The following is a 53,118-nucleotide window of genomic DNA, read 5'->3' as shown; positions in this document are numbered from 1 at the left end:
CCGGAGTCGGTGAGTAGGGCGTCGACCTCGCTGGCCGACCGGGTCGCCACCCAGGTGTGTTCGTCCAGCATTCCGTAGCCGAGGTAGCTGAGGTTGGCGCAGAGCCGCTGCCGTTCCCGGCGCGCGGCGGGGGCGTCGAGCACCAGCAGGTCGAACTTGCCGTCCCAGGAGACCCGGCCGGTGCGGTAGATTCGGGCGGCGGCCTCGTCCAATCTGCGGGCGGCCTTGGCTGTCAGAAGATAGCCGGGGCCGGCGGCCAGCCGGGACGGGTGCAACCAGCCCTGCCGCACCATCCGGGACACCGCGGTGCGTACCGCCGGCGGCGCGATTCCGAGCGGTGCCAGCAGCTTGACCAGGGCAGCTACGGGCGCACGACCACCACGGGACCGTAGGTGGTCGCCGAACAGGTCGAAGAGCGCCGACCGTGCCTGCATGACCGCACATTGTGACAGCCCACTTCAAGATAAGCTAGACGCTGTCACAGCTTTGTGGGCTCGGTTTGGGTCCGGCGGTGTTCATCAGGGAAAATCGTTGGTCGGCACCGTGGCAGTGGCGTGCGGTGAGACTGACGAGGTGGCTGGGGTACCCCCAGCGGCCCTGGGGCAAGTCTGAGGGGAGACAACATGGCGGCGATGAAGCCGCGGACGGGCGACGGTCCGCTGGAGGTCACCAAGGAGGGCCGGGGCATCGTCATGCGGGTTCCGCTGGAGGGCGGTGGCCGACTCGTCGTCGAGATGACGCCGGACGAGGCCAACGCGCTCGGTGACGCGCTGAAAGTGGCCGCAGGCTGATCGAGCCGGGCCCGGGGGCGAGGCAGGCCCACGGGTCGACATAGCGACGGTTGACGAGTCCGCCGGTCCGGTCCCCACCGGATCGGCGGACTCGGTACGCCGTGGGCAGGACCCATTTCGTCTCAGGAGGTAACCCCGGCGTGTTCGCCATCCGTCTGTCGGTGGAGCCGGTCGCCGCCGAAACTGTCGTGCTGCCTGTCGAGCCGGCGGCCGGTTCAGCCGGTGTCCGGATCGGCGCGGTGCCGGATCAGTTGCCGGTCGACGGCGACCGCCACGAGTTGGCAGCCGAGGCGGCGGCGTTGGCCGACCGGGCCGGCCATGCCGGCGGCGCGGGTGAGATCCACGTTCTGCACCGGCCGAGAAGTACCCCGTACCGGGTGATCCTGGTCGGTGTCGGCGCCGCCGACGAGGCCGGCTGGCGGGCGGCGGGTGCCGCGGTCGGCGCGATGGCCCGGGGCGAGGCGCCCGTGGCCGAGCCCTACCTGGTCGCCGTCGCGGCGACCGGCGGCCCGGCCGCCGTACGCGGGTTCGCCGAGGGATGCTGGTTGGCCGGCTACCGGTTCACCCTGGATGCTCCCGGCGTCGTGGGCGGCACCGCCGAGTCGGATCCGTCGATCCTGCTCACCCACCCGCCGACCGCCGAGGCGCGGCAGGCGCTGCGGCTCGCCCGGGTGACCGCCGAGGCGACCTGCCTGGCCCGCGATCTGACGAACATGCCGTCGTCGGTCAAGAACCCGGCCTGGTTCGCCGATCGGGTGGCCGGCCTGGCGGCCGAGCGCCCCGGGTTGACCGTGACCGTCCGAGGCCCCCGCGAGCTCGCCGACGAGGGGTTCGACGCGCTGCTCGCGGTCGGTGCCGGCTCGGCGTCGGGTCCTCGCCTGGTCGAGATCGACTGGGCACCGGCGGACGCGCGTCGACACGTGGTGCTCGTCGGCAAGGGCATCACCTTCGACACCGGCGGCGTCTCGATCAAGTCGGTGGACGGGATGAAGCTGATGCGCAAGGACATGGGCGGGGCCGCCGCGGTGGTAGCCACCGTGCTAGCCGCCGCCGACCTGGCGCTGCCGGTACGGCTGACGGTGCTGGCACCGCTCGCCGAGAACATGGTCAGTGGCGCCGCGTTCCGCCCGGGTGACGTCATCCGCCACTTCGGCGGACGCACCAGCGAGACCACCAACTCCGACGCCGAGGGCCGGCTGGTGCTGGCCGACGCGATCAGTTACGCGGTCAGCCGGTACTCGCCGGACCTCCTTGTCGATCTGGCCACCCTGACCGGGGCGAACGCGATCGCCCTGGGTCGACGCACGGCGGCGCTCTACGGCGACGACGACGGTCTCGTCGGTGAGCTGCTCGCTGCGTCGGCGGCCGCGGGTGAACGCAGCTGGCGGATGCCGCTGCACCCCGACTACGTCGAGTATCTCGGCAGCGAGATCGCGGATCTGTTCAGCGCGCCGGACCTCGGGGCCAGTTCGGTGGTGGCCGCGCTCTATCTGCGCGAGTTCACCGGCGCCTTGCGCGGGCGCTGGGCGCACTTCGACATGTCCGTCCCGTCCTGGTCCGACGCCGACCACGAGGAGTTGACCAGGGGTGCGACCGGCTGGGGAGTCCGGACGCTGGTGCGTTGGCTGGCGTGATCGGCCGATGCTCAGCGGCGAACGGCTGCCAGCAGACCGTCGCCGGCCGGCAGCAGCGCGGGAACCCACTCGTCGGCTTCCCGGATCGCCTTGACCACCTCACGGATGGTCACGGTTTCGGCGTCCCGGGCGGCCGGATCGCCGATCCGGCCGCCGGCCAGCGCACCGTTGACCGCCAGAATGCCACCGGGACGCAGCAGCCGCAGCGCGGCATCGACGATGGCGCCGATCTCGGCGCTGTCGCCGTCGACGAACACCATGTCGTACACCGAATCCGCCAGCCGGGGCAGTACGTCGAGCGCCCGACCGGTGATGATCCGAGTACGCGAGGCGGCGAATCCCGCCTCGGCGAAGATCCGCCGGGCCATCCGCTGGTGTTCGTTCTCCACGTCGATGGTGGTCAGTACGCCGTCGGGACGCATCCCACGCAGCAGCCAGATGCCACTGACCCCGGTGCCGGTGCCGATCTCGACCACCGCGCGGGCGCTGCCGGCCGCCGCGAGCAGCCGCAACGCGGCTCCGGCGTCGGCGGTCACCGCGCGCAGACCGATCTCCTCAGCCAAGCTGTGGGCGGTACGCAGAACCAGGTCCTCGGCGGCGTAGCCGGCGACGAACTGGAGGGCCTGGGGTGCCGTGGTCCAGGCAGGGGGTCGGGCGACCGGGGTGATGGCGTACCTCCAGCGGGGGGTCGGGCGGTGGTTGCCGGTACGAGCCTAGATCGCCGCCGTCCGACGGGCCGACCGGGCACCGTCGCACACCGCCCTTCGGCGACCACTGAAGGTTCTTCGATTATCCGTGCAATCCTGGACACGGAGCGATGTCGTCGATCGGACGGGCGTTGTCGCGCTGGGACGGACTGGGGAGGCAACCGTGACCGACGGCGGTAACTGGCGTCGAGCCGACGGGACGACGCCGCCGGGGCACCAGCCGCCGGTCGGCGGTTGGACCGGCTCGTCCGCTGCCGGACAGCCCTCGATGTACGGCCCGACACCGGGTTCGCCGTGGTGGTCCGACGCGTTACGGGACCCGTGGCGGGACCCGTACGCGCCGTCGGCGGTGGTGGTCGAGGCGCCGTCGGCGGTGGCCCGTGGCGCGGCCGCCGGGCCCGAGCCGGTCGCCGGGGCGGACACCGCCGCCCGTCGGGGATTCGCCCCGATCGTGCTGGTGTCGGTGATCACCGCGCTGCTGGCCGGGAGTCTCGGCGGAGCGCTGGGCTTCGCGTTCGCGGTACGGGGCGGTGTCGCCGGTGGTGGAGCGACGTTGGGGTCCGCGCCGCTGGACCCTCCGGGGCTCGCGCAGCGGCCGGCCGACTCGTTCGCCGGCGTGGCGCAGCGGGTGCTGCCGAGCGTGGTCACCGTGCAGGTGGGCGGTGCGGGTGGGCAGAGCGTCGGATCGGGTTTCGTCGCCACCGCCGACGGCTACGTGATCACCAACGACCATGTCGTGGGGGTCGGGGCCAGGGAAGCGCTGGTGCTGTTCAGCAACGGGACCACGGCGCGCGCAACGATCGTCGGGCAGGATCCCGAGTCCGACATCGCGGTGATCAAGGTCGACCGGACCGGGCTGACCCCGGTCGAGTTCGGCGACTCCGACGCGATCGCGGTCGGCGATCCGGTGCTGGCCTTCGGCTCTCCGCTGGCGTTGACCAACACGGTCACCTCGGGGATCGTCAGCGCGCTGGACCGGACGATCCGGGCGGGGGAGCCGGGCGGCCAGCTGCGCTACTACGCGGCGATCCAGACCGATGCCGCCGTCAACCAGGGCAACTCGGGTGGGCCGTTGGTGGACGGGGCGGGGCGGGTGATCGGGGTCAACTCGGTCATCAAGTCGCTGGCGGCCGACGAGGAGACCGCCGGCAACATCGGCCTGGCGTTCGCTATTCCGATCAACCACGCGAAGCGGATCACCCAGGACATCATCGACACCGGAACGGCCCGGCGGACGGTCTTCGGCGCGAACGTGACCGATGCGGCCGGCACCCCGGGTGCCGGCGTACGGCTGGGTGAGGTGGTCGCCGACGGCCCGGCCGCCGACGCGGGCCTGCGTGCCGGTGACGTGGTGCTGCGGATCGACGGCCGGCCGTTGGACCAGGCGGTGGACCTGATCGCGCTGGTACGCAAGTACGCGCCAGGTTCGGTGGTGGCGGTCGACTACCGCCGTGGCACCGAGAACCTGTCGGCCTCGGTGACGTTGGCGGCCGACGCCAAGTAACACCCGGTCGGGCCTCCCCGGTAGGCCCCCGACGTGCGTACTCTTGCCTTCGACGGCGGCGAGGGAGGCCCGGAGCATGTTCGACAACCTCAACTGGTGGGAGATCGGTCTGATCCTGCTGGTCGCCCTGCTGATCTTCGGCGACCGGCTGCCGCAGATGATCTCCGACGGCCTGCGGATGGTGCGCAACCTGCGCAACATGGCCCGCAACGCCACCTCAGACCTGAGCCGCGAGCTCGGCACCGACATCCAGCTCGAGGACCTGCACCCGAAGGCGTTCATCCGCAAGCACCTGCTCAGCGAGGAGGACGAGGTCGCGCTGCGCAAGCCGCTGCAGGGGATGTACGACGACCTGCGTACCGACGTCGGTGGCGTCCGGGACGAGCTGCGGGACGTCGCCGCCTCGGCGAATCCGCGCAGCTCCGCGGCGAAGCCATCGGTGCCTGCGGCTCGGCCCGCCAGCGCCCCGGCCGCGCCTGCCGCCCCGGCTGTCCGCTCGGTCGACGTCGACGCGACCTGAGCCTGCGGCTCAGCGGCCGGCGGGGCGCAGGCCCAGCGGCTTGCCCAGCAGTGACTCACGGCGGACCGCCAGCCGGTCGGCGACCGCGTTGAGCGCCTTGGCCGCCGGCGCGGCCGGCTCGGCCAGCACGATCGGGGTGCCCCGGTCGCCGGTCTCCCGCACCCGGGTGTCCAGTGGGATCTGCCCGAGCAACGGCACCTGGGCGCCGATGGTACGGGTCAGCGACTCGGCGACCGCCGTGCCGCCGCCGCTGCCGAAGATCTCCATCCGTTCACCGGTGGGCAGCTCGAGCCAGGACATGTTCTCCACCACGCCGACCAGCCGCTGATGGGTCTGCAGCGCGATCGCGCCGGCGCGTTCGGCGACCTCGGCGGCGGCCGCCTGCGGGGTGGTCACCACCAGGATCTCGGCGTTGGGCAGCAGCTGCGCCAGTGAGATGGCCACGTCGCCGGTGCCCGGTGGCAGGTCCAGCAGCAGCACGTCCAACTCGCCCCAGTAGACGTCGGCGAGGAACTGCTGCAACGCCCGGTGCAGCATCGGACCGCGCCATACCACGGCGGCGTTGCCGGCGGTGAACATGCCGATCGAGATGACCTTCACGCCGTGCGCCTGGGGCGGCATGATCATCTCTTCGACCCGGGTCGGCCGGTCGTCCGTGCCGAGCATCCGTGGCACTGAATGTCCGTATATGTCCGCGTCGATCACCCCGACCGAGAGGCCCCGCGCGGCCAACGCAGCGGCCAGGTTCACCGTCACGCTGGACTTGCCGACGCCGCCCTTGCCGCTGGCCACCGCGTACACCCGGGTCCGGGACCCGGGCTGGGCGAACGGGATCACCGGCTCGGCGCCCGCACTGCCCCCGCGCAACTGCTCCTGCAACGACTTGCGCTGCTCCTGGCTCATCACCCCGAAGTCGATCTCGACACCGCTGACCCCGGGCACCCGACTCACCGCCTCGGTGATGTCGGTACGCAACTTGTCCTTCAACGGGCAGCCGGCGACGGTCAACAGCAGCTCCACCCGTACCCGGCCATCGGCATCGACCACGGCGGACCGCACCATGCCGAGCTCGGTGATGGGACGGCGGATCTCCGGGTCGTCGACCGTGGCCAGGGCGGCGTTGACGGCTTCGCTGATGGTGCTGGTCGGTGCGGACATGCCCGCCATGCTACGTCGCCGCAGCAGGTCACTGCCGATCGACGTCGGCCGGCTGCGGTCCCTCGGCTGGAGCCTGGAGTCCCTCGGCCGACCGGCGTTCCAGCCGATGTCGGCGGTGTGCCTGTTCGTCGAGTTCCTCCGCCAACCGGCCCAACTCCGATCGGAGGAAATCCCGGGTGGCCACCTCGCCGACCGCCACCCGCAGCGAGGCGATCTCCCGGGCCAGGTACTCGGTGTCGGCCTTCTGCATCGCCGCTCGCCGCCGGTCCTCCTCCAGCGACACCCGGTCCCGGTCTGCCTGCCGGTTCTGCGCCAGCAGGATCAGCGGTGCCGCGTACGACGCCTGCACCGAGAGCAGCAAGGTCAAGAACGTGAAGGTGTACGGGTCGAAGCGCAGGTCTGCCGGAGCGAGGGTGTTCCACCCGATCCAACTGACCACGAAGACGGTCATGTAGACCAGGAACCGGGCGGTGCCCATGAACCGGGCGATCGCCTCGGCCCACTGCCCGAACGCCTCCGGGCTGATCCGGGGCAGGGTGAGCCGGCCCGGCTCGCGGGGCTGATCGAGTCGCGCGGTCCGGCGTGGCTCAGCCATCTGCGCTCCCGTCGCTCAGCGGGGTGTCCCGGTCCCGCCAGTCCGGCGGCAGCGAGTGGTCCAGCACGTCGTCGACCGTCACCGCGCCGACCAGCCGGTTCGTCGCGTCCACCACCGGCATGGCCACCAGGTCGTAGGTGGCCATCCGGCGGGTGATCTCCAACAGCGGGGTCTCCGGCTGCAACGGGTCGATCCCGTTGTCGACCACGCCGCCGAGCAGGTCGGCCGGCGGCTCCCGCAACAGCCGTTGGAAGTGCGCGACGCCCAGGTACTTGCCGGTCGGCGTGGCCATCGGTGCCCGCGCGACGAAGACCTGCGCGGCGATCGCCGGCGGCAACTGCGACTCCCGGATCCGGGCCAGCGCCTCGGCGACCGTGGCGTCCGGGGTGAGAATGACCGGCTCCGAGGTCATCATCGAGCCGGCGGTCCCCGCCTGGTACTTCAGCAGTTGGCGGACCGAATCCGCCTCGTCCGGCTCCATCAGGTCCAGCAGTACGTCCTGCTCCGGCGGCGGTAGCTCGGCCAGCAGATCGGCGGCGTCGTCCGGATCCATCTCCTCCAGTACGTCGGCGGCGCGTTCCCGGTCCAGCGCGGTGAGGATCGCGACCTGGTCGTGCTCGGGCAACTCCTCCAGCACGTCGGCGAGCCGCTCGTCGGCGAGCGCGGCCGCGATCTCGTGCCGGCGGCTGTCCGGCAGGTCCTGCAGGGCGTTGGCCAGGTCGGCGGCGCGCATCTGATCGAGCACGGCCAGCAACCCGGCGGTGCCCTGGGTGTCCGGCAGCCCGATCAGCCCGCGTACCCGGTGCCAGTCCAGCTGATGCAGATGCCCACGGCGGGTCAGCCGCCCGGTGACCTCGCGGACCGCGACCCGGGTCAACGACCATTCACCGGTCCGGTTGGCCTCCATCGCGACGTCGACGACGGTGCCGGGCCGGTCGCCCGGGTCGAAACTGACCCGGCGGTCCAGGAGGTCCTCCAGCACCAGCAGCTCGTTCGGCCGCTTCTCGAACCGCCGCAGGTTGAGGGTGCCGGTGCCGAGCAGCACCGACTCCGGATCGATCACGGTGACCCGGCCCATCGGCAGGAAGATCCGCCGACGCATCGGCATCTCGGCCACCAGCCCGACCACCTGAGGCGGCCGGTTGGTGGTCCGCAGCCGTACCACCGCGTCGCGGATCCGGCCGACCTGGTCGCCGTTGGGGTCGAAGACGGCTAGCCCGGCAAGCCGGGCGAGGTACACCCTGGTCGCCGTAGTCACCGGCCCAGCCTACGGGTCGTAGGGTGAGTCTCATGTCCAGCCTCGGTTACGAGATCGTCGACGTCTTCACGGATCGGCCGTTCGCCGGTAATCAGCTCGCCGTGGTCTTCGACGCGGAGCAACTCGCCACCGAGCAGTTGCAGGCGATCGCCCGGGAGTTCAACCTCTCCGAGACGGTGTTCGTGCTGTCGACCCGGACCGCCGGCGCGAGTTACCGGGTGAGGATCTTCACACCGGAGCGGGAGTTGCCGTTCGCCGGACATCCCAGCGTCGGCGCGGCGGCCACCGCCGGGCGTCGGGGCCTGGTGTCGCCGGGCACCGTCGTGCAGGAGTGCGGTGCTGGACTGCTGCCGATCGAGCTCACCGAGCATGGGTACGCGACGTTGGCCGGCGGTGAGCCGACCGTCGGGCCCACGGTGGAGACGGCGGTGCTGCTGGCCGCGGTCGGGCTCACCGCCGACGACCGCGCCGGGCCGGCACCGCGCCGGGCCGGCTGCGGACTCGAGTTCGACTACCTGTGTGTACGCCCGGAGGCAGTCGCCCGGGCGAGCCTCGACCCGGTCGCGGCGCTGGGCGCGGGTGTCGGGATGCTCAGCGTCTTCTCCTGGGACCCGACCGGAGCCGGGGATCACCCGACGGCACACACCCGGGTGTTCTGCCCCGGCGCCGGCGTAGCCGAGGACCCGGCCACCGGCTCGGCCGCGCTCGGTCTCGGCGTGTGGGCGGTGGCCAGCGGGCTGCTGCCGCCGAACGGGCAGTCGCGCTACGCCGTGCGGCAGGGCGCCGAGATCCATCGACCATCCACCCTGGACTGCACGGTGACCGCTCTCGGCGGCCGGGCGCGCTCCGCCACCGTCGCCGGCCAGGTGGTGCCGATCGCCACCGGTCGGATCACCGTTCCGCCGTTCGTGGGCTGACGCCCGGGTCTGCCGGTCAGCGGCGGCGGACCCGGTGCAGTCGAAACGGCCGCCGAGTGGGCCGGGTGGCCGTGGTGGGGCGCGGCGGCGCGGCGAGCGACCCGTCCGGCAGTGCCGCGCCGGCGGTGACCGGGGCGTCGGCCGGCGCCAGCCGGAACAGCCGGCATTCGGTGCTCCACCGCTGTACCAGGTCGGCGGGGCTGCCCGGCGCGTTGAGCCGTTTCGCGGCGACCTGCGGGGCGATCGACTCCCACTGCTCGCCGGCCGGCTCGACCAGCGTCACCGTCGCCGGCCAGGTGACGATCCGCCCGCCGTGATCGCCGCGCAACGTCACCGCGGCCGGTACGCCGGCCGCCAGCCCGGCGGCGGACTGCTCACCGGGACCGTCGATCAGGTAGAGGACACCGTCGACCGGCAGGCACCACAGGGCGCGGGCCGGTGCCCCGTCCACCGAGACCCAGGCCACGGACGCCTTCTTGACGGCCTCCTCGACCAGCGGCACGGACTTCTCGACCAGCGGCGGGACGGCTGACTGTTCGGGCACCCTGCCATCGTGCCGCAATCCCGGCCGATTGTCCGCCGCGGCGATCTGTGAGGATCGTGTCCCGTGTCCTCCGATGCTCACCTGCCAGGTCCGGGTGGCCGGGGTGAGCTGCTCGCCACCGGTGCCGTCGCCGTCGCCGTACTCGCCGTCTCCACCTCCGCTCCGCTGATCGCCTTCGCCGCCGCGCCCGCGCTCGCCATCGCCTTCTGGCGAAACGTACTGGCCACCGGCGCGGTGGTCCCCTTCGTCCTGGCCCGCCGTCGGTCCGAGCTGCGGATGCTGGCCGGTGCGGGAGGCCGCCGGCAGGTCGGTTGGTGCGTGCTGGCCGGCGTCGCGCTGGCCGCGCACTTCGGCACCTGGATGCCGAGCGCCCAGCTGACGTCGGTGGCGACGGCCACCGCGCTCGTCGCCACCCAACCGGTCTGGCAGGGCCTGATCGCGATGGGCCAGGGCCGCCGACTGCCGACGGTCACCTGGTGGGGCATCGGCATCGCGGTCCTCGGCGCCGCGCTCGCCACCGGCGTCGACGTGGGGTTCGACGCCCGGGCCGTCGCCGGCGATCTGCTGGCCCTGGCCGGAGCGGTCTTCGCCGCGGTCTACACAGCGTTCGGCGAGCACGCGCGGCGTACGGTCAGCACCACGACGTACACCACGATCTGCTACGGCGTCTGCGCGGTGGTGCTGCTCGTCGTCTGCCTGGTCGGTGGGATCCAGCTGACCGGATTCTCCGGATCGACCTGGCTGGTGATCATCGGCCTGGTCGTCGGAGCGCAGCTGCTCGGCCACTCGATGTTCAGTTACGCACTGCACAAGATCCCGGCGACCACGGTGAGTGTCCTGATCCTGCTGGAGGTGCCCGGTGCCGCGCTGATCGCCTGGCTGTGGCTCGACCAGGTGCCCCGGCTGGCCGCCCTGCCCGGGCTCGGCCTGCTGTTGGTCGGCGTGGCCGTGGTGGTGCTGGGCGGTACCCGTAGCCGGACGCCGCCACCGCTGCCGCCGGAGGCCGGGCCGCCGGAAAGTCCGTCGCCGTCCTGACCGGTGCCGGGCCGGCTGAGCCGGGCCGGCTGAGCCGGGGCGTCGGTTGCCTAGGCCGAGGGTCGCCCCGGTGACACCGTGGCTCAGCCGGAGCCGGGCAGCCCGACAGCGCGTTCGCTGGCGGTCCAGAGCGCGGTGGCCAACTTCGGATCGGCCGCCCACGACCAGGGCCGGCGTAGTTTCCCGTCGATGTAGTAGCCGCCGTCGACCAACCTGGACCGACGCTCCCCGGCCAGCCACACCAGGGTCCGCGCGCCCTGGGCCGGGGTGCGTAGCAACGGGGCGACCCGCATTCCCCAGGCCAGCACGGGGTGTTCGTTGACGAACCGGGTGCGGACCACGCCCGGATGGAACGACACCGAGACGATGTCCGGTCTGCGGCGGGCCAGTTCGGCGGCGAAGAGGATGTTCGCCTGCTTGCTGGTGCCGTACGCGCGCATGGCCCGGTAGCGACGTCCGGCACCCAGCGCGGCGTTGAGGTCGGTCGGGTCGAGGGCACCGCTGCGGTGCGCACCGGAAGCCGTGGTGACCACCCGCTCGATCCGGTCCAGCAGCAGCCTGGTCAGTAGGAACGGGGCCAGGTGGTTGGCCTGCATGGTCGACTCGAACCCGTCGACCGTGGTCACCGGGCGCAGTACGACCGCGCCGGCGTTGTTCGCCAGGACCCCGATCCGGTCGTAGCCGGCGAGCAGCCGCTCGGCCAGGGCGCGTACCTCGTCGAGGACAGCGAAGTCGGTGCGGAACGTGGCCGGCGTCGTACCGCTGGCCTCGCGGACCTCGGCGGCGGCGTCGGCCAGCCGGGCGGCGTGCCGGCCGACCAGCACGACCTCGACGCCGCGCCGGGCCAGCGCCACGGCGGCGGCCAAGCCGATGCCGGAGCTGGCCCCGGTGATCACCGCCGGACCTGGGCGAGGGAGATCCTGACCGGGGCCGCTTTCAGGGGGCATCCCGTGAGGCTATCGTGACGGCGACGGCCGGTCCTGCCCGTTGTCGAAGTTGCTCGATGGGCAGAACCGCCGTACCGACCGCCCGAGACCGGCGACGGGGTGTCCCGGGCGGGGTGCCGGTCGATCAGTACGTGCTGCTGGTGCTGTTCACCATCAGGAAGAAGAAGCCGAAGTACGCGGCCATCGCCAGTACGTACACCACGGTCAGGCCGACGCCGACCCAGCCGATGATCACGCCGGCCTGGGCCAGCCCGTCACCCTGCTCGCCGGTGCGCCGGATCTCGTCGCGTGCCCGCCGGCCGAGAAACACCGATACCAGGCCGATCAGCGGGCAGCTGAACAGGCACACCAGCGACACGATGAACGACGCGAGCGCCAGGTTGTTCGTCGGCCGCGGCGCGGGGTAGACGGGGTACCCGCCGGCGGGCGGAGGGTACGCGCCGGCGATCTGGCCAGGTGGTGGGTACTGTCCGGGTTGCGCCGGGTACCCGCCGGCTGCGGCGGGATCGGCAGCGGGGGTGCCGCCGACCGCCGAGGCCGTGGCCCACGACGAGGGCGGCTGGTTCTCCTGCCCGGGGGCTGACTCTTTCATCGCCTTGCCTTCCTACGAGGTCCGACCGGGGTCCGCCCCGGTGCCGACTGGCCGCTGTGCCGCTACTGGCCCTGGGCGATGCTGACGATGATCCCGATGGTGATCCCGATGCTGGCGAGCAGTGCGATGCTGAAGGAGATCCAACCGGTGATGATGCCGGCGGTGGCCATTCCCTCACCCTGCTGCGGCTGGCCCTGGGCGGCGCTTTCGCGGATCTGCCGGCGGGCGGAATGTCCGAGCAGCGCGCCGACGATGCCGAGCAGGCCGGGAACGAGGTACCCGCACAGCCCCAGGATCCCGAGGATGCCGACGACCAACGCCGCGATGGCCCGGCCGTTCGTCGGCATCGCGGCGGCGACCGGGTACGGGTAGCCGCCCGGCGCGCCGTACCCGGGTGCCGGGTAGCCCGGTGGTGGGTAGCCGGCCGGTGGGTAGCCGGCCTGCTGGAAACTGGGGTCGGTGAACGCCGGGTAGCCGCCCTGGGAGACCGGCTGCCCACTGACCTGGCCTGCCGGATCGGGATAGCCGTAGGGCTGCTGACTGGGCCAGGACGGATCGCCCCAATTGCCGGGCTGCTGGGGTTGGCTCATCACCGAGGGTCTCTCTGTAGGGTCGCTGGTTGCGCGCTCAGGGTAGACCGTGACCGCCAACTCGCGACGACCGCGCGTCGTTGCCCAGCGCGACGCCAACAGGCAGGATCAGCGCATGGGCTTTGACGCACGTACCGTGGTCCGTTCCCGCGCCGGTACGCGAGACGCCGACACACACCGTTCCACCGTTCCTGCACCGGCCGTCGACCAGGACGGATCAGTTACGGCCGATGCCGATCCGGGCGGGCCGACGGCCGCCACCGGACCAGCTCCGGAGCCCGGACCGTTGCGGTTGGACGGCCGGATCGCGTTGGTCACCGGCGCCGGCAGCTCGGACGGCATCGGATATGCCACCGCGCGTCGGCTCGGCCAGCTCGGTGCCCGGGTGGCCATCGTCTCGACCACCCGGCGTATCCACGAGCGCGCATCGGAGCTCGGCGCGATCGGCTTCGTGGCGGACCTGACCGATGAGGCCGAGGTCGCCGCGTTGGCCGACGCGGTCACCGAGCAGTTGGGTGACGTCGAGGTGCTGGTCAACAACGCCGGGCTGGCCAGCCGGGCGAGTCCGGAGGTGCTGCGCCCGGTCGCCCAGCTCAGCTTCGACGAATGGCGCGCGGAGATCGACCGCAACCTCACCACCGCGTTTCTGTGCAGCCGGGCCTTCATCGGCGGGATGTCCGAACGCGGTTGGGGCCGGATCGTCAACCTTGCCGCCACCGCCGGTCCGGTCAACGCCCTGCCGACCGAGGCGGGCTACGCGGCGGCGAAGGCCGGGGTGGTCGGGTTGACCCGCGCCCTGGCGATGGAGATGGTCGCCGACGGGGTCACGGTCAACGCCGTCGCGCCCGGCACGATCTACACCGCGGCGTCAACGGTGACCGAACTCAAGCAGGGCATGGGTACGCCGATCGGCCGTCCCGGTACGCCGGACGAGGTGGCGGCGGCGATCGCGTTCTTCTGTTCACCGGCGGCGTCGTACATCACCGGGCAGATGCTGGTGGTCGACGGCGGCAACAGCGTCCGGGAGGCGCAGTACCGCTGAACCTCGCCGCCAGATCCGGCGGCGGGCCGAGCGGTCAGTAGGTGGTGGTCCCGCCGGCGCTCCAGATGGCGGCGGCGAAGGCGCCGCAGCAGGCGAGCAGGCCGAGGATGGTGAACACGTAGCTGAGGATGAGTCCCCATCTGGCCAGCGGTTCACCTTCCTCACCCGTCTGCCGGATCTGGCGTTTGGCGAGGTGCCCGAGCACGATTCCGGCCGGGGCGAAGACGAAGGCGAACACCAGCGAGAGGATCGCCAGCACGTTCGTGCCCCGGCCGGGCGGTGGCGTCGCGGGGTAGGGCGGGTTCGGTTGACTCACCCGACCAGTATTCCCGACGGTCCTGCGGTTATCGAGAAATTCTGTCGGATCTGTCCATCGACCTCCGCAAGATCGTGAGAGTTCGCGGAGGAGGACGGGTCAGGCTCGGCGGGTGAGGCCGGCGAGCGCCCGTTCGACGGCGAGGCAGCGGTCCTCGACGTAGTCGATGCCGGCGGCGGCGGCGATCTCGCGGGCCTCGGCCGACGTGATGCCGCTCTGCAACCAGACGGCGGGGGCGCCGATCCGCACCGCCTCGCGTACCACGTCGATCGCCTCCGGCACCGGTCGGAACACGTCGACCAGGTCGATCGGCACCGCGATCTCGGCCAGGCTGGCAACGGTGGGTACGCCGAAGATCTCCCGGGCGCGCGGGTTGACCGGAATCACCTGCCAGCCGTGCCGGATGAGCTGCGCCGGGACGCTGTGTGCCGGCTTCGCCGGATCGCGGGAGGCACCGACCACCGCGATCGTCCGCGCCTCGGCCAGAATTTGCTGTGGACTTCTCACCCACCGAGCGTAGTGCGTGCCGGTAGGGCCGCTCCCCGTCCGACGGTTCCTGGCCGGCAGCCGGTCAAGCAGGAGTCACAGCAGGGCGAGTTGCACCGGCGCGCTCGGGTGGACCGGTGCCCGGCCGGTCATCTCACCATCTGTGCTGGCCACGCCGTCGACCCGGCGCGTGGCGCCCGGATCGGCCGGCGGCAGGCCGTGCCGGCGGGCAGCCATCCGAACCCGGGCGACGACTTCGCGCTGGTAGGACTGCGGCAGGTAGGACCCGGCCCGAAACAGCGCCTGGTAGTGCGTGCGGAGCTCGGGAAAGGTCCTGCCGAGCCAGGCGGCGTACCACTCGCGGGCGCCGGGCCGCAGATGCAATGGCAGTGGGACGACACTGGCGGCACCGGCCCGGGCGATCGCGGCCACGGTGGCGTCGATGGACTCCTCGTCGTCGGTCAGACCGGGCAGGATCGGCGCCATCAGGACGTTGACGCTGAAGCCGGCGTCGACCAGGGCGCGGACCGTGGCCAGCCGTCGGGCCGGGCTCGGCGCACCGGACTCGACCGCCCGCCACAGTGCCTCGTCGACAAAGCCGATCGACATCGCGAGGCTGACCGGGGCCGCCCGCGCGGCCTCGCGCAGCAGGGGCAGGTCGCGCAGGATCAGGGTGCCCTTGGTGAGGATCGAGAACGGGTTGCCCGCGTCACGCAACGCGCTGATGATCTCGGGCATCAGTCGGTAGCGTCCTTCGGCCCGCTGGTAGCAGTCGACGTTGGTGCCCATCGCGATGGGCCCGCCGGCCCAGCTGGATGCGGCCAACTCGCGGCGCAGGAGCTCCGCCGCGTTGACCTTCACGATGACCTTGGTGTCGAAGTCGAGACCGGCGTCGAGGTCAAGGTAGGTGTGCGTGTTTCGGGCGAAGCAGTACGAGCAGGCGTGGCTGCAGCCGCGGTACGGATTGATCGTCCACTCGAAGGGCACCCGGGACGAGCCCCGCACCTGATTGATGATCGACTTGGCGTTGATCTCGAAGAAGGTCATCCCGGCGAAGCCGGGCGTGTCGAAGGTGCGGGACACGGCCTCGGGTAGCCCCAGCGGCAGGGGTGGAGCCGCCGGGGCTACCCGAGGAAGGACCTCCCGACCGTGGGGAGCCGACAGGGTGTCCCAACGCATGACAGCAATTCGAACACATGTTCTACCTGGTGGCAAGTGCGCGGCCCGGGTCGGGCGGGTCGGGCGGGTCAGACCGGTCGGGCGGGTCCGGCGCTTTCGCGCCTTACGAGTTCCGCGCCGATCTCCTCGATGATCGGCGCCCGAGCCGCGGCACCCGGCTGCAACGCCATCGTCATCGCCCGGGCGCCCATCTCGGCCAGCGGCAGCCGCACCGTGGTCAACGCCGGCGTGATGTCGCGAGCCACCGGCATGTCGTCGAAGCCGACCACGCTGACCTGCTCCGGGACGATGATTCCGCGGGACCGCAACAGCGCCATGGTGCCGATCGCCATCGAGTCGTTGAGCGCGGCGATCGCGGTCAGTCCGGGTTCGGCGTCCAGCAGGCTCGCGGCGGCGGCCGCTCCGCTGGCCCGGTCGAAGTCCGCATACGCCACCCGCCGGGCCGGTAGCTTCTGGCCGTGCTCGCGGGCTGCCCGACGGAGCCCGGTGAGCCGGTCGGTCGTCGTGGTCAGCACCTTGGGTCCGGCCACCACGCCGAACCTGGTGTGGCCGAGCGAGTAGAGCTCGGCACCGAGCAGGTAGCCGCCCATCTCGTTGTCGGGAACCACCGCGTCGCCCGCGTGTTCGTGCCGACCGATGACCGCGACCCGCCCGCCGGTCCGCTCGTAGACCCTCAGCTTGCTCTCCAGCCGTTCGGTGAACGTCTCGTCGTGGTAGCCGGATCCGGCGAGGATGATCGCCGCCACCTGGTGGGCACGGAGCAGCTCGACGTACTGCAGCTCCTTCTCCGGGTCGCGGTAGCTGTTGCAGATGATCACCAACCGGCCGTGCTCGGTGGCCACCCGCTGCAGGCCGCGGGTTATCTCGGCGAAGTACGGGTCGGAGACGTCGTGCACCACGACGCCGACCGCGCTGCGGTGGGACCGGGCCAGCGACTGCGCGTGGGCGTTGGGGACGTACTGCAGCTCCTCGACCGCCGCGAGGACCCGGTCGCGCAACGCCTCGGTGACCGGCTTGCTGCTGCCGTTGATGATGCGGGATGCGGTGGCCGGTGACACGCCGGCGCGTTTCGCGACATCAGCCAGGGTGGCCACGATCGGCTCCTTTCCGGGTCGCCCGGGTGGTGCCGGGGCCGGCTTCAGGGCCGGATGCGCGCGGCGTCGCGTGCGGTCCGGGATTGCTTGCCGTGAGGATAGCGTGACCGCCTCGCATGCCGTCGGAAAGCCCTTGCCGGAGCGCGCGCCGACGCAGTACCGTTATGAGGAAAGCGCTTACCTAGCGGCGCCACCAGACAAGGAGGCGAGGCATGGCCCGTACCACCATCGGGATCGTCCTCAACGGTGTCACCGGCCGGATGGGTTACCGGCAGCACCTCGTCCGGTCCCTGCTCGCGATCCGTGACCAAGGTGGACTGCCGTTGGCCGACGGTACTCGACTCTGGCCCGAGCTTGTGCTGGTCGGTCGCAACGAGGACAAGCTGCGGGAGCTCGCCGATCGGCATGGGCTCACCGACTGGACGACCGACCTGGCGGCGGCGTTGGCCCGCGCGGACATGCAGGTCTACTTCGACGCCCAGGTAACCGCCCAGCGGGAGAAGGCGTTGCGGCTGGCGATCGACGCCGGCAAGCACATCTACACCGAGAAGCCGACGGCCGAGGACCTGGCCGGCGCGGTGGACCTGGCCAGGTTGGCGGACGCCGCCGGGATCAAACACGGCGTCGTCCAGGACAAGCTCTTCCTGCCAGGGCTGCGCAAGCTGGACCGTCTGGTGAAGGGCGGGTTCTTCGGCCGGATCCTTTCGGTACGCGGCGAGTTCGGCTACTGGGTGTTCGAGGGGGACTGGCAGCCGGCGCAGCGGCCGTCCTGGAACTACCGGGCGGCGGACGGCGGCGGGATCACCGTCGACATGTTCCCGCACTGGCACTACGTCCTGGAGCAGATCTTCGGTCGGGTGGCGTCGGTGACAGCCCAGGTCGCGACACACATCGAGCGCCGCTGGGACGAAGCCGGCGAGCCCTACGACGCCACCGCCGACGACGCCGCGTACGGCATCTTCGAGATCGACCGACCCGGGCCGGAGGGCGGCCGGATCGTCGCCCAGATCAACTCCTCCTGGGCGGTCCGGGTCTACCGCGACGAACTGGTCGAGTTCCAGGTCGACGGGACCGAGGGCAGTGCGGTCGCCGGGCTGCGCAACTGCCGCGTCCAGCACCGGGCCGGCACGCCCAAGCCGGTGTGGAACCCGGACCTGCCGGTGACCGAGGACTTCCGTACCCAGTGGCAGACCGTGCCGGACAACGACGAGTTCGACAACGGCTTCAAGGCGCAGTGGGAGCTGTTCCTGCGCCATGTGGTCGAGGACGCGCCCTACAGCTGGGATCTCTGGGCCGGTGCGCGCGGGGTGCAACTCGCCGAGTCCGGGCTGCGGTCGGCGCGGGAGGGTCGTCGGATCGAGATCCCGGAACTCACCGGTGAGTGACCCGTTCGGTGTGGTGACGGTGCCGGCGGACGGCCCCGGCACCGCCCCACCGCGATTCGCCCTGAACGCCGCGACCACCAAGTACTGGCCGATGGCGGAGATGATCGCCGGGTGCGTGACGGCCGGGGTGCGCGGGATCGGGCTGTGGCGGGAGGAGACGGCGGCCTACGGGGTGCGCAGGACCGCCGAGTTGGTCCGGGGTGCCGGCTTGTCGGTGACCTCGCTGTGCCGCGGTGGGTTCTTCTCGACACCCGACTGGTACGACGACAATCGTCGAGCCATCGACGAGGCCGCCGAACTCGGTGCCCCGGTCCTGGTGCTGGTCTCCGGCGGGCTGCCCGGTGGAGGTGGCGACTCGTCCGGCGGATTGGTCGGTGCGACACACGGCGGACCCGGCCGGGACCTGGACGCCGCCAGGTCATGGGTCGGCGACGCGATCGGCCGACTCGTGCCCCACGCGGTCGAAGCCGGGGTCACGCTGGCGATCGAACCGCTGCACCCGATGTTCTGCGCCGACCGCTGTGTGGTGGCGACCCTCGGCCAGGCGCTGGATCTCGCCGAACCGTATCCGGCGTCCGCCGTCGGTGTGGTCGTCGACACCTACCACGTGTGGTGGGACGACCAGGTGTGGAGCCAGATCGAACGGGCGGGCCGGGCCGGGCGGATCGCCTGCTTCCAACTCGCGGACTGGATCACTCCGCTACCGGAGGGTGTGCTGCTCGGACGGGGCCTGCCCGGGTCGGGCTGCGTCGAGCTCGGCAGGTTCGCGGCGGCGGTGGACGCGGCCGGATTCACCGGACCTGTGGAGGTCGAGGTGTTCCACGAGGCGGTCTGGCGGCGCCCCGGCGCCGAGATCCTGGCTCGGACGATCGCCGGTTACCGGGCGGCGGTCGGCAGCCGCTGACCCGGCCGGGGCCGGTGCGTCTGGCACCGCCCCCGGCCGGTGGGTCGAGGCGGGCTCCGGTCAGTGGTTGTGCGCGGCGAGTTGCTTGCGCACGTCGTCCATGTCCAGCGCCCGTACCTGTTCGATCAGCGACTCCAGCGCGGACTCCGGCAGCGCACCGGGCTGGGCGAAGACCACCACCCCGTCGCGGATCGCCATGATCGTCGGGATGGAGCGGATGTCGAACTTCATGGCGAGGTCCTGCTGTGCCTCGGTGTCCACCTTGCCGAAGACGATGTCGTCGTGCTTCTGGGCGGCGCGCTCGTAGACCGGAGCGAACTTGACGCACGGACCGCACCAGCTTGCCCAGAAGTCGACCAGGACGATGCCGTCGCCGGACGTCTTTGCGTCAAAGTTCTGCGCGGTTAGCTCAACGGTTGCCATCGATGTCTCCGATCGCCAGATGTCGGGTGGTGATTCCCCGGTCTACCGTGGGAAACCGCTGCGGGCGTGTCGGCATTCCCGATTGATCTTTGTTGAAACGCGACTTATGGCCGGTCACTGAGTGTGATGGGAGCGTTTCCAGCTGTTTTCCCAGGTCCGGCCGAGTGGCGGGATCGATTTGTGGCGTGACTAGCGCAAACGATTGCCCCCGATGGGCGAGTTCGTCGGTCGACGCGATTACCAACAGTAAGGTTGCAAAAGCATAACTGTGACTTCCGTCTCGGTTGGCACCCTTCCCGCGCCGCCCCGGGTCCGGCAGAATCTTCACCTATCAGAGCGTGGACGGCGGGTGCCGGGGAGGGCCCCGCCGTTCATTGCGTCCGGGTTCGGGAATCAGCCTGAGTCGCTCCGGACATTGGTGCCTCTCCCGGACATCGCAGTCCTCTTCTTCCTTCTGCCGCCGTCTCGCCCGGACGGTGCCGTCAGTACGCTCTGCAGAGCGTGGAGCAGTGGCAAAGCGAGTCACCGGTACCCCCGACCCCGGCTGGAGCGCCGGCCGACGAGATGTTCGTCGCCGAGGTGGGCGTCGGTCCGTGGTCGGGTGACCCGCCGACAGACCCGAAGTACGACCCGGAGTTGCTGGCCGGCGGAGACCGGCGCAACGTGGTCGACCGTTACCGGTACTGGCGACGAGAGGCGATCGTCGCCGACCTCGACCGGCGTCGGCACGACTTCCACGTGGCGATCGAGAACTGGCAGCACGACCTCAACATCGGCACCGTCGTGCGCAACGCCAACGCGTTCCTCGCCGCTGAGGTGCACATCGTCGGGCGTCGTCGGTGGAACCGCCGCGGGGCCATGGTGACCGACCGCTACCAGCACGTCCGGCACCACCCCGACATCGGTGACCTGCTGACGTGGGCGGAGCGGGGTCGGCTTCCGATCATCGGGATCGACAACCTCGCCGGGTCCCGGGCGCTCGAGACCGTCGAACTGCCGCGCCGTTGCGTGCTGCTGTTCGGTCAGGAGGGCCCGGGATTGTCCGACGCCGCCCGCTCGGGTTGCCACCTGCTCTACTCCATCGCGCAGTACGGGTCGACCCGATCCATCAACGCCGGCGTGGCCAGCGGGATCGCGATGCACGCCTGGATCCGGTCGCACGCCGGGCCGTCGCCGGACCCGGCGCGGGGATGAGCGCGGGGGATGAGCGCGGGGGATGAGCGCGTCACGTGCCGGGATCCCTCGCCCCGGCGGGTCCGTGGCCCGCCGTCGAGGGAAAGAATGACCGAAAAAGCCGGTTCGCTTGACGGTGAGCATTCCGACGCGCAACGTAGGTGCCGTGGGCATGATGGTGAGTTGTCCCCGCTGCGGCGGGCAGATGCGGCCGCCCGACCTGATGCACAGCGGTTCTCGCTGCGACAGTTGCGGCCCGGTGCCGCCGCTGCACGTAGCCGAGCACATCGGACCCGAGATCGTGGCGAGCGCGGTGCTCCGGCTGAGCGGTGGGTCGCCGGGCCCGCCCGGACCGTCGGCGCCGATGTGGGCCCTCTGGCCGCTGCTGCCGGGCTGGACGCTGACCGGCGTCGGCTGGGTGGGCGAGGAACACGACGCCGTTCGGGCGACGGTCACCGCGTTCAGTGGTCCGGCGCCGGTCTGCGGCGGACCGGCCGACCTGGTGATCGTCGCGGAGGAGCCGGGCGTGGGGCTGGGCAACCGGTTCGCCAGCCTGCCCGGCCCGGACCCTGGCGACTTCCTGACCGGGCTGCTGGGCGACGCGGAGCCGGCCGGTGATCGGGCGTCGTCGCCGGGCGGTCCGCATGCGAAGGTGCGGGCCGGAGGCCATCCGACTCCGTTGTGGTCGGTCGGCGCGGAACCGGACCGCAGCGCCTACGCGGGCGAGGCGCGCGGACTCTGGTTGTACGCGGTGACCTGGCCGGCGAGCGCCGGTTACCTGCTGGCCGAGGAGATCGTCCTGCATGACCTGTCCCAGGAGGTCCCGGCCGGGATGGTGTACGGTGCGCCGTCACCGTACCTGCACGGAAAAGCGTGAACACCATTTCCCACGATCAACTACACCACCGCAGGACGAAGGACTGATATTCTAGTATCGCCGGGACGAGGGTCGCGGCGCGCCACATGGAGGGGGATGGCCCGCAATGGTCAAGAAGGTCCTCACCTGGGGCGGAATCGCGTTCTTGATTTTCTTCGTCGCGTTCCGGCCCGACTCAGCGGCCGACGTCTTCAAGTCGGTGGGCGGCGGCATCGTCGACGTGGCACAAGGGTTCGGCGACTTCTTCACCAGCCTCGTGGCTTAGTCGTCCATGGGCAACCCCTCTGAGCCCCCCGATGCAGACGACGACGAAGCCGCTCGTCGGCGACGTCAGCGTGACACTGAACCGATTCCGCGGGTTCGCCCAGAGGACGGTCCGCACTTCGGTGACGGGCCGTCCTACTCCGCCGGTTCGTCCTATTCGGACGGTCCGGCGTACTCCGGCGATGCCGGCTACGGCGGCGGCACCAGACGGGTGCACGAAGAGCCGATCATCAGCTACTCGCCGCCCGACATCTCCGCCGACGAGATCGCCGGTCTGCAAGGCGACGGGGCCGGCCTGCCGAGACAGCCCCGCCGGGTCCTGCCGCTGGAGGACGAGCCGACTCCGCTGGTCGCCCGGTATCTCTTCCCGACCGAGCGTTACCGGGGCGAGTGGAAGCGACACTGGATCCACCTGTTCACCCCGTTGCTGGTCGGTGTGGTCGCCACCTTCGTCCTCGGCTACCTCTCCGGCTTCCTGGCCGGGCAGGACGTCGGCGGGTTGACCACCGTCGCCGTGCTGATCTGGCTCGGCGTGCTCGGCTGGGTCGGCTGGAAGATCGCCGACTGGTGGTTCGACCGCTTCATCCTCACCAACAAACGGGTGATGGTCGTCAACGGCATCATCACCCGCAACGTGGCCATGATGCCGTTGCTGCGGGTCACCGACATGAAGTACGGGCAGTCGCCGCTCGGCCGTTTCCTCAACTACGGCACATTCATCCTCGAGTCCGCCGGCCAGGAGCAGGCGTTGCGGGAGGTCAAGAACCTGCCCAACCCGAACGAGCTCTACCTGCGCGTCGTCGAGGAGATGTACGAGCCGCAGGCGGTGGAGGCGCGGCTGAGCAAGGACGAAGCCGCAGCCAAGGCGGACGACGGCGGCTGATGGCCGACGCGACGATCGCGGTCCGGTCGTATCGTGTCGAGTGACGGGGGAGGCTGCCGGTGACGTCCAGAGACTCCGTGGAGGAGGAGTTCCACGAGTTCGTCGCGTCCCGGTCCGGTGCGTTGCTGCGGACCGCGTACCTGCTCGCCGGTGACTGGGCGACGGCCGAGGACCTGCTGCAGACCGCGTTGACCAAGACCTACCTGGCCTGGAAACGCCTCGGTCAGATAGAGGCGGTCGAGCCGTACGCCCGTCGGGTGCTCGTCAACACGGCAACCAGCTGGTGGCGTCGGCGATGGCATGGTGAACGCCCCACCGAGACGCTGCCGGAACGGGCCGGGCCGGATCTGATCCAGGAGCATCTCGAGCGTGACGTCCTCTGGCGGCACGTCAAGGCTCTGCCCGCGCGGCAGCGCGCCGTGCTGGTGCTGCGGTTCTACGAGGACCTTTCCGAGGCGCAGACCGCCGCGCTGCTCGACATCTCACCGGGCACGGTCAAGAGTCAGACCTCGCGGGCACTCGGCACGCTGCGCAAACGCCTGGTCGCGGAGGGCCTGACTCCGGCGGCCGTCTCGGAGGCCCCGATCCCGATGCGGGTCCAACTGCCGGCTGGTCACCAGGCGCAGGTCCCAGCAGTCGGCGGCGGCACCCCGACCGCGATACCGGCACCGGTTGCGCAGCCGCCGGCTGGCGGCGAGTCCGCCGCCCCTGTCACCCCCGGCCCGGTGCTGCCCGGTCAGCCGCTGCCGGCGGCCAGACTGCCGGGCGGCTGCATCCTGCCGCTTCCCGCCTACGCGAGCAGCGGTGCGGTAGAACGGTGACTCATCTCTTTGGACCGCCGAGCGGCGGTTCCTTCAGGCCGACCAGCGACAACCATCCGACGGTACGGCGGCGTTCACCTGTCGTGGCCACCGAAGACCTTGAGCGAGCGTTGCGGGACTGCCTGGTGGACCGGGCCGGCAATGCGCCGAGGACCGCCGACCTGGCGGGGCGGGCGATCCGGCGGGCCCGGCGGATCCGGCGGACCCGCACCGGTGGCGTCGCGGTGCTGGCCGGGTGTCTGCTGGCGAGCGCAGGCATCGCCGGTGGCCAACTGCTGCTGTCCCCGTCCGCCACCACCACCGCGCTGCTCGCCGAGCCGGCGCCCTCGGCCGGCTCGGCGCTGACCTCGAGCGGCCCGGCGGCACCCGCCGCACCACTACCGTTCAGCGGCGAGCTGCAGCGCGAACCGATGGCGGCGGTGCAGTTGCCCCCGGTCGACATCGTGCTGGCCGGCGAGTTGCGCACCACCGAAGGCCAACGGGTGAGCCTCGACCCGCTCGTCGACGTGGCGCAGGCGATCCGGATGTCGGGCGGTTGGCTGGTGGTGACCGAACCGTCCACCGATGGCGATGCCGGGGTCTGGTTCGTGACGACCGACGCGTCGCCGAAAGCGGTGCTGCCCGGTGTCGACGCGGTCGCGGTCGACGAGGCCGGGGCCCGCATCGCCTGGCGTCGCGGTACGGAAGTCGCGGTGGCGTCGGTGGTCAGCGGTGAACTCACCGGCACCACGACCAGCCCGGTACCAGAGCGGAGCAGCCCCATCGGGTTCGCCGGCGACGCCGTGCTGATGGCGCGCGACCGCGCCGACCGCACCCGTGGGTACAGCGTCTGGCGGCCGGAACAGGGGGAGTTCCAGCCGATCTGGAGCGACACCACCAGCGCGGTGTACGGGACGCTGCCGGACGGCTCGACGGTGGTCGCCCAGATCAGCGACGCGTCCGGTCGGCCCTGCCTGGCCCTGCTGGACGTGCGACACGACTTCACCGTGACCAGGACCGCGTGCATGTTGCCGCTGACCGGCGACGGCCGTGGGGCGGTGTCCGCCGACGGCCGCTGGCTGATGATCAACGGGGTCGCGGACGCCCGGTCGGCCAGCGAGTCAGAGTTGGCGCTGCTGGTCGATCTGCAGCGGGTCTTCGACGGCCAGGCCGGCGCGGTGCGGGAGGCCGGTCAACGGATCACCGGCACCACCGTCTGGGTGGACCCCGCGACGGTGGTGCACGCGTCCGGCCTCGACCAGGTGGTCAGGATCGACGTCGACCGGATCAGCAACGACCGGGGTGGCGCCGTGGAGCAGCTCAAACTCCCGGTGTCGACGTCGTCCGACACGCAGCCGGTGCTGGTCGCCGGGGTGACGGACCGCCGGTGACGGACACATCCACCGGGATCGACCTGCATGCCCACTCGACCGCCAGCGACGGCACCCTGGGGCCGGCGGAGCTGGTCCAGGCAGCCGCGACAGCCGGGCTGCGGGTCGTGGCGCTCACCGACCACGACACGACGGCGGGCTGGGCGGCGGCGGCAGCCGCCCGGCCGACCGGGCTGACCCTGATCCGGGGCACCGAGATCTCCTGCCGCTGGTACGGGGCTGAGCCCGCCGTACCGTTGCATCTGCTCGGCTACCTGTTCGACCCGACGGACCGGGCGTTGCGGGCCGAGCTCGACCGGGTCCGGGCCGCGCGGACCGTACGCGGCGAACGCACGGTCGACCTGCTGCGCGCCGACGGCATCGACGTCACCTGGGCGGAGGTCCTCGGGTACGCGGCCGGCGGCAGCGTCGGCCGGCCACACATCGCCCAGGCGCTCATCCGCGCCGGCCTGGTCGCCGACACCACCGAGGCGTTCGCCCCGCGCTGGCTCGGCGAGCGCTACCGGCTACCCAAGGACGACGTCGACGTGTTCGCCGCAGTCAAGCTGGTCCGCGACGCCGGCGGGGTCACCGTCTTCGCCCACCCACGGGCCAGCCGACGCGGCCGGATCGTGCCGGACTCGCTGATCGTCGAGCTCGCTGCGGCCGGGCTGACCGGTCTGGAGGCCGACCACACCGACCACAGCCCGGCCGAGCGGGCACACGTGCACCGGCTCGCCGCCGAGCTGGACCTGGTCGCGACCGGCTCCTCCGACTTCCACGGCAGCCACAAGACGGTCCAACTCGGTGCCTGGACGACCGGTGTCGAGGCGTACGAACGGTTGGTCGCCGCGGCGTCGGGCGTACCGCCGATCTGACCCTGGCCGTCGATCCGCCGCCGGCTAGGTCGAGGATCCGCAGCCCACTAGGTTGAGCGGGTGAACCTCAAGCTGTTCGGCGAGGTCTTCGTGACCTTGTTCGTGATCACCGATCCACCCGGCATGGTGCCGATCTTCCTCGCTCTCACCGGCGCGTTGCCGGTGCGGCAACGCCGTCGGGCCGCCTGGCAGGCCGTGGCGTTGGCCCTCGGGGTGATCGTGGTATTCGCGGTGGCCGGGCAGACGCTGCTCGCGTACCTGCACATCGAGTTGCCGGCGTTGCAGGCCGCCGGTGGCCTGCTGCTCATCCTGGTCGCACTCGAACTGCTGACCGGCAAGGCCGACGACCCCGGTCAGCAGTCGACGTCGAACATCGCTCTGGTCCCACTGGGCACCCCGTTGCTCGCCGGGCCGGGCGCGATCGTGGCGACCATGCTGTTCGTCCAGCGGGCCGACGCCACCGCCGACTACGTGGCGATCGCGGTCGGCATCGTCTCGGTCATGCTGGTGGTCTGGTTGACGCTGCACTTCTCCGGCTTCATCGTCAAGGTGCTCAGGCCCGGCGGCATCGAGGTGCTGACCCGGATCGCCGGGCTGCTGCTCGCCGCGATCGCGGTCCAGTTGATCGCCGACGCGGTGGCAGCGTTCGTCCGTTCCTATGTGGCCGCCGGTTGACCGGTGGACGTGCCGTGGCAGGATCGGTCTCGTGCCAAGCTCCTCCTCCCCAGCTGGCCAGCGGCGTCCCGGTGCTGCCCGGCCCACCCCGGCCGCCGAGCAGCTCGGCTTCGCGGGCATGCCCGAGCGGTTGTTCGTCTGCACGCCGAGCAAGCTCGCGGCGTTCACCGACTGCCCGCGTCGCTACCGCTACACCTACCTGGACCGGCCGGCGCCGCCCAAGGGCCCGCCGTGGGCGCACAACTCGCTGGGCGCGAGCGTGCACACCGCGTTGCGTGGCTGGTTCAGCCGGCCCGCTGAGCAACGCCGTCCCGAGGGGGTCGCTGCCCTGCTCAAGAGTGCCTGGGTCCGCGAGGGCTACCGCGACGACGAGCAGGAGCGCACCGCGTACCAGCAGGCGCTGCAGTGGTTGGAAGCGTATCTCGGCTCACTCGACCCGACGGTCGAACCACTCGGCGTCGAGCGGGTGGTCGCGGCGAAGACGTCGGTGCTGGCCTTCAACGGCCGGGCCGACCGGATCGACGCGCGGTCGGGTCCGGACGGAGCCGAGGCGGTGATCGTCGACTACAAGACCGGCCGTGCCGGCCTGACCACGGACGACGCCCGTGGTTCACTGGCCTTGGCGCTGTACGCGTACGCCGCCCAGCGGGTGTTTCGCCGGCCGTGCCGTCGGGTCGAGCTGCACCACCTGCCGAGCGGCACGGTGAGCGCCTTCGAACACACCGCGGAGTCGCTCGACCGGCAGGTGGCACGGGCCGAGGCGACGGCGCGGGACATCGGCGCGGCGCAGCGGTCGACCGCCGACGGCGCCGACCCGGACGACGCGTTCCCGACCGCCCCGGGGACGTTGTGCGGCTGGTGTGACTTCCGCCGGGTCTGCCCGGCCGGCGGCCAGCAGCCCGAGCAGCAGCCGTGGGCCGCGGTGGAGCGGCTGCTCAACGGCGCGCCGCAGCCCCGTACCCCGCCGCAGTGACCGGCGGGTCGTCGGCCGGCGCGCGTGTACCGGATGGTTGGTCGGCACCGCTGGCCCGGGCCCGCGCCGCCTTGCGGATCGGACCATCCACGAGGTCACGGGGTACGGCGCGCAGCGCCAGCCGTAGCCCGCGTGCCGACAGCCCGGCACAGACGTCGGTCGCCGGCAGGCCCAGCCCGCCGTACATCCGCCGGGCCCAGGCCGGCAGCAGGCCGATGGCGGTGGCCGCGAGACCGAGGTACGCCAGCCGGGGTGGCCCGAAGCCGATGGCGACCCGCCACGGCAGGCTGAGCTGCGCCGGCACCGGTGGCGCGGTGAGGAAAAGGGCGGTGTCGGCGGCGTCGCGGGTCACCCGCAGCTGCGGGCGGACCGCCCGGTAGTACTCGGCGATCTCGGTCGCGCTGCCGGGGACGGTGCCGGGGTCGAGACCGACCAGCGCCGCGCTGTGCCGCTGCTCGGCGTAGTAGCGGTCCACCTCGTCCGGGGTCAGGGCGAGGCCGGCCCGGGTCGCGGTGTCCAGGAACGACTCCACGCCGGCGACATGGACCCAGCGCAGCAGATCGGGGTCGTCCAGGCGGAACTCGGCGCCGGTGGCCGGGTCGGTCGCCCGCAGCCGGGCATGCAGCCGGCGGATCCGCGCGGCGGCCGTCTGCGCCTGCGTGGTGGTGCCCCACACCGTGGTGGCCACGTAGGTGGAGGTGCGCATCAGCCGGCCGAACGCATCGGCCCGGTAGTTCGAGTTCTGCGCCACGCCCGCTATCGCCAGCGGATGCAGCGCCTGCAGATAGAGGCTGCGTAGGCCGGCGAGGACGAGGATCGGCTCGTCGTGCACCCGCCAGGTGACCGAACCGGGCCCGAACAGCCCGACATCGTCGGCGTCGGTGCCGGTCATCAGGCGGAGCCCTGCTGGCAACTGGGGCACAACCCCCAGAAGGTGACCTCCGCCTCGTCGATGACGAAGCCGTGGCGGGCGCTGGGCTCCAGGCACGGCGCGGTGCCGACGGCGCAGTCGACATCGCCGACCGCCCCGCAGCCGCGGCAGACGACATGATGATGGTTGTCGCCGGTGCGGGCCTCGTATCGCGTGGAGCCGCCAGCGGGCTCGATCCGGCGGGCCAGGCCAGCCTGGGTCAACGCGTGGAGTACGTCGTACACCGCCTGGGTGGAGACCGCGCCGATCCGGTCGCGTACCCGCCGGGCGATCTCGTCCACCCCGAGGTGGCCGCCCTGGGCGAGCACGTCCAGCACGGCGAGCCGCGGCCGGGTGACCCGCAGGCCCCGACTGCGCAGTTCCTCCTCGGCGGGCATTCTCCCATCGAAACACGCAGGTCGGCCGGGTACAAGGCGGGCGGCGGATCGAGCCCCGGCTATCGCGTCGGCGCCCATCGTCCGGATCGGCGGTCCGGTCCGGTCAGAACAGCACCCGGGAGCAGAGCAGACAGGTCAGGATGATCATGATCGCCGCCGCGATCATGCCGACGCCGTACGTCACCGTGCGGGCGTTACGCTCCTCGCCGTCGACGGCGGCGAGGTCCTGTGGTGGCAGGGATCCCGGCGGGGCCGGGTTGACGACCAGCGGTGGCCGCCAGCCCGGTGGCGGTGGCGTCCCGACCGGGGGGCCGGTATAGCTCGGCCCGGCTCGGCCCGGCCCGGCGAATTCCGGCCCGGCCCGGCCGCCGTCGGGCTCCGGCGTCGCCGGATCGGGCCGTCGCCAGTACAGGTCGTCGGCGCCGCCGTCATCTGTGGTCACGACCGACGACGCTACCAACGCGGCGGACGGGTAGCCTGGGGGCCGTGCGGGAAGTGGACGCCTTCCGGCCGGACGGCCGGCACGACGACGATCGCGTCGTCGACCTCAGCGACGACGCTCCGCTGCTGCCGGGGCAGACCAGCGACGACACCGATCGGGGCTGGGGGGACCATGCCGATTCGAACGACGCGTGGTTGCTGGCCGAGCGCCCACCGCACTGGGGCTGAGCACGCGCTGCGGGAGCCCACCGCCGCCGCACCTAGGCGGAGAGCGTGGGTGCCGGCAACGTCAGCTGCCGGTGGACCCGGCTCCCGCCGGCGCCTTGCTGCCGCTGGCGGACCCACCGGAGCTGGCAGACCCGCCGGAGGTCGACCCGGCACCGGCGGAGCCGCCGGAGCTTGCGGCGTTCGAGGTCGTCCCGCCACCGGTCGAGCCGCCGGTCGCGGCGTCCTTCTTCTCCGTCGCCGGCTTGTCCGCCGCCGAGCCGCCGTTGGCCGGGATCTTGCCCTCACCGCTGCGCGAGTCGGTCCGGTAGAACCCGGAGCCCTTGAAGACGATGCCCACCGAGTTGAAAACCTTGCGCAGCCGGCCCTCGCACGACGGGCACTCACTCAAGGGCTCGTCGGTGAAGGCCTGCACCGCCTCGATCTGGTGTCCGCACGCGGTGCAGGCGTACTGGTACGTAGGCACGGTCTCCTCCGAACTTGGCCGGGTGTCTGGCACTCAACCCACTCGAGTGCCAATGGTGCGTCATCGGACCCCGCTTCGTCCAGCGGAGGGAGGCACTACTCACCACGTCGCCCGATCGTCGCGGTGGTCGCCGAGCCAGCGCAGCCCGGCCGGAGTGAGCACCGCGGTCACCGGACGGTCGTGCGCCTGCGCCGGCAGGTCCGGTAGTACCTCGCCGTCGTGGACGAGCGCGACGACCGGAACGCCGGGGTGGACGCGGGCCAGCGCCCGGTCGTACGAACCGCCGCCGCGCCCCAGCCGTACCCCTTGAAGATCGACAGCCAGCGCCGGGACCACGACCAGGTCCGCGTCGGCGATCGCCGCTGGGCCGAGCCGTCGGCCGGTCGGCTCCCGCAGCCCGGCCGCGCCGCGGGACAACAACTGCCCCGCGTCGCCGCAGCGGGTGAGCCCGGCGTCGTCGAGCCGGGCCCAGCCCAGGTCTCGGTCGGGCAACAGGATCGGCAGCAGCACCCTGTCCGGCCCGCCGACCAGGTCAGCGAGTCGCTGCGGCAGGTCGCTGCCACCCGGCTCGGTGCCGATCGGCGCATAGCCGGCGACCAGCAGGGGAGCGCACCAGTCGATGAATCGGTACAGCCCGGCCACGATGCGCTCGTTGGCCGCAGCTACCTGATCGGTGGTCAGTTTGCGTCGACGCGCCAGAATGTCGGTACGGAGTCTGGCCTTGATCGATGCATCGGCGTTCGCTCCATCGGGAAAATCCGACACTCAACACTCCTGGTGGCAACAGCTGCGGACCATCCGAGTTGTGTCAGCATCGCACCAACAGGTGCAAATTCTCTGGGGGAAGCGTGACCCTGCGCGGACGGTTGACCACCGCTTTCCTCCTGGTCGTGCTCGGACCGGTTCTCCTCGGGGCGTTCTTCGTCGGGGCCACGGTAGCCGCCGTCGAGCAGAGCCGGTCGATGGAACGTCTCGATCTGGCAACAGTCAGCATCCGTACGTCGATCAACGCCCTGTGCACCCAACTGGAGGCGGCCGCCGGTGCGGTCGCGGTGATTCCCGACCGGGTGCAGGCCGACGCCGCCGCATCCCAGGTGGTGGCCCGTGGGCTGGCCTCCGTCATCCAGGTCACCGGTCCGGACGGTGCCCCGGTCGCGGTCACCGGGGATCTGCCACCGCTGCCCTGGCTCGGTTGCACCACCGACGGGTCCGATGAGGCGGACAGGGCGGCGGCGGACGGCGGACCGGCAGACGGATCGGCCGTGCCTCAGCCGCCGCCGGCCGGGCAGCCCGGCGCACGGTCGGCAGCCGACCCGCCGGCCGTCGCGGCGCACGTCGAGATCCGCGACGCCGACGGCGCGTTGGTCGGCCGGGTCTCCGCCGCGAAGCTGCTGGACGCCGCCTTCGTGACCAGACTCGCCGCCGCCAGTGGCGTCGCGGTCACCCTGTTCGGTGACACCGCCGCGACCGCGGTGGTACACAGCACCGAACCACTGTCGGTACGCGACAGTGTGGTGTCGGTCGCCCGCGGGCTGGCCGCCGGTCAGACCGAGTCGACCGACAGCGGCCGGTACGTCCGGCGAGTCGGAGCCGGCCACGGTCAGCCACTGCCGCTGGCCGTGTCGACGCCACGCGACCAGCTGTCCGGGCTGTACGCGGTGCTGGTGGCCACGGTGGTTCTGGCTGGACTGCTCGCGGTCGTCGTGGCCTGGTGGCTGGCCCGTTCGACCACCCAGCCGTTGGCCGAACTCGCCGACGCGGCCGGCCGAGTGGTGAACGGCGACCTGACCGCCCGGGTGCCGGTGCGTGGATCCGACGAGGTGAGCGAGCTGGCCACCATCTTCAACCGGATGACGCGCGAGTCGCACGCCTACGTACAAGCGCTCACCGCGAGCCGGGACCAGCTGCGGGGGCAGTTGACGATTCTGGGCGACACACTGTCGAGTACGCACGACCTGCAACGGATCCTGCGGGTGATCCTGCAGACCGCATTGGCCGCTACCGGGGCACGCGACGGCGCGGTACTGGTGCTCGATCCAGTGGCCGGTGTCCTGGTCGGCCAGTCGTCGGAGCAGCACGCCGCCCCAACCGGGCCGTCGAGCGCCGGGCCGGCCGGGCTGGCGTCGTTCCCCGCCGGCAGCACCCCGGCCACCCCGGCCACCCCGGCCACCCCGGCGAGCCCGGAGAGCCCGGCCGGCGCGGTCGGCGCCCTGCAGGTCCCGATCGGCAGTGGACTGCTCGGCACCGTCGCGTTGAGCGGGCAACCGAGGCGGGGGCGGATCGACCGCGACGGTCCCGCACTGTCGGCGTACGAGCCGGCCTGCCGCACCTACGTGGCGGTGCCGTTCTCCGTACCGAACTGGAGCGACGACGTCGGTGCCGCGTACGCCGCCGATCCGGCCGAGTCGGGCCAACCCGGCACCGGCCGTCAGCCACCCGGGACCAGCCGGCGGCACGCGGCCACCCCGGCCGCGTTCGGGGTGCTGGCGGTCTACGACCGGCTCGGCGGCGACGAGTTCGACGACGCCGACCTGATCACGCTGCGTACCTTCGCCGGGCACGCGGCGGTCGCCGTCAACAACGTACGGATGCACAAGGAGGCGGAGCGCCTGTCGGTGACCGACCCGCTCACCGGATTGTGGAACTACCGGCACCTGCGGGAGTCGATCCATCGGGAGATCGAGCGGGCCGCCCGGTTCGGCCGGATGCTCGCCGTACTCGCGCTCGACCTGGACCGGTTCAAGGACATCAACGACACGTACGGGCACGCGGCGGGTGACACCGTACTGGTGGAGTTCGCCCGGCGGGTCCGGGCGGAGATCCGGGAAGTCGACCTGGCGTTCCGTCAGGGCGGCGAGGAGTTCGTCGTGCTGCTGCCGGAGACCGACGTTCGGGGCGCGGCCATCGTCGCCGAGCGGCTCTGCGCCGCGGTCCGCGACAGCCCGATCCGGGTCGAGCCGCATCTCGGTTCCGGCCGGCGAGCGCCCGCCCCGGTCTCGGTGACCGTATCGATCGGGATGGCCGTCTACCCGGATCACGCCATCGGCGGGGAGGAGGTGCTCGACGCGGCCGACGACGCGCTGTACGCGGCAAAAGCCGCTGGCCGCGACACATTCCGGGTCGCCAGCAGGGTGGCCGGGCTGGCCGCCAAGGTGCCGGCCGCCGGTCCCGAGGCCAGCCCGGAGGACGGACTCGCCCCGGGCGGCGGCGCGTCTTTTGGGCCACACCCGCCGAGACAGAGCCGTGGCCGATAGTCTCGCGGCATGTCGGAGCATGCAGCCACCCCAGCAACGACCCCCACCGCAGGCGCGCCGCAACGCGCGGTGAAGGCGGTCATCCCCGCCGCCGGGCTCGCCACCCGGTTCCTGCCCGCCACGAAGGCCGTTCCCAAGGAACTGCTGCCGCTGGTCGACCGCCCCGTCCTGCAGTACATCGTCGAAGAGGCTGCGGCCGCCGGCATCGACGACGTGCTGCTGATCACCGGCCGCGGCAAGACCTCGATGGTCGACCACTTCGACCGGCAGCCGTACCTGGAGGGCCGGCTCGCGGACAAGGGCGACCAGGCGCGGCTCGATGCCGTCCGCCGACCGAGTGAACTCGCCGACATCTACACCTGCCGTCAGCACGAGCCGCTCGGCCTCGGTCACGCGGTGGGCTGCGCGCAGAGCCACATCGGCGACCAGCCGTTCGCGGTGCTGCTCGGCGACGAGTTCGTCGACGAGGAGGACCCGCTGCTGCCAGCCATGATCGATCTGCAGGCCCGGGCCGGTGGGATCGTGCTGGCCTTCATGGAGGTGCCGCCGGCCGAAACCAAGCGGTACGGCATCGCCTCGGTCGAACCCGCCGACGAATCCGTGCAGAACGGTGCCGAGATCGTCCGGGTGACCGGGCTGGTGGAGAAGCCCTCCGCCGAGGAGGCCCCGAGCAACCTCGCGGTGCTCGGCCGCTACGTGCTGCCGGCCAGCATCTTCGAGGCGATCAATCGGACGAAGCCGGGTAGCGGCGGCGAGATCCAGTTGACCGACGCGATGGCGACGCTGCTGGCCGAGGGCACCCCGGTGCACGGCATCGTCTACCGGGGAACCCGCTACGACACCGGTGCCCCGCTCGGCTACCTGCAGGCCGTGGTGCAGATCGCCTGCCAGCGGGAAGGACTCGGCGACGAGTTCCGCGCCTGGCTCAAGGAGTTCGTCGCCGATGGGCCCGGGGTGCCCACTACATGACCGCGACGGCCGGTGCCGAGGCGGCCTTCAACGAGTTGACGCCGCTCGCCGACTACCTGGGCAGCGTGCTGCGCAGGATTCGGCCGCTGCCGCCGCTCGACCTCGACCTCACCCAGGCCCACGGCAACCTGCTGGCCGAGGATGTCGTGGCGCCGCACGCCTTCCCGGCGTTCGACCAGGCCGCCATCGATGGCTACGCGGCCCGCTGGGACGACATCGCACCGGCCGGCCGGGGCAGCAAGGCGATTCCGGTCAGCCGGTCGTCGTCGCTGCCACCCCGGTCGGTGCGGCTCAACGTCGTCGGTGATCTGGGGGCGGCGAGTTGGCGTCCGGTCCGGCTCACCCCGGGTACCTGCTTCTCGGTGGCCGCCGGCGCGCCACTGCCGATCACCGCCGACGTGGTGGTGCCGATCGACTGGACCGACCAGGGCATGGCGGCGGTGGAGATCTTCCAGGTGCCCCGGCGCGGCTTCGGGCTGCGCCGGGCCGGCGACGAGCTGCCCGCCGGGTCGGTGCTGGCCAGCGCCGGCTCCTACGTGACACCGGCGATGGTGGCGGTCTTCGCCGCCACCGGTATCGGGCACGTGGTGGTGCGGCCGAGCCCGCGGGTGGTGATCGTGGCCACCGGCGACGAACTGGTGGACGTGGGCCGTAGCAGCCAACCGGGGCAGGTGGTCGACGCGAACTCACACGCGCTCACCGCGGCGGTTGCCGAGGTGGGCGCGCTCGCGTACCGGGTGGGCATCTGCGACGACGATCCGGAGGGGCTGCGGGGGCTGCTCGAGGATCAGGCGATGCGCGCGGACGTCATCATCACCACCGGTGGCACCGGCACCGGGCCGGGAGACATGGTCCGGCGGATCTTCTCGCGGCGCGAGGGCGGCCGTGCGGGGCCGGTCGAGTTCACCGACGTCGCGCTCTATCCCGGGACGGCCTTGGGATTCGGTACGGTCGGAGCCGAGGAGGTGCCCGTGGTCTGCCTGCCCGGCGAGCCCGGTTCGGCGTTGATCGGGTTCGAGGTGTTGGCCCGGCCGGTGATTCAGCTGCTGGCCGGTGCGGAGCCGGTGTTCCGACCGAGTGTGCGCGCCCACCTGCTGGAGACCGTCTCGTCGCCTGGCGGACTGCGGGAGTTCCGGCCGGCGCACGTGGCCGAGCGGCGCGGCGGCGGCTACACGGTGCAGCCGCTGCCCGGCGGCCCGTTCACGCTGTCCGGGCTGGCCGAGGCGAACGGGCTGCTGGTGCTCGGTGAGCGGGTGACCGCCGCGGCGGCCGGGTCCACCGTCGACGTTCTGTTGCTGGACCGGCAACGATGATGGGCGACGGTGTGCTGGGCTGGCCGGTGGTGCTGTCCGACGGGCCGGTGCGGCTGCGGCCGTACCGCCGCGGTGACGCCGCCGACTGGTCGGCGGTGCGCCGGCGCAACGAGCAGTGGCTGGCGCCGTGGGAGTCGGCCCCGCCGGGCCCGTGGTACGAGCTGAACTCGCCGGACGCGTTCCGCTATCTCTACCGCGACCAGCGGCGTCAGGCGCGGCGCGGGGAGAGCCTGCCGTTCGCCGTCTGTCTGGTCGAGTCGGGTGTGGAGCGGCTCGTCGGCCATCTGAACATCGGCAACATCGTGCGCCGGGCGTTCTGCTCCGGCTATGCCGGCTACTGGGTGGACTCGGCGGTGGCCGGCCGGGGAGTGATTCCGACGGCGTTGTCGCTGGCAGTCGACCACGCGTTCGCCGTCGCCGGGTTGCACCGAATCGAGATCAACATTCGTCCCGAGAACGCTCCGTCACGGCGAGTAGTGGAAAAGCTGGGTTTCCGTGAGGAGGCCTACCACCATCGGTACATGCACATAGCCGGTGCCTGGCGCGACCACATCGGATACGCCCTGACCAGTGAAGAAGTCCTGGTAGAGGGTGGACTGCTGGCCCGCTGGCGGCGGCTGCAGGCCACTCGTCGTTGAGCACAACCACCGGTAGCGCCTCGGCGCGGCGTACAAAGATCCTGGTCGGACGCCCGTAACCTCAAGTGACGAGAAGGTACGGCAACCGATCAAGCCTTCATGTTCCGCGTGCGGGTCGCTGGTTGCCTCGGGTTGACGGGAGGGGTGAGGGTGCCGACCTCGGTGCTCCTCGCCGTCCTCGCCGCCGCCGGGCTGCTCGCCCTCGCTCCGGCGTTGGTACGCCGGTACGACGCTACCGAGCGCCTGGTGGCGGAGCGGGCGCAGTCGACGGCGCGGGTGCTGCAACGCCGCCGCCGTCGCCGCACCGTGCCCGGAAGGCACCCGGTGAATCCGCCACCGGGCCGCCGGCTCACCGTGCGGGCCGGGGCCGGTTCGGATGGTGGTACGGCGTCGGCGGCCGAAGCGTTCAATGACCCGTCCGCACCGGTCTCGGCGCTGCCCGCCTCTGCCGTGCCGACCTCCGCGGTCCCTTCCTCCGGCGGTCCGGCCGGCGGCCGGCGGTCCGGCCGGCTGCGACTCGTCCCCGCCGCCGCTGGGCGACGTCGTCGACCGCCAGCTCGCCGGCACACCCCGGCGGTGGTCCACCGGCGTCGGGTGTTCGCCGCGCTGCTGCTGCTGAACCTGGTCGAGCTGATCGGCGTGGTGGTGGTCGGCCCCGGATTCTGGATCAGCTTCGTGGTCACCGGGCTGCTGCTCGCCGCGTACCTGGTGCACCTGCGCAACCGGGCGGTCGCCGAGCGGCGTCGCCGCCGGCTGCGGGCCCGGGAGGCCGCCTGGCTGGCCGACCGGCAGGCCGAGGTACGCCGGGAGCAGGCCCGCCGGGCCGCCGCCCGCCGCGAGCAGCAGCGCCGGTTGGCCGCCCAGCGGGAGGTGGTGCGCCGGGCCGCGATGGGTCTGGACCGCCCCCGGGACCTGCCGGCGGCGGCCAGCGGCGGCGGGGTGGCCGGTTCGGTCTCCTACCGCCGCACGGGTGGCCTGCGCGGTCGGCCGTACGAAGCCGGCCGCAGCTACGACACCCCCCGATCCTGACCCCACCTCCACCCCGGCTCTTCCCCGACGATCTTGCAGTTATCGATCGCTTTTGTCGCGATTGTCCATCGATAACTGCAAGATCGTCGGGATCTTGGTGGGTGTGGGCGTTGGGTGGTGTACGGGGATGGATTCGCGCAGCAGGTTGCCGACCTGTTAGCCTTGTCGCCGGTCCAACTGCTGGTCTCAGGCAGGGACTGTCCCGATCAGGGGGCTGTGGCGCAGTCCGGTAGCGCACCTCGTTCGCATCGAGGGGGTCAGGGGTTCGAATCCCCTCAGCTCCACCCATACACCCAAGTACCAGCGGCAACGCTGGTACTTGATCGTTTGGCACAGATCCGGCACAAGTCAGCCGGGAAGCGCCACCCCGGAGCGGTTGCCCGCAGCCTCCCGAAGCGCCGTGCTGACGATGTTTCGGCGGCGGTTCTTCTTGGGCCACCAGTGCACGTAGATCTCCAGCGTGATTCGCAGGCTGGAGTGCCGTAGGGCGTTCTGCACGTCGGTCGGGTCGGCACCCGAGGTGATCAGGCGAGTCGCGAAGTAGTGCCGCAGGGAGTGGAACGTGCCTTCCTCGGGCCAGCCCGCCGCGTTGCGCCAACCACGCCACAGGTCGGACCAGCGCTGATCATGGATCGGTCTGCCCTGTTCGTCGGTGAACAGCAGCGGGACCGTCCGGCGCTTCGCCTGCTTCCCTGGGTCGGGAGTTCCGGCAGTGATGTCGGGCAACTCGACCAACGCGGGCGGGTACTTGCGGACGTGCTCGGCGAGCACCAGCGCCACATGGTCATCGAGGTCCACGTCACCGGCTGATCCAGCCTTCGGAGGAGCCAGGTAGAACCCGCCGTACTGGCTCTTGTGGAAGCGGAGCTGCTGAACCACGTGCAGCTCCTGACGAGGCCGGTCGACGCACCGCACGCCGTCCTCCAGGCCGAGAACTTCACCCAGGCGCAGCCCTTCACCGGCACCGCACCAGATGGCCGCCTGGTACCGGTCGGGAACAGCGTCGACCAGAGCGAGCATGTCCTCATCGGTCGGAACCCACTTCGGTGCCCGCGAGAAGCCGCGCAGGATCGCGGACAGCCGTACCGCCTTACACGGGTTGTCAGAGATGACCTTGTCCGCAACAGCGGCGTTCATTACAGCGTTGAACAGGTCGAAGTAGGTCTTGACCGAGCCCTGCGCCACCTTGTTTCGCAGCAGGAGCGCTACCCACTCCAGTACGTCCGTGACCGTGATCGTTCGCACCTGTCGTTTGCCGAGGTGCGGATAGAGATGGTGCCGAAGGCGGGACTCCGTGTGGCGCTGGTAGTCGAGAGTTTGGCCAATCTGACGCGAGAGCCGCCACCGCTCGCCGTACTCACGGAAGGTCACCTGTCGTTCCGCCTGGTGGACCTTGGTCTCTTCCGCGATGCCGGCGCGGGCCTCCAGGTCGAAGGCTTCCGCGTCGACCTTGCGCTCAAACAGCTTCTCCCTGGATTCGCCAGCGGCGTCGGTGTAGCGGACCCGCCAGCGTTTGCCCCGGCCGTGTCGCTTGGAGGGGAGCCGCTTCTTGTCCGGCCCGCGTTTGGTCAGGTACCACAGGTCATCGATGGGCATGTCAGGCTGCTTTCTGGTTGAACCATGCCCGCACGTCGGCGGGGTCGTAGCGCAGGTGCCGGCCGATCCGGGAGGCACGGGGGCCGATCCGGCGGTGACGCCACTGGTAGAGGGTGCCGACCGGGATGCGCAGGAACGCCGACACGTCGGTGATGCTCCAGAGCCGTTCGGAGGGGTTGGCGTTCATCGGGGCTCCTTCCTTGTCTGTCGTGCCGATCGGATCCGGTCACCGATGGCGGCGGCGAGTTCGACTTGTTCGCGGGTGTCGTAGCCGATGCCGAGGATGTGCCAGTCGTTGACGACCAGGACGTCAGCGTCAGCGGGTAGCCCGGCTTCGGCGAGCGCGGTGTGTAGCTGGTGTTCTCGGCGTTCTGCGCGAAGGTTCTTGAAGGTGGTGCTGTAGATCCGCGACTTGGTGAGGAAGTGGCCCCGGAAGCCGAGCATGTGTGCCCAGTGGCGGAGCTTGAGGTCGGTGTACTGGTCCAGGTCGCCGAGGTCCCACGCGGCTTGAATCATGGCTCGGTGATGGGCGGACATTGGTAGTCGGTCGATGTCCATCTGAGAGCGGATGCGTCGGTCTCCGGTCTCCGTCGCGCCGGTGCCTTTGGTGGCGTACTTGGCGATGTAGCCGGCTAGCCGGGTGTCTCGCACGACCTGGTCGCCGTCGTCGTCCCCGCTGTCAATGTCGAGGTCGGTGGCGGTGATGTCCTTGACGTCGACCTGTGCACCCCATCCGAGGGTCAGCGTTGTCCCGTCAGGACGTTCGGTGTCGACCTGGACGGACGATGCCGCGGAACGGACCGCGTCCGCCAGGACATCGGGGGTGAGCCACACCGGAGGCGACGAGTCAGGGCCGGACGGGCCATCAGCGCGGATGACGGCGTGGAAGTGGACTAGGCCCCGCCGCTGGTATTCAGCAACCTTGGCGTAGGAAATCCGCAGGTGTGCACCGGATTCCCGGACGGTGAGGCCACCGGCAGCGGCGACCGCCCGGCGCAAGGCGATGGTGAACCGGTGCCAGAGTTGGCCGCTGTGTGCCTGCCACAGCACCGCGCCTGTGTAGTCGTAGGTTTCCTGTTCGAGCGGGCTACCCAGGAGCGGGTGCCCTTCGGGGTGCCAGCGTCCGCAGGAGCAGGGACGCTTGCCAGGCCGGTTGTGGACCGCGCCGAAGGACGGAGCGGTGAGGGTGGCGAACAGCCGGGTGGACCGGGCCACGGTGTCCGGGACGCCCTTGCCGCCGGACATGCCCGCGTGAATCAGGTGCCAGGCGTCAGCGGCGTACCGGTCGGCGCAGGTCGGACAGACAGCGGCCCGGCGGGTGCCGCAGGAGGCCCACACCCGGCCCTGCCGAGCAGCGATCAGGTCACCGGTGCCGACATGGCGGACCTCCCACTTGCCGACGAGACGAACCGGTTGAAGGCAGCCCTTGACGCTCTCGACGCCGGTCCGCCATTCCTTGTAGGCCGGCGACCGCATCCACCGGGCCAGCGCGGCCTCAGCGTCGTGCCCGTCGTGTACGCGACGAGGCGCGTGGGGTGGTGTTGACATGGAATCCCTCCGGAGACAGACCCGCCGTGTCCCTGGACAAGAAGCACGGCGGGCCAGAGCGAGCGGGGAAAGACGTGACGGTCAGGCCGCGTAGCTGGTGACCGTCACGGGGGTGCGGTCACGAACCCGTACCGGCGGCCGGGTAGTCGTGGCCGGGGTGGTGTGGTCATCGCGGCGGGGGTCGAAGATCGCCACACCGGTGCGGGATGTCTTCGCCCGGTACATCGCCGCGTCAGCGTCAGCGAGGGCGGCGGGTAGGTCTCCTGTGGTGGGCGCAAGGCCGATACTGGCCGTGACCACGACCTTGGTACCGGTGGGCAGCGGGATCGGGGTGGCGATCGCTTTTGCGAGTCGGTGAGCGACGCCGGCCGGGTCGGGGCCGTGGATGAAGGCGGCGAACTCGTCTCCACCGAGTCGGGCCGCTACTCCGTTGACCGTGCGGAGGCGGTCAGCGACAGTGGTCAGCACGATGTCGCCTGCGGCGTGGCCGTGGGTGTCGTTGATGGGTTTGAAGCCGTCGAGGTCGATCACCGCGAGGTGGGGCCGGGCTGGGGCGAGCTGCGTCCACGCCTGGACGAGTCCGGGCCGGTTGGCCAGGCCGGTCAACGGGTCACGCAGAACGGCCCACCGGAGCGCGGCTAGCTCGCAGTGCAGCGCGGTCAAGCGGTGCGCGGTCCGCCGGTACCGGTTCCAGCACGCCAGGACGAGGGCAACGGCCAGGAGAAGACCGACCGCGAGAACGACGCTCACCAACGTCTTGGACTGGACCGTGAGCAGCGGCAGGGACAGCGAACGGGACACGGTACGTCTCCACTTCGATCGGGCCGAACAGAGGAACGGGGGGGGGGTAGGCCTGCCGCGCCCGCAGGATCGAGCGCGGCAGGGCCGGGAAAGCCGGTTGAGTACCTGGTCAGTGCGCGTAGCCGTTTGTGGTGACCGGGGTAAGCCGGTCGACCACCCGCGTCGCGATCGGCAGCGGCAGACGCGTGGCGCGTTGGATGTCGACCGCCGTCAACGGAGCGGTTGAATCCGCGATGAGTTGCCCGATCTGCTGCTGCATCCCGACAGGGATGCCCAGCCCGTCCAGCTCCACGGCAGCAGCCGGGACCAGAGCCGGGGTATCGGCCGGGACGGCCAGGCGCTCGACCGGGGTGACCGGTGGTGGAACCACAGACGCGGAGACGGCCCGAGCTTCCACCGGAGGGGCCGAGAACTCGACCCGGTGGGCGGTGGTCGACGAGGCAGTCTCCTGCCCACTGGTGAGGGTGACGGCCCGGCGTGCCTGGGTGCAGCGGGCCTGCACGATCGGCATGACTTCGGCCAGGAAGAACACCAGGACCGGGACCATGATGTGTGCGGCGAGCATGCCCGCGCTGATCCCGCCTTCACGGGGAAACAATGCTGGCACGACGTTCATGACGAGCGTGGAGCCGAGAAGGAACCGCTTGAGCCAGTCGACCGCCCGCGAGTCGATATCGATCCCGCGTGCGATCATCGCGGCTTCCCATCGCAGGATCGTGATGAGGATGCCGACCAGGCAGGGCTCCACACCCCAGCAGCCCCACCACACCGGGTCGGCCGGGGTCAGGTGACCGGCCAGGAAGTCCTGAACGCCGGTGGTGGTGAACACCGACCCGACCGCTAGGAAGACCCACAACGACCGGGTCACGGAGACCCGCAGCCGTTCTATGTCCACGATGTCCAGCGCGGCATCCTGCTCCAGGTCGTGAAGCTGCCGCGCCACGTCCAGACGCTTGCTCAGCTTGCGGACCGGCCGAGGCACACGAGCCGGCTTGTCGTCCTGCCGCACGTCGCTCACCGCTTTCCCACGGTCGCCAGCTCGGACACCGGCCAGCCGGCGACCCGCACCAAGTCGGCAATGTCGGAGTCATCGCAGTAAGCCGCCCGGACCCGCACCGGGGTGCGTGAGCGCTGCTTGACGACGAAGCCGATCCCGGCGGAGTCCGGTACGTTCGGGATCTCGTCGGCCAGAGCGCCCCGACGCCGCATGTCCTCACCTAGGACCATGTCCACGTGCCCGGCCGAGGTCGCCCGCAGGCACACCCGCAGGGAGAACAGGTCACGCTGCGGGATCACGTCCTTGGTGGGTTCCTGGAGCGCACCGATCACGCTGCCACCCAGCGCCCGAGCCTGGGACAGGATCAGCGGCAACGCGGCCTGAGCGCCCTTGGTCAGCGACCGATCCCCGTACCCGGTCACCGCGCCCAACTCATCGATGACCAGGAGATCCAGCGGCGTTTCCCGTGACATCATGAAGGTCCGCCGGCCCTGCTCAGCCAAGACCTTCTTACGGGCCTGCATCGTGGCCCAGAAGCCCTGGATGACCTCCACGATGTCCGCGTCCGTCTCGGCGTACCGGTAGCACACCGGCTGAAGGGCGTTGAGTTCCGTGCCCTTGGGGTTAACCACGTGCAGGCGCACCAGTCCGTCACGGATCAGCGGCGCGCAGGCCCGCAGCGCCATCCAGGTCACGGAGTTCTTTCCCGAGCCGGTGGCCCCGCCGACCAGCCAGTGTTGGCCGAGCAACGGCGCGTACCAGTCAGATCCGTGCTCGGTCTCACCCAGGTACACCCGCAACAGGTCCACCGCGTCGGAATCGGCAAGGATGTCCGGCGGGATGATCGACTCCGTGAACGGCTCCGACCGCTGCACGATCAACGCGATCACCTGCGGACGGACCCGCTCGACGCCGACCCGCTCAGCCCCCAGCGCGGCGGCCAGGGCCTCGGCGGCTTCCTCCCACATCTTCGGCGTCTGCCCGAGCAGCAGCCGCACGTACACCGTTTCGGTTGACGGAGAGTGCGACCGCACCCGCACGATCCGGGGAACGTTGATCACACCCGTCGTCCGGTGCACCGTGACCAGGTTGCACGCCTCGGTCACCCGACTCCACCACGGACCGAGGTAGGTCCGCGACAGCCAACGGCGACGTACCGCCCGAAGCTGGGGAGCCGCCACGCGTGACCACGACTCCGGGTGACCCCGGTACCAACCCACACCGGCGGCCACCGCACCCGCCACCACACCACCGGTAGTCATCGCTCCGAGCTCGACCACACCAGCAGCCAGAGCGGCCGGCGCAGCCACGAAACCCGGATGCCGAGCGGCCCACCCCGCGACCCGCCACTCCCAACCCTGAGTACGCTTACCCATCTCCCGCACCTACCTCATCAGTTCGTATGCAATTCCGTTGCAAGTGTTTTCGGGACAAGGGAAGGCCCGGATCGGATCGCCAACCCGGGCCTTCCCGTCGAACAACTGCCGATCAGCGGACGGCGTTGAACATCTGCCTCGCGCGGGTCGTGGCCTTCTCCGCGTCCCGTGTTTCTTCCAGCCAAGGGCTGGCCTCTTCGAGCAGGATCAGCAGCACCGCAACCGCCCGGCGAAGATCGTCGTACTGCCGCATGTACCGCGACCGTTGCGGCATGCCCCTCATCGAGCCGCGCATAATGCGCATTGCCTTATCGATCGCGTCATACGTATCGGTAACCCGGTACGACATCAATTCACCTTCCAAGGCTTTGCGACCAAGTCGGCTTCGAACGTCTTCACTCGCAGGTGAAACGCCCGCAGCGTCTCCACCGCCTGCTTGTGTGCGTCCTCCAGGTCCTCGACCCTTGCCGCGTACTGATACACCGCTCCCGGCGGCGGCTCACACGAGTCGATCAGGCTCTTCGACCCGTCCAGCAGCATTGCCAAGCCGTGAACGTTGCCCATCAATGCCTCATACCGGCCACGGCCCGTCAGCATCTTCACGGCCTCTGGAACCCAATCCATACGCCTCTCCTCTCAAGTTGGTCTTCCCTTTGGTGGGCACAACGCATCCGGAAAACGATCTCCGAAGGGTGGGCAAAATCCACCGCATGGCAACTACTCCCGACCGCTCAGACGCCACACCCGACGCCAGCGACGCCCTTCCCGACGGATCAGCCCGACGTTCAGCGCAACCGACAGAAGAAGCAACCCAGCCAGGATCAGCTCAGAGTTCGACATAGCCACCTCCTTTCATACGCGAATGGCGGCATTGCGCCTATTTCTGGCAAGAATGAACCACTGTGGAGTTATCAATGAACAAGCTGTCCGGGGGTAAAGCCATCGCAGACCAATTCCCGGCGAAAGTGCCCCGACCCGACTCGAACGGGTCGCCCACCGGAAGGGGCAGGGCCGATGTCTTTACGCGCTGACCGGCTTGAGGCCCTGCGCCTTCCAGGTCAGGCCGGACCGTCCGTCCCGCTCCCAGTGCGACACGGTGGGTGCGATCAGCTCCACCAGCTCGCCCTCCTCGACCGTGCCCGGATCGAACGAGAGCGTGATCTTCAGCTCCTCGCCCTTGCCCCGGTAGCCGTCCTCCGTGGCGAGAGGCTTCGCGAACACCGCCACCGTGTACAGCGGGTCGTTCGTGCCGTACGCCGTGATGACCTTCCCGTCCTGATCCGCCTTGACAGACGGCTCCTCGACCACCCGCAGCTTGTAGCCACCCAAGTTCACCGGGATGTTCCGCATCTGACCTCGTTCTCCTTCATCAGTTGTCTTCGTCGCGCCTGCGTCGTGCCTGCACTAGCTGAGTACCTGGGCTCCTGGCCCACCATCCGGTCGAACCGGTCAGTCAGTACTGTACGTACAGAGAGCGTGATCCGCAAGGGCTCTGTACGATCAGTACTGACCAACCTTGGAAGGGAGACCCACATGGCAAGGAGTAGGGCTCGATGGGAGATCGTTCATGATGATCTTCGGAGCCAGATTGACCAGGGAAAACTCAAGCCTGGCGATCGCATACCCACAGAGTTTGATCTTGCTGCCCAGCACGGATTCAGCCGAGCGACCGTCCGTTCAGCCATGGCTCGGTTGGAGCAGGACGGCTTGATCACTGGAGGGGCGGGCAGTCTTGGCCGGCAGGTCCGTCGCCGAGAGCTGGTGTCCTGGAACCTGTCTCGGTTCGAGTTGGGTGCCTACGCGGACGATCCGGTAAACCGGGTTGATCAGTGGGAGGCTGACGCCCAGGCCGAGGGATGGGCGACCAGGCAGGTCGTCGCAGGCGTAGCCGAGCTAGCCGCTCCAGATGACGTAGCGCGATACCTTGACTGTGAGGGAGGAAGCCGGCTTGTCCGACGCAGGCGACTGCGCTACGTAGCCAGGCCTGGCATCCCTGAGCAACTCGCGATGATTGCGGACACTTGGACTCCGGTCGACATCGCACGCATGGAAATCGACGGGGTGGCACCGCTCTTGCAAGAGGCCAACGTGGTGTATCCGGGCGGAATCTACCGGGCACTTGGCTTTCGGCAGGTCAGGTTTCAAGACGAAATCCAGGTCAGAATGCCGTCACCAGATGAGGCCAGCCTTCTGAATGTGCAGCCGGGAACACCTGTTGGTCAACATGCTCGCGTCGGCATCGATGTATCTGGCCGCCGGGTCCGTGTGTTGGTAAGCGTATTTGCAGGGGACAGGCAGAAGCTGCGGTACGACCTGGACGTGCCTGAGCAGCGGCCAGAACCAGGCGAGGAGGAATGATGCTCCTCAGTTTTCATCAGGCCACGGCCAGCGACTTGCCAACTGTGCTGGGCGCTCTGGACGAGGCAGCGGCGTGGTTGAAGAGTAGATCGATCCGCCAGTGGCCTGACCGATTCTCAGATGCGAACGACTGGCGAATGAGCCGAATATCGAAGTACGTCAGCGAAGGTCGGACATGGCTGGTCAGAGCTCACAGTAAGCCAATCGCAACCTTCAGCCTGACGAACATCGCTGATCCCGACTATGCCGAAGGGTGGCCGGGCGGACCGGACCGCTCGCTGTACATCTTCCGGATAGCAGTACGCCGAACATGGTCCGGTCGAGACATTGGCTCAAGAATTCTCGACTGGGCAAGCATGCGCGCAAGCGCCGGTGACGGCCTCTGGTTGAGGCTGGACTGTCACCGTGACAACCTGGACCTTCAGCAGTACTACGAAGCACGCGGGTTCGATCGCGTCAACACATTGGTGAAGACAATTGACGATCAAGGTCGGCCCTATACACGTGGCTCCGGTGCCCTCTACCAACGACCAGCCGGAACCTTGTATTCCCCCTCCTGACCGTCGTCGAATGGGCATGTCGGTTTCTTGGCGTGGTGTCGACCTCGCCTGAGCTGGTTTCGCTATGGCTAAGGCGTAGTGTGTTCAAACTTTCTTTACTTGTTCAAGGGCGGGCCTTCGGCCCGCCGCCGTGTTGCGCCGGGGCGCGCGTGCGGCCTGGCGGCCGGTCACGCCCCGGCGCACACGGCGCAGCAGGGTAGACGTTAACCCGATCACCGCCGTCGCTCAGCGCCCGAGAATGACCCGCAAGGAACGACCGACAAGCCCCAAGCATGGGGGCAGTGTCCGCCGGGGACGAGCAGGGGACCCCCCGTGCCAGCCTTGAGCCGTAGCCCAGGCCAGATCAAAACCAGCACCGGCGCGGGGGAGGCGGCCGTCGTGGTCGGCCCAGGCGCCCCGAGCCGCGTCCGCAGCGGTTGAGGTCAAGTCAAAAGCGCTGCGGTGGTGGTGTCCGCCGAGGTCAAGGCTCGTGACACGAAAGCCGACTGGAGTCAGTCGTTCTGCCAGGGCCGATTGCGGCTGATCCACGCAGCGACCTCGGACCGCAACCAGATCGGGCCTTGGCCGAGCACGGCGACCGGGTCGGGGAAGCCCTTCGAACGGCTGATGACCCACGCGCGCTGTTTCGACATCGGCCGGTCGGGTGTGCCCAGCATCGTGCGCAGTTCGGCTGCGCCGACCAGGTCGGCGGGATCGACCTCCACTCGGCTGACCGTAGGCAGGGACCCAGGTTGTTGACCTGGGTCTGTAGATGCTTCACCCTGTGGTGGTCACGTCACGACACCAGAGAGTGAGTAGTCGCATGACCTCGATGGACGACCAGCGTTGGCTCAACCCCGACCACAGTCGCGAATGCCACATCGACGAGCCCGCAGACGTCGGCCTCACCCTGCGCTGGTCGTGGGAAGACCTGAAAGCCGAACACGGCGAGAGCGGAGCAACGAAGATCCTCGCCGACCTGGTGGACGCGTTCGAGGCCAACGGCGGGCAGCCGGTCACCGCCGAGCAGATCGAGGCGGCCGGAGCACGCCGCACCCTCGACGATGACTGACTCTCCCGCACACTCCGGCGACCCCCGAGACAGCACCGGTCCGGGGGTCGCCGCGTCCCAGCCGGACAGCAAGGAGTCGGTAATCTTCGATGTCGTGGGCATGATCATCGGGCACAGATCCGGCACAACCAAGCTCGATAACGGGTGTAAAACGTCGGCAGGTGCTGAGGCTTTCCGCCCTGGTCAACGGCCAGATCTGCCCGATTTGGGATGACCTCTAGCCGACTGCCGGCATTAGGGGTTCGAATCCCCTCAGCTCCACCCAGTTCAAAGGCCGTTTCCGCCAGCGGGAAACGACCTTTTCGAGGCTGTGCAGCAGTGGCTTACCGCAACCAGCCCTGCCGCCTCTCCGCGTTCGCCACCTTGTGCCCAGTCAACTGAGCTGGGTAGGACCAAGGGCGAGATGTGGATCTCGTTTGCGACTGGGAGTTTCCGCGTTGCCCAAGCCTGCGCGACCGGCGATGAATCCAGTCGGCGCCGATCAACCGCCGGCGTCAGCCGAACAGCCGGTCGAGCGCTTCCTGTTCGAGGTCGCGCCAGCGCTGGGCGTCCTTCAGCGCCTCAACGATCTCCTTCTCGTCGAGGTGGTGAGCACCCTCCTCGCGGATGCACGCGACGCTGAACGGCCCGCCGACCGACGGCGAGGTCCGATCCAGCGCCTCCAGCACCCGCACCACGCCCACCACGCCGTACTCGACCGTGCGCGTGGTCATCCGGAAGTGGGACAGCAGCGCGCCGGCCTGCTGGGCCATGGGTGCGCCAGAGCCGATGGCGTGGAAACCCACGTCCTCGTAGCGGCCGATGAGCCCGTTGGGGTTGATCTCCACGATCCACGGCCCGCCCTGGCTGTAGCCGGCCGCGAGCAGGTACGCCGACACCCCACCGCCGTCGTCCTCGCCGGGTACGTCCGGGATGTAGTTCTCGTAGTGCTTCTTGAAGATGGGCAGGACGCGTTCCTGCAACTCGTCGCCGATGTCGGGTGCTTCAAGGATGGCGGTGGCGCAGTCCTGGAGCAGAGGGCGCAGGTCGCTGAGTACTCCCCGCGCGCCGCTGCCGCCCCAGGCGGCGCAGGAGCCCAGCGGGTGCAGCTTCTGGGCAGGGAAGCTCAGACCGCGGTCGCTGTCGGTGATCTGGGAGTCCGCGCCGATCACCACCCCGTCGCTGCAGACAGCGGCGAGTACGACGGTCATGGCGTCCTCCTGGGGGTACGGGGTCGGGCGAGAGGTACCCGGCATGCCGCCTGTCTACACACCGACCGGCGCCGCGCACGAGAGTCCCTCCTGCCCGCGCCGCGCGCGTTGGGCATTGGCCCGCAGAGTCGTTGTGCGCGGCGATACTCGGCCGGTATCAGACCGGATCAATTTGGTATTGGACGCTCGCCAGTCCCGATCGGACGATTGCCTCACGACCCGCGCGCTTCGCGGTCCTGAGGAGGAGAACAGGTGCGACAACTAAACTTCCGCCGGTTGGTGGCCACGGTCGCGATCGGCGCCACGCTGGTCGGCGCGGCCACCGTCGCGCCCGGCGCCGCGCAAGCCGGCCAAGGGGGCTGGCATCACGACGACCTGACCGTCCGGGTGCCGGTCGGGGTGGACGGCGTGGCGGCGGCCAGCATCCATGCCGAGCGGTACACCCCCACCCGGCCCGCACGTGGCGTGCAGATCTTCGTGCCGGGCGCCACCTACGACCACCACTATTTCGACCTCGGAACGAGTCGCGGGGTGGTGTCGCAGGCACGGCAGGCGGCTCGGGAGGGGTGGGTGGCGATTGCCCTCGACCGGGTGGGGACCGGCGGATCGTCGAAGCCGCCGGCTGCCGCCATCACCACCGCAGTGCACGTGATCTCTCTCGACCGGTTCGTCGACAAGATCGACCGTAGCTACCCGAAGCTACCAATTGTGCTGGTCGGCCACTCGTACGGCAGTGTGGTCGCCGCCGGAGTGGCCGCCGAGTCGGGCAGCGTCGACGCGCTGGCGATCACTGGTTTCATGTACCGCCGGACGGCGCCCTCCTTTGAGGGGTTCCCCGAACTCGTCCCAGCCGCCACCGATCCCGTCCTGACGGGCCGAAAACTGCCCGAGGGCTATCTCACCACGAAGCCGAACACCCGCCAGTTCTTCTACCACCTTCCCAACACCGACCCGGCGACGCTGGCTGCGGACGAGCGGACCAAGGCGACCACTACCGCAGCAGAGGTTCCCGGCTTCGCGCAGGAGTTGGCGACGCAGTCTTTTGCGAGTGCGGTCCGAGTGCCCGTCCTCGTCGTCGTCGGTGAAGCCGACTATCTCTTCAGGGGGAGTGACCCCGCCGACTTCGCGCCGGTGCAGCGGCAGACGTTCGCCGCAGCCGTCACTGTTGACGCGGTGCTGATCCGCAACGCCGGGCACGACCTCGCTCTGCAGCGTAATGCGCCGCTGACCAACGCGCTCATCAACCGGTGGGCCCTCGCGCACACGCGGTCGGTGGTCTCGCCGGTCCGCTGAGCGGGTGATGTCCCATTTTGGCAGGAATGGGGCACGACCTCCCTCAAGGAGGTTCTCGGTCGATCGAGAGTCTGGCGTCAGCTCTGCTGGGCGGCCCACTCGGCGACCCGTCGGGCGCTCTCGGCCTCGGAGAGGTCCTCGACCCGGGTCATGATCGACCAGCGGACCCCGAACGGGTCCCGGATGCTGGCGAAGCGGTCACCGGAGACGAACGTCGCCGCCGGTTCCCGTACCGTCGCGCCGGCCGCGACCGCCCGGGCGAGCGTCGCGTCGACGTCCGGGCAGTACAACCCCATCGAATAGCAGTCGTCGTCGCCGGCCGGCCCGGCGACCAGGCCGTACGCGGGCGACGGCTCGCCGAGCTGCAACTGGCCGTTGCCGAAGTCGAGCACGGCGTGCACCACGGCACCACCGATCTCCGTCACGTCCACCACCCGGGCGGCGAACACGTCCCGGTAGAAGGCGATCGCGCCGCGCGCGTCGACGATCGCCAGAAACGGGGTCAGGCTGGTGACGCCGATCGGCGTACCGTTGGTGGTGTGTTGGCCGTCGGCGGCCTGGATCGTGTCGGTCATGGTTGCGACCCTAGGCCGGCCCGCCCGCGGTGGCTTGGAGATTCGCGACAGCCAGCCAGCCGCCCGCTCGACGGCCAGCCGTTCGGCGGCGCGGGCCGTAGCCTGACGGTCGTGAGCGCGGAGCATCGCGGCATCCTGTACCCGGCCCGGCTGCCGACCTTCGCCCGGCTGCCGCCGCCGGAGAAGGTCGCGTCGCTGGTCCGCTGGTTCTGGATCCCACAGTGGCGGATCGCGCCGGGCCGGACGTCGCGCCAGCAGGTCATCGCGTTCCCGGCCTGCAACCTGGTCGTCGGACCGGACGCAGTGGAGCTGGTCGGCCCGACGACGCGCCGGTCGTACCGGGATCTGACCGGAACCGGGTGGGCGGTCGGTGCCCTGCTGCGCCCGGCGGCGGTGCCGTCGTTCACCTCGGATCCGTCGCTGCTGCGGGACACCTTCCGCATCTTGGAGCTGCCCGACCTGCACACGCGGGTGGCCGCCGCGATGCGTGCTCCGGTTGACCAGCCGGCTGACGAGTCCGGGCGGCTCACGCGGACCGTGGCTGCGTTCGCCGGTTGGCTCGCCGAGACGATCGAGCCGCCTGGACCGGAGGCGCTGCTCGCCAACGACCTGGCTGAACTCGTCGGCACCGACCCGCTGGTGCTGCGGGTCGAGGACATCGCCGATCGGCTGCACGTATCGGCCCGGACCGTCCAGCGGCTGGCTCGCCGCTACGTCGGCCTGCCGCCGTCGACGATGATCCGCCGCCGTCGGCTGCAGGAGGCCGCGCAACTGCTGCGTACCGAACCGGGCACCGACCTGGCGACGCTGGCGGCGCAGCTCGGCTACGCCGACCAGGCGCATCTGGCCACCGAGTTCCGTACGGTGCTCGACTTCACCCCGAGCGTCTACCGCCGGGACGCGGCCTCGCCCTGACGGTGCCGCGTCAGCCGCTGTCGCGTACGTCCATCCGAAGCAGTTCGGATTCGTCGGAGATGCCGGCGGGAGGCCTGGTGCCGGTGGGTAGGAGTGCCCAGACCTCCTGCTTGCGGACCATCCGAGGGGACGTGAGCTGCTTCTCCTCGCCGTTGATGGCCAGTCGCGCTTCCCCGGCGGCCAGCACGTTGCGCACCCAGTCGGTACGCGGCCCGTACAGCGGGGTGAACAGGTAACCGTCCGGCAGCGGATGCGCGTCAAGCGGAGTCTGATAGGCCCGGCCAGATGATCTGCCCACGTGGATGAGCACCGGGCGGACGCCCCGCCGGATCTCCATCGGGTTGAAGACCCGCCTGTTGATCCGGGCCAGCCAACGCGGCAACGGCATCCCGGCCTCCCAACCTGAGGTTGCGCCGTACGAGAGAAGAGCCTCAGCCTAGCGATTGACCGCTACTGGCACGCAGGCCGGCGATGAGCAGGCCGACCAGGCGGCGGGCGTCGTAGTGGGGGTCGGTGTCGTCGCCGATGCAGAGGTTGCCGACCCCGCGCAGGAGTTGGTAGGCGTCGATGCCTGGGTGGATCTCGCCTGCGGCGGTGGCGGCGTCGAGCAGTTGGGCGCAGGCGGGGACCAGCCGGCCGGTGAAGGAGTCGTGCAGCGTCTGGTAGGCGGTGGCGTCGGACTGCAGCGCCCCGGCGAGGCCGTGCTTGGTGACCAGGAAGTCGACGAACAGGTCGATCCACCGGGCCAGCGCGGCGTGCGGACTGTCGCTGTCGGCGAGCAGGGCCGGGGCGGCTTCGGCACAGGCTCCGACCTGGTGGCGGAAGACGGCGACGATCAGATCGGCGCGGGTGGGGAAGTGGCGGTAGATGGTGCCGACGCCGACGCCGGCCCGGGCGGCGATGTCGCGTACGGGCACGTCGACGCCGGATGCCACGAAGGCCGCCGCGGCGGCGCTGAGCAGCGTCTGCTCGTTGCGTCGGGCGTCGGCTCGCTGCTTTCGCGGCTGGGTCGAGGGTCCTGGACCGTCGCCGCCGGTGTCGATCACGTGCGGTTCCTCCATCATTCGCCTTGGCAAACGGAACCAGGTTCCGTATCGTTCTAAGCGGAACGCTGCTCCGATTGCTTCCAGCGTGCCAGATCAGCCGACCCTGCTCAAGGAGAAACCGTCATGCAGTACCGCACCCTCGGCCGCACCGGCGTCCAGGTCAGCACCCTCGCCCTCGGCGCGATGAACTTCGGCGCGATCGGCGACACCAGCCAGGACGAGGCCGCCGCGATCGTCGACGCCGCCCTCGATGCCGGGATCAACCTCATCGACACCGCCGACTGGTACAGCCAGGGTCAGTCGGAGGAGATGCTCGGCAAGGCCATCGCCGGCCGACGCGACGACATCGTGCTGGCCACCAAGGCGAACATGCCGATGGGCGACGAGCGCAACCACCAGGGCAGCTCGCGCCGCTGGCTGGTCACCGCGCTGGACGACAGCCTGCGCCGACTCGGCGTCGACCACGTCGACCTCTACCAGATCCACCGCTGGGACCCGGCGACCAGCGACGAGGAGACCCTGTCGGCGCTGACCGACCTGCAGCGGGCCGGCAAGATCCGCTACTTCGGCTCGTCGACCTTCCCCGCCTACCGGATCGTCCAGGCCCAGTGGGCGGCCCGGGAAAACAAGACCAGCCGGTACGTGACCGAGCAGC

At 70.4% G+C, this 53,118-nt stretch carries 63 protein-coding genes, 1 tRNA gene and 1 pseudogene (2 of these 65 running past the window's edge); 31 read left to right on the top strand and 34 right to left on the bottom strand.

What is annotated here, in order from left to right; genetic code table 11:
• Positions 1-434 carry the 5' portion of a PaaX family transcriptional regulator C-terminal domain-containing protein gene (locus ACFHVL_RS03780; protein ID WP_416625549.1) on the bottom strand. Its footprint begins 412 nt before the window's first position, so the window shows 434 of its 846 coding nt (coding positions 1-434); it begins with the start codon at positions 432-434; its stop codon lies off the left edge, out of view.
• Between the two features lie 189 nt (positions 435-623).
• Between ACFHVL_RS03780 and ACFHVL_RS03775 the strand changes: the two genes are divergently transcribed.
• Positions 624-791, top strand: a complete 168-nt coding sequence (locus tag ACFHVL_RS03775) for a DUF3117 domain-containing protein (RefSeq protein WP_416625547.1) — start codon at positions 624-626, stop codon at positions 789-791.
• Positions 792-931: 140 nt separating this feature from the next.
• Positions 932-2,425 carry a leucyl aminopeptidase family protein gene (locus ACFHVL_RS03770; RefSeq protein WP_416625545.1) on the top strand — a complete coding sequence of 498 codons (1,494 nt, stop codon included), beginning with the start codon at positions 932-934 and terminating at the stop codon, positions 2,423-2,425.
• Positions 2,426-2,436: 11 nt separating this feature from the next.
• Here ACFHVL_RS03770 and ACFHVL_RS03765 read toward each other — a convergent pair whose 3' ends face one another.
• Positions 2,437-3,012 carry an O-methyltransferase gene (locus ACFHVL_RS03765; RefSeq protein WP_416625682.1) on the bottom strand — a complete coding sequence of 192 codons (576 nt, stop codon included), beginning with the start codon at positions 3,010-3,012 and terminating at the stop codon, positions 2,437-2,439.
• Between the two features lie 283 nt (positions 3,013-3,295).
• Between ACFHVL_RS03765 and ACFHVL_RS03760 the strand changes: the two genes are divergently transcribed.
• Together ACFHVL_RS03760 and ACFHVL_RS03755 are read left to right on the top strand one after the other, a co-directional pair.
• On the top strand, positions 3,296-4,636 hold the full coding sequence (locus tag ACFHVL_RS03760) for a trypsin-like peptidase domain-containing protein (protein WP_416625543.1): 1,341 nt from the start codon (positions 3,296-3,298) through the stop codon (positions 4,634-4,636).
• A gap of 76 nt (positions 4,637-4,712) precedes the next feature.
• Complete coding sequence (locus ACFHVL_RS03755; RefSeq protein ID WP_416625541.1) at positions 4,713-5,156, top strand: preprotein translocase subunit TatB; 444 nt, start codon at positions 4,713-4,715, stop codon at positions 5,154-5,156.
• A 9-nt stretch (positions 5,157-5,165) separates the two neighbouring features.
• Here ACFHVL_RS03755 and ACFHVL_RS03750 read toward each other — a convergent pair whose 3' ends face one another.
• The 3 genes from ACFHVL_RS03750 to ACFHVL_RS03740 are packed head-to-tail and all read right to left on the bottom strand — an operon-like array spanning position 5,166 to position 8,167.
• Positions 5,166-6,314, bottom strand: a complete 1,149-nt coding sequence (locus ACFHVL_RS03750) for a P-loop NTPase (RefSeq protein WP_416625539.1) — start codon at positions 6,312-6,314, stop codon at positions 5,166-5,168.
• Between the two features lie 28 nt (positions 6,315-6,342).
• Positions 6,343-6,909: a DUF1003 domain-containing protein gene (locus ACFHVL_RS03745; protein WP_416625537.1), complete on the bottom strand. Its 567-nt coding sequence runs from the start codon at positions 6,907-6,909 to the stop codon at positions 6,343-6,345.
• Entirely contained in the window at positions 6,902-8,167 is a 1,266-nt protein-coding gene (locus ACFHVL_RS03740; RefSeq protein ID WP_416625535.1) for a magnesium transporter MgtE N-terminal domain-containing protein, read from the bottom strand. Before ACFHVL_RS03740 ends, ACFHVL_RS03745 begins: the two co-directional genes overlap by 8 nt.
• Positions 8,168-8,199: 32 nt before the next feature.
• On the opposite strand from ACFHVL_RS03740, the gene ACFHVL_RS03735 reads away from it, so the two are divergent.
• Positions 8,200-9,084 (top strand): PhzF family phenazine biosynthesis protein, encoded by an 885-nt coding sequence (locus ACFHVL_RS03735; protein ID WP_416625533.1) that lies wholly within the window; start codon positions 8,200-8,202, stop codon positions 9,082-9,084.
• Between the two features lie 16 nt (positions 9,085-9,100).
• On the opposite strand, the gene ACFHVL_RS03730 is transcribed toward ACFHVL_RS03735, so the two are convergent.
• Positions 9,101-9,628, bottom strand: coding sequence for a hypothetical protein (locus ACFHVL_RS03730; protein ID WP_416625531.1), 528 nt, complete (start codon positions 9,626-9,628; stop codon positions 9,101-9,103).
• Positions 9,629-9,691: 63 nt separating this feature from the next.
• Between ACFHVL_RS03730 and ACFHVL_RS03725 the strand changes: the two genes are divergently transcribed.
• Positions 9,692-10,663, top strand: a complete 972-nt coding sequence (locus tag ACFHVL_RS03725) for a DMT family transporter (RefSeq protein ID WP_416625529.1) — start codon at positions 9,692-9,694, stop codon at positions 10,661-10,663.
• An 83-nt stretch (positions 10,664-10,746) separates the two neighbouring features.
• On the opposite strand, the gene ACFHVL_RS03720 is transcribed toward ACFHVL_RS03725, so the two are convergent.
• From ACFHVL_RS03720 to ACFHVL_RS03710, 3 genes are all read right to left on the bottom strand, one after another.
• Positions 10,747-11,610, bottom strand: a complete 864-nt coding sequence (locus ACFHVL_RS03720; RefSeq protein ID WP_416625528.1) for an SDR family NAD(P)-dependent oxidoreductase — start codon at positions 11,608-11,610, stop codon at positions 10,747-10,749.
• Between the two features lie 124 nt (positions 11,611-11,734).
• Positions 11,735-12,202 carry a DUF4190 domain-containing protein gene (locus ACFHVL_RS03715; protein ID WP_416625526.1) on the bottom strand — a complete coding sequence of 156 codons (468 nt, stop codon included), beginning with the start codon at positions 12,200-12,202 and terminating at the stop codon, positions 11,735-11,737.
• Between the two features lie 62 nt (positions 12,203-12,264).
• Entirely contained in the window at positions 12,265-12,792 is a 528-nt protein-coding gene (locus ACFHVL_RS03710) for a DUF4190 domain-containing protein (protein WP_416625524.1), read from the bottom strand.
• A 265-nt stretch (positions 12,793-13,057) separates the two neighbouring features.
• Here ACFHVL_RS03710 and ACFHVL_RS03705 point away from each other — a divergent pair.
• A pseudogene (locus ACFHVL_RS03705) lies at positions 13,058-13,834 on the top strand (SDR family NAD(P)-dependent oxidoreductase); the annotation flags it as partial.
• 34 nt (positions 13,835-13,868) lie between these two features.
• Here the strand turns inward: ACFHVL_RS03705 and ACFHVL_RS03700 are convergent.
• From ACFHVL_RS03700 to ACFHVL_RS03685, 4 genes are all read right to left on the bottom strand, one after another.
• On the bottom strand, positions 13,869-14,150 hold the full coding sequence (locus tag ACFHVL_RS03700; protein ID WP_416625522.1) for a DUF4190 domain-containing protein: 282 nt from the start codon (positions 14,148-14,150) through the stop codon (positions 13,869-13,871).
• 99 nt (positions 14,151-14,249) lie between these two features.
• Positions 14,250-14,657: a CoA-binding protein gene (locus tag ACFHVL_RS03695; protein WP_416625520.1), complete on the bottom strand. Its 408-nt coding sequence runs from the start codon at positions 14,655-14,657 to the stop codon at positions 14,250-14,252.
• Between the two features lie 75 nt (positions 14,658-14,732).
• On the bottom strand, positions 14,733-15,815 hold the full coding sequence (locus ACFHVL_RS03690; RefSeq protein ID WP_416625518.1) for an Rv2578c family radical SAM protein: 1,083 nt from the start codon (positions 15,813-15,815) through the stop codon (positions 14,733-14,735).
• 68 nt (positions 15,816-15,883) lie between these two features.
• Entirely contained in the window at positions 15,884-16,909 is a 1,026-nt protein-coding gene (locus tag ACFHVL_RS03685) for a LacI family DNA-binding transcriptional regulator (protein WP_416625516.1), read from the bottom strand.
• Positions 16,910-17,121: 212 nt separating this feature from the next.
• Between ACFHVL_RS03685 and ACFHVL_RS03680 the strand changes: the two genes are divergently transcribed.
• Both ACFHVL_RS03680 and ACFHVL_RS03675 read left to right on the top strand, forming a co-directional pair.
• Positions 17,122-18,294: a Gfo/Idh/MocA family protein gene (locus tag ACFHVL_RS03680; RefSeq protein WP_416625514.1), complete on the top strand. Its 1,173-nt coding sequence runs from the start codon at positions 17,122-17,124 to the stop codon at positions 18,292-18,294.
• Positions 18,295-18,385: 91 nt separating this feature from the next.
• Positions 18,386-19,198, top strand: coding sequence for a sugar phosphate isomerase/epimerase family protein (locus tag ACFHVL_RS03675; protein WP_416625680.1), 813 nt, complete (start codon positions 18,386-18,388; stop codon positions 19,196-19,198).
• 60 nt (positions 19,199-19,258) lie between these two features.
• Here ACFHVL_RS03675 and trxA read toward each other — a convergent pair whose 3' ends face one another.
• Positions 19,259-19,621: a thioredoxin gene (gene trxA / locus ACFHVL_RS03670; protein WP_416625512.1), complete on the bottom strand. Its 363-nt coding sequence runs from the start codon at positions 19,619-19,621 to the stop codon at positions 19,259-19,261.
• Entirely contained in the window at positions 19,608-19,949 is a 342-nt protein-coding gene (locus ACFHVL_RS03665) for a hypothetical protein (RefSeq protein ID WP_416625511.1), read from the bottom strand. Before ACFHVL_RS03665 ends, trxA begins: the two co-directional genes overlap by 14 nt.
• A gap of 236 nt (positions 19,950-20,185) precedes the next feature.
• Between ACFHVL_RS03665 and ACFHVL_RS03660 the strand changes: the two genes are divergently transcribed.
• The 9 genes from ACFHVL_RS03660 (at position 20,186) to ACFHVL_RS03620 (ending at position 27,514) form a co-directional block, all read left to right on the top strand.
• Positions 20,186-20,815 (top strand): TrmH family RNA methyltransferase, encoded by a 630-nt coding sequence (locus ACFHVL_RS03660; protein WP_416625679.1) that lies wholly within the window; start codon positions 20,186-20,188, stop codon positions 20,813-20,815.
• A gap of 151 nt (positions 20,816-20,966) precedes the next feature.
• A complete protein-coding gene (locus tag ACFHVL_RS03655; protein WP_416625677.1) occupies positions 20,967-21,671 on the top strand; it encodes a DUF6758 family protein in 705 nt (234 codons plus the stop codon).
• 106 nt (positions 21,672-21,777) lie between these two features.
• Positions 21,778-21,936: a hypothetical protein gene (locus tag ACFHVL_RS03650; RefSeq protein ID WP_326549541.1), complete on the top strand. Its 159-nt coding sequence runs from the start codon at positions 21,778-21,780 to the stop codon at positions 21,934-21,936.
• 6 nt (positions 21,937-21,942) lie between these two features.
• Positions 21,943-22,818, top strand: a complete 876-nt coding sequence (locus ACFHVL_RS03645; RefSeq protein ID WP_416625509.1) for a PH domain-containing protein — start codon at positions 21,943-21,945, stop codon at positions 22,816-22,818.
• 59 nt (positions 22,819-22,877) lie between these two features.
• Positions 22,878-23,639 (top strand): SigE family RNA polymerase sigma factor, encoded by a 762-nt coding sequence (locus ACFHVL_RS03640; RefSeq protein ID WP_416625508.1) that lies wholly within the window; start codon positions 22,878-22,880, stop codon positions 23,637-23,639.
• Positions 23,640-23,722: 83 nt separating this feature from the next.
• Complete coding sequence (locus ACFHVL_RS03635; RefSeq protein WP_416625506.1) at positions 23,723-25,009, top strand: hypothetical protein; 1,287 nt, start codon at positions 23,723-23,725, stop codon at positions 25,007-25,009.
• Positions 25,006-25,866 carry a PHP domain-containing protein gene (locus ACFHVL_RS03630; RefSeq protein ID WP_416625504.1) on the top strand — a complete coding sequence of 287 codons (861 nt, stop codon included), beginning with the start codon at positions 25,006-25,008 and terminating at the stop codon, positions 25,864-25,866. The genes ACFHVL_RS03635 and ACFHVL_RS03630 overlap by 4 nt, the downstream gene beginning before the upstream one ends.
• Positions 25,867-25,926: 60 nt before the next feature.
• On the top strand, positions 25,927-26,541 hold the full coding sequence (locus ACFHVL_RS03625) for a MarC family protein (protein ID WP_416625502.1): 615 nt from the start codon (positions 25,927-25,929) through the stop codon (positions 26,539-26,541).
• 118 nt (positions 26,542-26,659) lie between these two features.
• The gene (locus ACFHVL_RS03620; RefSeq protein ID WP_416625675.1) at positions 26,660-27,514 is read left to right on the top strand and encodes a PD-(D/E)XK nuclease family protein; all 855 of its coding nucleotides are present in this window, start codon (positions 26,660-26,662) and stop codon (positions 27,512-27,514) included.
• Here the strand turns inward: ACFHVL_RS03620 and ACFHVL_RS03615 are convergent.
• The 3 genes from ACFHVL_RS03615 to ACFHVL_RS03605 form a co-directional block, all read right to left on the bottom strand.
• Positions 27,477-28,406, bottom strand: a complete 930-nt coding sequence (locus ACFHVL_RS03615; protein ID WP_416625501.1) for an oxygenase MpaB family protein — start codon at positions 28,404-28,406, stop codon at positions 27,477-27,479. The two genes, ACFHVL_RS03620 and ACFHVL_RS03615, sit on opposite strands and share 38 nt — an antisense overlap.
• A complete protein-coding gene (locus tag ACFHVL_RS03610; protein WP_416625499.1) occupies positions 28,406-28,822 on the bottom strand; it encodes a Fur family transcriptional regulator in 417 nt (138 codons plus the stop codon). Before ACFHVL_RS03610 ends, ACFHVL_RS03615 begins: the two co-directional genes overlap by 1 nt.
• 103 nt (positions 28,823-28,925) lie before the next feature.
• Entirely contained in the window at positions 28,926-29,264 is a 339-nt protein-coding gene (locus tag ACFHVL_RS03605; protein ID WP_416625497.1) for a translation initiation factor 2, read from the bottom strand.
• Positions 29,265-29,308: 44 nt separating this feature from the next.
• Here ACFHVL_RS03605 and ACFHVL_RS03600 point away from each other — a divergent pair, with 44 nt between their 5' ends.
• Positions 29,309-29,491, top strand: a complete 183-nt coding sequence (locus ACFHVL_RS03600) for a hypothetical protein (protein ID WP_416625496.1) — start codon at positions 29,309-29,311, stop codon at positions 29,489-29,491.
• A gap of 61 nt (positions 29,492-29,552) precedes the next feature.
• On the opposite strand, the gene ACFHVL_RS03595 is transcribed toward ACFHVL_RS03600, so the two are convergent.
• Positions 29,553-29,954: an FmdB family zinc ribbon protein gene (locus ACFHVL_RS03595; RefSeq protein WP_416625494.1), complete on the bottom strand. Its 402-nt coding sequence runs from the start codon at positions 29,952-29,954 to the stop codon at positions 29,553-29,555.
• A gap of 99 nt (positions 29,955-30,053) precedes the next feature.
• A complete protein-coding gene (locus tag ACFHVL_RS03590; protein ID WP_416625492.1) occupies positions 30,054-30,719 on the bottom strand; it encodes a 5-formyltetrahydrofolate cyclo-ligase in 666 nt (221 codons plus the stop codon).
• A gap of 83 nt (positions 30,720-30,802) precedes the next feature.
• Between ACFHVL_RS03590 and ACFHVL_RS03585 the strand changes: the two genes are divergently transcribed.
• The 6 genes from ACFHVL_RS03585 to ACFHVL_RS03560 all read left to right on the top strand — a co-directional run bounded on the left by ACFHVL_RS03585 (position 30,803) and on the right by ACFHVL_RS03560 (position 37,441).
• The gene (locus ACFHVL_RS03585; RefSeq protein ID WP_416625490.1) at positions 30,803-33,208 is read left to right on the top strand and encodes a diguanylate cyclase; all 2,406 of its coding nucleotides are present in this window, start codon (positions 30,803-30,805) and stop codon (positions 33,206-33,208) included.
• A gap of 9 nt (positions 33,209-33,217) precedes the next feature.
• Positions 33,218-34,177, top strand: coding sequence for a UTP--glucose-1-phosphate uridylyltransferase (locus ACFHVL_RS03580; protein WP_416625489.1), 960 nt, complete (start codon positions 33,218-33,220; stop codon positions 34,175-34,177).
• Entirely contained in the window at positions 34,174-35,490 is a 1,317-nt protein-coding gene (gene glp, locus ACFHVL_RS03575; RefSeq protein ID WP_416625487.1) for a gephyrin-like molybdotransferase Glp, read from the top strand. Before ACFHVL_RS03580 ends, glp begins: the two co-directional genes overlap by 4 nt.
• Positions 35,487-36,128 (top strand): GNAT family N-acetyltransferase, encoded by a 642-nt coding sequence (locus ACFHVL_RS03570; RefSeq protein WP_416625485.1) that lies wholly within the window; start codon positions 35,487-35,489, stop codon positions 36,126-36,128. Before glp ends, ACFHVL_RS03570 begins: the two co-directional genes overlap by 4 nt.
• 150 nt (positions 36,129-36,278) lie before the next feature.
• The gene (locus ACFHVL_RS03565) at positions 36,279-37,157 is read left to right on the top strand and encodes a hypothetical protein (protein ID WP_416625483.1); all 879 of its coding nucleotides are present in this window, start codon (positions 36,279-36,281) and stop codon (positions 37,155-37,157) included.
• Between the two features lie 210 nt (positions 37,158-37,367).
• Positions 37,368-37,441, top strand: a tRNA-Ala gene (locus ACFHVL_RS03560).
• A gap of 64 nt (positions 37,442-37,505) precedes the next feature.
• Here the strand turns inward: ACFHVL_RS03560 and ACFHVL_RS03555 are convergent.
• The 9 genes from ACFHVL_RS03555 to ACFHVL_RS03515 form a co-directional block, all read right to left on the bottom strand.
• Positions 37,506-38,753 (bottom strand): tyrosine-type recombinase/integrase, encoded by a 1,248-nt coding sequence (locus ACFHVL_RS03555; protein ID WP_416625481.1) that lies wholly within the window; start codon positions 38,751-38,753, stop codon positions 37,506-37,508.
• A 1-nt stretch (position 38,754) separates the two neighbouring features.
• Positions 38,755-38,940: a helix-turn-helix transcriptional regulator gene (locus tag ACFHVL_RS03550; RefSeq protein ID WP_416625480.1), complete on the bottom strand. Its 186-nt coding sequence runs from the start codon at positions 38,938-38,940 to the stop codon at positions 38,755-38,757.
• Positions 38,937-40,229 carry a replication initiator gene (locus ACFHVL_RS03545; RefSeq protein ID WP_416625673.1) on the bottom strand — a complete coding sequence of 431 codons (1,293 nt, stop codon included), beginning with the start codon at positions 40,227-40,229 and terminating at the stop codon, positions 38,937-38,939. The genes ACFHVL_RS03550 and ACFHVL_RS03545 overlap by 4 nt, the downstream gene beginning before the upstream one ends.
• Before the next feature lie 153 nt (positions 40,230-40,382).
• On the bottom strand, positions 40,383-41,054 hold the full coding sequence (locus ACFHVL_RS03540; protein WP_416625671.1) for a GGDEF domain-containing protein: 672 nt from the start codon (positions 41,052-41,054) through the stop codon (positions 40,383-40,385).
• A 157-nt stretch (positions 41,055-41,211) separates the two neighbouring features.
• Positions 41,212-42,120 (bottom strand): hypothetical protein, encoded by a 909-nt coding sequence (locus tag ACFHVL_RS03535; RefSeq protein WP_416625478.1) that lies wholly within the window; start codon positions 42,118-42,120, stop codon positions 41,212-41,214.
• Positions 42,117-43,205 carry a cell division protein FtsK gene (locus ACFHVL_RS03530; protein WP_416625670.1) on the bottom strand — a complete coding sequence of 363 codons (1,089 nt, stop codon included), beginning with the start codon at positions 43,203-43,205 and terminating at the stop codon, positions 42,117-42,119. Before ACFHVL_RS03530 ends, ACFHVL_RS03535 begins: the two co-directional genes overlap by 4 nt.
• Before the next feature lie 382 nt (positions 43,206-43,587).
• Positions 43,588-43,824 carry a hypothetical protein gene (locus tag ACFHVL_RS03525; RefSeq protein ID WP_416625476.1) on the bottom strand — a complete coding sequence of 79 codons (237 nt, stop codon included), beginning with the start codon at positions 43,822-43,824 and terminating at the stop codon, positions 43,588-43,590.
• The gene (locus ACFHVL_RS03520; RefSeq protein WP_416625474.1) at positions 43,824-44,099 is read right to left on the bottom strand and encodes a hypothetical protein; all 276 of its coding nucleotides are present in this window, start codon (positions 44,097-44,099) and stop codon (positions 43,824-43,826) included. The genes ACFHVL_RS03525 and ACFHVL_RS03520 overlap by 1 nt, the downstream gene beginning before the upstream one ends.
• A gap of 396 nt (positions 44,100-44,495) precedes the next feature.
• On the bottom strand, positions 44,496-44,825 hold the full coding sequence (locus ACFHVL_RS03515; protein WP_416625473.1) for a hypothetical protein: 330 nt from the start codon (positions 44,823-44,825) through the stop codon (positions 44,496-44,498).
• 183 nt (positions 44,826-45,008) lie between these two features.
• On the opposite strand from ACFHVL_RS03515, the gene ACFHVL_RS03510 reads away from it, so the two are divergent.
• Positions 45,009-45,833: a GntR family transcriptional regulator gene (locus tag ACFHVL_RS03510; protein ID WP_416625471.1), complete on the top strand. Its 825-nt coding sequence runs from the start codon at positions 45,009-45,011 to the stop codon at positions 45,831-45,833.
• On the top strand, positions 45,833-46,393 hold the full coding sequence (locus tag ACFHVL_RS03505) for a GNAT family N-acetyltransferase (protein ID WP_416625469.1): 561 nt from the start codon (positions 45,833-45,835) through the stop codon (positions 46,391-46,393). The genes ACFHVL_RS03510 and ACFHVL_RS03505 overlap by 1 nt, the downstream gene beginning before the upstream one ends.
• Positions 46,394-46,884: 491 nt before the next feature.
• On the opposite strand, the gene ACFHVL_RS03500 is transcribed toward ACFHVL_RS03505, so the two are convergent.
• The gene (locus ACFHVL_RS03500; protein ID WP_123605664.1) at positions 46,885-47,097 is read right to left on the bottom strand and encodes a hypothetical protein; all 213 of its coding nucleotides are present in this window, start codon (positions 47,095-47,097) and stop codon (positions 46,885-46,887) included.
• Positions 47,098-47,195: 98 nt separating this feature from the next.
• Between ACFHVL_RS03500 and ACFHVL_RS03495 the strand changes: the two genes are divergently transcribed.
• Positions 47,196-47,444 (top strand): hypothetical protein, encoded by a 249-nt coding sequence (locus ACFHVL_RS03495; RefSeq protein WP_416625467.1) that lies wholly within the window; start codon positions 47,196-47,198, stop codon positions 47,442-47,444.
• Between the two features lie 494 nt (positions 47,445-47,938).
• Here ACFHVL_RS03495 and ACFHVL_RS03490 read toward each other — a convergent pair whose 3' ends face one another.
• Positions 47,939-48,634 (bottom strand): proteasome protein, encoded by a 696-nt coding sequence (locus ACFHVL_RS03490; protein WP_416625465.1) that lies wholly within the window; start codon positions 48,632-48,634, stop codon positions 47,939-47,941.
• A gap of 252 nt (positions 48,635-48,886) precedes the next feature.
• Between ACFHVL_RS03490 and ACFHVL_RS03485 the strand changes: the two genes are divergently transcribed.
• The gene (locus ACFHVL_RS03485; RefSeq protein WP_416625463.1) at positions 48,887-49,927 is read left to right on the top strand and encodes an alpha/beta hydrolase; all 1,041 of its coding nucleotides are present in this window, start codon (positions 48,887-48,889) and stop codon (positions 49,925-49,927) included.
• A 77-nt stretch (positions 49,928-50,004) separates the two neighbouring features.
• On the opposite strand, the gene ACFHVL_RS03480 is transcribed toward ACFHVL_RS03485, so the two are convergent.
• Positions 50,005-50,502 (bottom strand): VOC family protein, encoded by a 498-nt coding sequence (locus ACFHVL_RS03480; protein ID WP_416625462.1) that lies wholly within the window; start codon positions 50,500-50,502, stop codon positions 50,005-50,007.
• A gap of 168 nt (positions 50,503-50,670) precedes the next feature.
• Here ACFHVL_RS03480 and ACFHVL_RS03475 point away from each other — a divergent pair, with 168 nt between their 5' ends.
• Positions 50,671-51,417, top strand: coding sequence for a helix-turn-helix domain-containing protein (locus ACFHVL_RS03475; RefSeq protein WP_416625668.1), 747 nt, complete (start codon positions 50,671-50,673; stop codon positions 51,415-51,417).
• A 10-nt stretch (positions 51,418-51,427) separates the two neighbouring features.
• On the opposite strand, the gene ACFHVL_RS03470 is transcribed toward ACFHVL_RS03475, so the two are convergent.
• Positions 51,428-51,805, bottom strand: coding sequence for a hypothetical protein (locus tag ACFHVL_RS03470; RefSeq protein WP_416625460.1), 378 nt, complete (start codon positions 51,803-51,805; stop codon positions 51,428-51,430).
• A gap of 43 nt (positions 51,806-51,848) precedes the next feature.
• Entirely contained in the window at positions 51,849-52,460 is a 612-nt protein-coding gene (locus tag ACFHVL_RS03465; protein ID WP_416625666.1) for a TetR/AcrR family transcriptional regulator, read from the bottom strand.
• Between the two features lie 126 nt (positions 52,461-52,586).
• On the opposite strand from ACFHVL_RS03465, the gene ACFHVL_RS03460 reads away from it, so the two are divergent.
• Positions 52,587-53,118: the 5' portion of an aldo/keto reductase gene (locus ACFHVL_RS03460; RefSeq protein WP_416625458.1), read on the top strand. It continues 488 nt past the right edge of the window; the window shows 532 of its 1,020 coding nt (coding positions 1-532); the start codon lies at positions 52,587-52,589; its stop codon lies off the right edge, out of view.

It is taken from the genome of Micromonospora sp. LOL_023, from assembly GCF_048060115.1.
GTDB lineage: Bacteria > Actinomycetota > Actinomycetes > Mycobacteriales > Micromonosporaceae > Micromonospora_E.
Note: the sequence above shows the minus strand (reverse complement) of the source record. Positions and strands in the feature narration are given on the sequence as shown.

What these genes read in the sequence shown, in the direction of transcription:
- ACFHVL_RS03775 (WP_416625547.1), top strand. Translation starts at nt 624, where the DNA reads ATGGCGGCGATGAAGCCGCGGACGGGCGACGGTCCGCTGGAGGTCACC.
- ACFHVL_RS03755 (WP_416625541.1), top strand. Translation starts at nt 4,713, where the DNA reads ATGTTCGACAACCTCAACTGGTGGGAGATCGGTCTGATCCTGCTGGTC.
- ACFHVL_RS03750 (WP_416625539.1), bottom strand. Translation starts at nt 6,314, where the DNA reads ATGTCCGCACCGACCAGCACCATCAGCGAAGCCGTCAACGCCGCCCTG.
- ACFHVL_RS03745 (WP_416625537.1), bottom strand. Translation starts at nt 6,909, where the DNA reads ATGGCTGAGCCACGCCGGACCGCGCGACTCGATCAGCCCCGCGAGCCG.
- ACFHVL_RS03735 (WP_416625533.1), top strand. Translation starts at nt 8,200, where the DNA reads ATGTCCAGCCTCGGTTACGAGATCGTCGACGTCTTCACGGATCGGCCG.
- ACFHVL_RS03720 (WP_416625528.1), bottom strand. Translation starts at nt 11,610, where the DNA reads ATGCCCCCTGAAAGCGGCCCCGGTCAGGATCTCCCTCGCCCAGGTCCG.
- ACFHVL_RS03715 (WP_416625526.1), bottom strand. Translation starts at nt 12,202, where the DNA reads ATGAAAGAGTCAGCCCCCGGGCAGGAGAACCAGCCGCCCTCGTCGTGG.
- ACFHVL_RS03710 (WP_416625524.1), bottom strand. Translation starts at nt 12,792, where the DNA reads ATGAGCCAACCCCAGCAGCCCGGCAATTGGGGCGATCCGTCCTGGCCC.
- ACFHVL_RS03690 (WP_416625518.1), bottom strand. Translation starts at nt 15,815, where the DNA reads ATGCGTTGGGACACCCTGTCGGCTCCCCACGGTCGGGAGGTCCTTCCT.
- ACFHVL_RS03680 (WP_416625514.1), top strand. Translation starts at nt 17,122, where the DNA reads ATGGCCCGTACCACCATCGGGATCGTCCTCAACGGTGTCACCGGCCGG.
- ACFHVL_RS03675 (WP_416625680.1), top strand. Translation starts at nt 18,386, where the DNA reads ATGGCGGAGATGATCGCCGGGTGCGTGACGGCCGGGGTGCGCGGGATC.
- trxA (WP_416625512.1), bottom strand. Translation starts at nt 19,621, where the DNA reads ATGGCAACCGTTGAGCTAACCGCGCAGAACTTTGACGCAAAGACGTCC.
- ACFHVL_RS03660 (WP_416625679.1), top strand. Translation starts at nt 20,186, where the DNA reads ATGTTCGTCGCCGAGGTGGGCGTCGGTCCGTGGTCGGGTGACCCGCCG.
- ACFHVL_RS03655 (WP_416625677.1), top strand. Translation starts at nt 20,967, where the DNA reads ATGATGGTGAGTTGTCCCCGCTGCGGCGGGCAGATGCGGCCGCCCGAC.
- ACFHVL_RS03650 (WP_326549541.1), top strand. Translation starts at nt 21,778, where the DNA reads ATGGTCAAGAAGGTCCTCACCTGGGGCGGAATCGCGTTCTTGATTTTC.
- ACFHVL_RS03645 (WP_416625509.1), top strand. Translation starts at nt 21,943, where the DNA reads ATGGGCAACCCCTCTGAGCCCCCCGATGCAGACGACGACGAAGCCGCT.
- ACFHVL_RS03620 (WP_416625675.1), top strand. Translation starts at nt 26,660, where the DNA reads ATGCCCGAGCGGTTGTTCGTCTGCACGCCGAGCAAGCTCGCGGCGTTC.
- ACFHVL_RS03615 (WP_416625501.1), bottom strand. Translation starts at nt 28,406, where the DNA reads ATGACCGGCACCGACGCCGACGATGTCGGGCTGTTCGGGCCCGGTTCG.
- ACFHVL_RS03610 (WP_416625499.1), bottom strand. Translation starts at nt 28,822, where the DNA reads ATGCCCGCCGAGGAGGAACTGCGCAGTCGGGGCCTGCGGGTCACCCGG.
- ACFHVL_RS03580 (WP_416625489.1), top strand. Translation starts at nt 33,218, where the DNA reads ATGTCGGAGCATGCAGCCACCCCAGCAACGACCCCCACCGCAGGCGCG.
- glp (WP_416625487.1), top strand. Translation starts at nt 34,174, where the DNA reads ATGACCGCGACGGCCGGTGCCGAGGCGGCCTTCAACGAGTTGACGCCG.
- ACFHVL_RS03570 (WP_416625485.1), top strand. Translation starts at nt 35,487, where the DNA reads ATGATGGGCGACGGTGTGCTGGGCTGGCCGGTGGTGCTGTCCGACGGG.
- ACFHVL_RS03555 (WP_416625481.1), bottom strand. Translation starts at nt 38,753, where the DNA reads ATGCCCATCGATGACCTGTGGTACCTGACCAAACGCGGGCCGGACAAG.
- ACFHVL_RS03550 (WP_416625480.1), bottom strand. Translation starts at nt 38,940, where the DNA reads ATGAACGCCAACCCCTCCGAACGGCTCTGGAGCATCACCGACGTGTCG.
- ACFHVL_RS03545 (WP_416625673.1), bottom strand. Translation starts at nt 40,229, where the DNA reads ATGCGGTCGCCGGCCTACAAGGAATGGCGGACCGGCGTCGAGAGCGTC.
- ACFHVL_RS03525 (WP_416625476.1), bottom strand. Translation starts at nt 43,824, where the DNA reads ATGTCGTACCGGGTTACCGATACGTATGACGCGATCGATAAGGCAATG.
- ACFHVL_RS03520 (WP_416625474.1), bottom strand. Translation starts at nt 44,099, where the DNA reads ATGGATTGGGTTCCAGAGGCCGTGAAGATGCTGACGGGCCGTGGCCGG.
- ACFHVL_RS03515 (WP_416625473.1), bottom strand. Translation starts at nt 44,825, where the DNA reads ATGCGGAACATCCCGGTGAACTTGGGTGGCTACAAGCTGCGGGTGGTC.
- ACFHVL_RS03510 (WP_416625471.1), top strand. Translation starts at nt 45,009, where the DNA reads ATGGCAAGGAGTAGGGCTCGATGGGAGATCGTTCATGATGATCTTCGG.
- ACFHVL_RS03505 (WP_416625469.1), top strand. Translation starts at nt 45,833, where the DNA reads ATGCTCCTCAGTTTTCATCAGGCCACGGCCAGCGACTTGCCAACTGTG.
- ACFHVL_RS03495 (WP_416625467.1), top strand. Translation starts at nt 47,196, where the DNA reads ATGACCTCGATGGACGACCAGCGTTGGCTCAACCCCGACCACAGTCGC.
- ACFHVL_RS03490 (WP_416625465.1), bottom strand. Translation starts at nt 48,634, where the DNA reads ATGACCGTCGTACTCGCCGCTGTCTGCAGCGACGGGGTGGTGATCGGC.
- ACFHVL_RS03480 (WP_416625462.1), bottom strand. Translation starts at nt 50,502, where the DNA reads ATGACCGACACGATCCAGGCCGCCGACGGCCAACACACCACCAACGGT.
- ACFHVL_RS03470 (WP_416625460.1), bottom strand. Translation starts at nt 51,805, where the DNA reads ATGCCGTTGCCGCGTTGGCTGGCCCGGATCAACAGGCGGGTCTTCAAC.